The 56022-nt window shown below is 60.1% G+C and carries 54 protein-coding genes (1 of these 54 only partly in view); 25 read left to right on the top strand and 29 right to left on the bottom strand.

Annotated features, from left to right (window positions below; genetic code table 11):
* The 3 genes in view from ACZ5BT_RS00270 to ACZ5BT_RS00260 are tightly spaced (each overlapping or abutting the next) and all read right to left on the bottom strand, a layout consistent with a single transcriptional unit that may run on beyond the window.
* Positions 1-203, bottom strand: partial view of a phosphotransferase family protein gene (locus ACZ5BT_RS00270; protein ID WP_464883724.1) — the 5' end (the start) only. Its footprint begins 799 nt before the window's first position; only the first 203 of its 1002 coding nucleotides appear in the window; its start codon is at positions 201-203; the stop codon falls past the left edge of the window.
* Positions 200-1360: an acyl-CoA dehydrogenase family protein gene (locus tag ACZ5BT_RS00265; RefSeq protein ID WP_464883759.1), complete on the bottom strand. Its 1161-nt coding sequence runs from the start codon at positions 1358-1360 to the stop codon at positions 200-202. The genes ACZ5BT_RS00270 and ACZ5BT_RS00265 overlap by 4 nt, the downstream gene beginning before the upstream one ends.
* Positions 1341-1811, bottom strand: coding sequence for a MerR family transcriptional regulator (locus ACZ5BT_RS00260; RefSeq protein ID WP_464883723.1), 471 nt, complete (start codon positions 1809-1811; stop codon positions 1341-1343). The genes ACZ5BT_RS00265 and ACZ5BT_RS00260 overlap by 20 nt, the downstream gene beginning before the upstream one ends.
* Positions 1812-1954: 143 nt before the next feature.
* Here ACZ5BT_RS00260 and ACZ5BT_RS00255 point away from each other — a divergent pair, with 143 nt between their 5' ends.
* The 7 genes from ACZ5BT_RS00255 (at position 1955) to ACZ5BT_RS00225 (ending at position 8567) form a co-directional block, all read left to right on the top strand.
* Positions 1955-3271: a phenylacetate--CoA ligase family protein gene (locus tag ACZ5BT_RS00255; RefSeq protein WP_464883722.1), complete on the top strand. Its 1317-nt coding sequence runs from the start codon at positions 1955-1957 to the stop codon at positions 3269-3271.
* Positions 3268-4026 carry an SDR family NAD(P)-dependent oxidoreductase gene (locus tag ACZ5BT_RS00250; protein WP_464883721.1) on the top strand — a complete coding sequence of 253 codons (759 nt, stop codon included), beginning with the start codon at positions 3268-3270 and terminating at the stop codon, positions 4024-4026. Before ACZ5BT_RS00255 ends, ACZ5BT_RS00250 begins: the two co-directional genes overlap by 4 nt.
* Before the next feature lie 20 nt (positions 4027-4046).
* The gene (locus ACZ5BT_RS00245; protein WP_464883720.1) at positions 4047-5252 is read left to right on the top strand and encodes an ABC transporter substrate-binding protein; all 1206 of its coding nucleotides are present in this window, start codon (positions 4047-4049) and stop codon (positions 5250-5252) included.
* A 64-nt stretch (positions 5253-5316) separates the two neighbouring features.
* The gene (locus ACZ5BT_RS00240) at positions 5317-6198 is read left to right on the top strand and encodes a branched-chain amino acid ABC transporter permease (protein WP_464883719.1); all 882 of its coding nucleotides are present in this window, start codon (positions 5317-5319) and stop codon (positions 6196-6198) included.
* Positions 6195-7112 (top strand): branched-chain amino acid ABC transporter permease, encoded by a 918-nt coding sequence (locus ACZ5BT_RS00235; protein ID WP_464883718.1) that lies wholly within the window; start codon positions 6195-6197, stop codon positions 7110-7112. The genes ACZ5BT_RS00240 and ACZ5BT_RS00235 overlap by 4 nt, the downstream gene beginning before the upstream one ends.
* A 4-nt stretch (positions 7113-7116) precedes the next feature.
* Positions 7117-7866 carry an ABC transporter ATP-binding protein gene (locus ACZ5BT_RS00230; RefSeq protein ID WP_464883717.1) on the top strand — a complete coding sequence of 250 codons (750 nt, stop codon included), beginning with the start codon at positions 7117-7119 and terminating at the stop codon, positions 7864-7866.
* Positions 7863-8567, top strand: a complete 705-nt coding sequence (locus tag ACZ5BT_RS00225) for an ABC transporter ATP-binding protein (RefSeq protein ID WP_464883716.1) — start codon at positions 7863-7865, stop codon at positions 8565-8567. The genes ACZ5BT_RS00230 and ACZ5BT_RS00225 overlap by 4 nt, the downstream gene beginning before the upstream one ends.
* A 197-nt stretch (positions 8568-8764) precedes the next feature.
* On the opposite strand, the gene ACZ5BT_RS00220 is transcribed toward ACZ5BT_RS00225, so the two are convergent.
* The 18 genes from ACZ5BT_RS00220 to ACZ5BT_RS00135 form a co-directional block, all read right to left on the bottom strand.
* Entirely contained in the window at positions 8765-11848 is a 3084-nt protein-coding gene (locus tag ACZ5BT_RS00220) for a type I restriction endonuclease subunit R (RefSeq protein ID WP_464883715.1), read from the bottom strand.
* On the bottom strand, positions 11845-13077 hold the full coding sequence (locus ACZ5BT_RS00215; RefSeq protein WP_464883714.1) for a hypothetical protein: 1233 nt from the start codon (positions 13075-13077) through the stop codon (positions 11845-11847). Before ACZ5BT_RS00215 ends, ACZ5BT_RS00220 begins: the two co-directional genes overlap by 4 nt.
* On the bottom strand, positions 13074-14372 hold the full coding sequence (locus ACZ5BT_RS00210; RefSeq protein WP_464883713.1) for a restriction endonuclease subunit S: 1299 nt from the start codon (positions 14370-14372) through the stop codon (positions 13074-13076). The genes ACZ5BT_RS00215 and ACZ5BT_RS00210 overlap by 4 nt, the downstream gene beginning before the upstream one ends.
* Positions 14362-15960, bottom strand: coding sequence for a class I SAM-dependent DNA methyltransferase (locus ACZ5BT_RS00205; protein WP_464883712.1), 1599 nt, complete (start codon positions 15958-15960; stop codon positions 14362-14364). The genes ACZ5BT_RS00210 and ACZ5BT_RS00205 overlap by 11 nt, the downstream gene beginning before the upstream one ends.
* Positions 15961-16293: 333 nt before the next feature.
* Positions 16294-17985, bottom strand: coding sequence for a hydantoinase B/oxoprolinase family protein (locus tag ACZ5BT_RS00200; RefSeq protein WP_464883711.1), 1692 nt, complete (start codon positions 17983-17985; stop codon positions 16294-16296).
* Between the two features lie 2 nt (positions 17986-17987).
* Positions 17988-19166, bottom strand: coding sequence for a M24 family metallopeptidase (locus ACZ5BT_RS00195; RefSeq protein WP_464883758.1), 1179 nt, complete (start codon positions 19164-19166; stop codon positions 17988-17990).
* Positions 19153-20838: a hydantoinase B/oxoprolinase family protein gene (locus ACZ5BT_RS00190; protein ID WP_464883710.1), complete on the bottom strand. Its 1686-nt coding sequence runs from the start codon at positions 20836-20838 to the stop codon at positions 19153-19155. Before ACZ5BT_RS00190 ends, ACZ5BT_RS00195 begins: the two co-directional genes overlap by 14 nt.
* Positions 20835-21818, bottom strand: a complete 984-nt coding sequence (locus tag ACZ5BT_RS00185) for an oligopeptide/dipeptide ABC transporter ATP-binding protein (protein WP_464883709.1) — start codon at positions 21816-21818, stop codon at positions 20835-20837. Before ACZ5BT_RS00185 ends, ACZ5BT_RS00190 begins: the two co-directional genes overlap by 4 nt.
* On the bottom strand, positions 21811-22710 hold the full coding sequence (locus ACZ5BT_RS00180) for an ABC transporter ATP-binding protein (protein ID WP_464883757.1): 900 nt from the start codon (positions 22708-22710) through the stop codon (positions 21811-21813). The genes ACZ5BT_RS00185 and ACZ5BT_RS00180 overlap by 8 nt, the downstream gene beginning before the upstream one ends.
* Positions 22711-22790: 80 nt before the next feature.
* Positions 22791-23639 carry an ABC transporter permease gene (locus ACZ5BT_RS00175; protein WP_464883708.1) on the bottom strand — a complete coding sequence of 283 codons (849 nt, stop codon included), beginning with the start codon at positions 23637-23639 and terminating at the stop codon, positions 22791-22793.
* The gene (locus tag ACZ5BT_RS00170) at positions 23636-24661 is read right to left on the bottom strand and encodes an ABC transporter permease (RefSeq protein ID WP_464883707.1); all 1026 of its coding nucleotides are present in this window, start codon (positions 24659-24661) and stop codon (positions 23636-23638) included. The genes ACZ5BT_RS00175 and ACZ5BT_RS00170 overlap by 4 nt, the downstream gene beginning before the upstream one ends.
* 60 nt (positions 24662-24721) lie before the next feature.
* Positions 24722-26317 (bottom strand): ABC transporter substrate-binding protein, encoded by a 1596-nt coding sequence (locus ACZ5BT_RS00165; RefSeq protein WP_464883706.1) that lies wholly within the window; start codon positions 26315-26317, stop codon positions 24722-24724.
* A 51-nt stretch (positions 26318-26368) separates the two neighbouring features.
* Positions 26369-27202, bottom strand: coding sequence for an aspartate/glutamate racemase family protein (locus ACZ5BT_RS00160; RefSeq protein ID WP_464883705.1), 834 nt, complete (start codon positions 27200-27202; stop codon positions 26369-26371).
* A gap of 16 nt (positions 27203-27218) precedes the next feature.
* Positions 27219-27560 (bottom strand): cupin domain-containing protein, encoded by a 342-nt coding sequence (locus tag ACZ5BT_RS00155; RefSeq protein WP_464883704.1) that lies wholly within the window; start codon positions 27558-27560, stop codon positions 27219-27221.
* Complete coding sequence (locus ACZ5BT_RS00150; RefSeq protein ID WP_464883703.1) at positions 27547-29256, bottom strand: hydantoinase B/oxoprolinase family protein; 1710 nt, start codon at positions 29254-29256, stop codon at positions 27547-27549. Before ACZ5BT_RS00150 ends, ACZ5BT_RS00155 begins: the two co-directional genes overlap by 14 nt.
* Before the next feature lie 16 nt (positions 29257-29272).
* Positions 29273-31318 carry a hydantoinase/oxoprolinase family protein gene (locus tag ACZ5BT_RS00145; RefSeq protein WP_464883702.1) on the bottom strand — a complete coding sequence of 682 codons (2046 nt, stop codon included), beginning with the start codon at positions 31316-31318 and terminating at the stop codon, positions 29273-29275.
* A gap of 24 nt (positions 31319-31342) precedes the next feature.
* Positions 31343-31882, bottom strand: a complete 540-nt coding sequence (locus tag ACZ5BT_RS00140; protein ID WP_464883701.1) for a helix-turn-helix domain-containing protein — start codon at positions 31880-31882, stop codon at positions 31343-31345.
* Positions 31883-32201: 319 nt separating this feature from the next.
* The gene (locus ACZ5BT_RS00135) at positions 32202-33236 is read right to left on the bottom strand and encodes a tyrosine-type recombinase/integrase (RefSeq protein WP_464883700.1); all 1035 of its coding nucleotides are present in this window, start codon (positions 33234-33236) and stop codon (positions 32202-32204) included.
* Positions 33237-33351: 115 nt separating this feature from the next.
* On the opposite strand from ACZ5BT_RS00135, the gene ACZ5BT_RS00130 reads away from it, so the two are divergent.
* The 4 genes from ACZ5BT_RS00130 (at position 33352) to ACZ5BT_RS00115 (ending at position 35787) form a co-directional block, all read left to right on the top strand.
* A complete protein-coding gene (locus ACZ5BT_RS00130; RefSeq protein ID WP_464883699.1) occupies positions 33352-33621 on the top strand; it encodes an AbrB/MazE/SpoVT family DNA-binding domain-containing protein in 270 nt (89 codons plus the stop codon).
* Positions 33611-34063 (top strand): type II toxin-antitoxin system VapC family toxin, encoded by a 453-nt coding sequence (locus ACZ5BT_RS00125; protein ID WP_464883698.1) that lies wholly within the window; start codon positions 33611-33613, stop codon positions 34061-34063. Before ACZ5BT_RS00130 ends, ACZ5BT_RS00125 begins: the two co-directional genes overlap by 11 nt.
* A gap of 255 nt (positions 34064-34318) precedes the next feature.
* A complete protein-coding gene (locus ACZ5BT_RS00120; RefSeq protein ID WP_464883697.1) occupies positions 34319-34936 on the top strand; it encodes a type IV toxin-antitoxin system AbiEi family antitoxin domain-containing protein in 618 nt (205 codons plus the stop codon).
* Complete coding sequence (locus ACZ5BT_RS00115; protein ID WP_464883696.1) at positions 34933-35787, top strand: nucleotidyl transferase AbiEii/AbiGii toxin family protein; 855 nt, start codon at positions 34933-34935, stop codon at positions 35785-35787. Before ACZ5BT_RS00120 ends, ACZ5BT_RS00115 begins: the two co-directional genes overlap by 4 nt.
* Before the next feature lie 480 nt (positions 35788-36267).
* Here ACZ5BT_RS00115 and ACZ5BT_RS00110 read toward each other — a convergent pair whose 3' ends face one another.
* Complete coding sequence (locus ACZ5BT_RS00110) at positions 36268-37524, bottom strand: MFS transporter (RefSeq protein WP_464883695.1); 1257 nt, start codon at positions 37522-37524, stop codon at positions 36268-36270.
* Positions 37525-37537: 13 nt separating this feature from the next.
* A complete protein-coding gene (locus ACZ5BT_RS00105) occupies positions 37538-38215 on the bottom strand; it encodes a TetR/AcrR family transcriptional regulator (protein WP_464883694.1) in 678 nt (225 codons plus the stop codon).
* Positions 38216-38708: 493 nt separating this feature from the next.
* Between ACZ5BT_RS00105 and ACZ5BT_RS00100 the strand changes: the two genes are divergently transcribed.
* The 8 genes from ACZ5BT_RS00100 (at position 38709) to ACZ5BT_RS00065 (ending at position 44448) form a co-directional block, all read left to right on the top strand.
* A complete protein-coding gene (locus tag ACZ5BT_RS00100) occupies positions 38709-39170 on the top strand; it encodes a hypothetical protein (protein WP_464883693.1) in 462 nt (153 codons plus the stop codon).
* A 437-nt stretch (positions 39171-39607) separates the two neighbouring features.
* Positions 39608-40468, top strand: a complete 861-nt coding sequence (locus ACZ5BT_RS00095; RefSeq protein WP_464883692.1) for a hypothetical protein — start codon at positions 39608-39610, stop codon at positions 40466-40468.
* 196 nt (positions 40469-40664) lie between these two features.
* Entirely contained in the window at positions 40665-41063 is a 399-nt protein-coding gene (locus ACZ5BT_RS00090) for a hypothetical protein (RefSeq protein ID WP_464883691.1), read from the top strand.
* Positions 41060-41461, top strand: coding sequence for a hypothetical protein (locus tag ACZ5BT_RS00085; protein WP_464883690.1), 402 nt, complete (start codon positions 41060-41062; stop codon positions 41459-41461). The genes ACZ5BT_RS00090 and ACZ5BT_RS00085 overlap by 4 nt, the downstream gene beginning before the upstream one ends.
* Before the next feature lie 371 nt (positions 41462-41832).
* The gene (locus ACZ5BT_RS00080; RefSeq protein ID WP_464883689.1) at positions 41833-43005 is read left to right on the top strand and encodes an IS256 family transposase; all 1173 of its coding nucleotides are present in this window, start codon (positions 41833-41835) and stop codon (positions 43003-43005) included.
* A gap of 126 nt (positions 43006-43131) precedes the next feature.
* Entirely contained in the window at positions 43132-43527 is a 396-nt protein-coding gene (locus tag ACZ5BT_RS00075; protein WP_464883688.1) for an antitoxin Xre/MbcA/ParS toxin-binding domain-containing protein, read from the top strand.
* A 115-nt stretch (positions 43528-43642) separates the two neighbouring features.
* The gene (locus ACZ5BT_RS00070; RefSeq protein WP_464883756.1) at positions 43643-44191 is read left to right on the top strand and encodes an antitoxin Xre-like helix-turn-helix domain-containing protein; all 549 of its coding nucleotides are present in this window, start codon (positions 43643-43645) and stop codon (positions 44189-44191) included.
* A complete protein-coding gene (locus ACZ5BT_RS00065) occupies positions 44182-44448 on the top strand; it encodes an RES family NAD+ phosphorylase (protein WP_464883687.1) in 267 nt (88 codons plus the stop codon). Before ACZ5BT_RS00070 ends, ACZ5BT_RS00065 begins: the two co-directional genes overlap by 10 nt.
* Positions 44449-44592: 144 nt before the next feature.
* Here the strand turns inward: ACZ5BT_RS00065 and ACZ5BT_RS00060 are convergent, their stop codons facing one another.
* Complete coding sequence (locus tag ACZ5BT_RS00060; protein WP_464883686.1) at positions 44593-44877, bottom strand: GNAT family N-acetyltransferase; 285 nt, start codon at positions 44875-44877, stop codon at positions 44593-44595.
* Between the two features lie 195 nt (positions 44878-45072).
* On the opposite strand from ACZ5BT_RS00060, the gene ACZ5BT_RS00055 reads away from it, so the two are divergent.
* Complete coding sequence (locus ACZ5BT_RS00055; RefSeq protein ID WP_464883685.1) at positions 45073-46020, top strand: IS110 family RNA-guided transposase; 948 nt, start codon at positions 45073-45075, stop codon at positions 46018-46020.
* Between the two features lie 274 nt (positions 46021-46294).
* On the opposite strand, the gene ACZ5BT_RS00050 is transcribed toward ACZ5BT_RS00055, so the two are convergent.
* From ACZ5BT_RS00050 to ACZ5BT_RS00040, 3 genes are all read right to left on the bottom strand, one after another.
* Positions 46295-46561 (bottom strand): type II toxin-antitoxin system TacA family antitoxin, encoded by a 267-nt coding sequence (locus tag ACZ5BT_RS00050; protein WP_464883684.1) that lies wholly within the window; start codon positions 46559-46561, stop codon positions 46295-46297.
* 239 nt (positions 46562-46800) lie between these two features.
* The gene (locus ACZ5BT_RS00045; RefSeq protein WP_464883683.1) at positions 46801-47094 is read right to left on the bottom strand and encodes a hypothetical protein; all 294 of its coding nucleotides are present in this window, start codon (positions 47092-47094) and stop codon (positions 46801-46803) included.
* 2 nt (positions 47095-47096) lie between these two features.
* Positions 47097-47675, bottom strand: a complete 579-nt coding sequence (locus ACZ5BT_RS00040; protein ID WP_464883682.1) for a hypothetical protein — start codon at positions 47673-47675, stop codon at positions 47097-47099.
* 1567 nt (positions 47676-49242) lie between these two features.
* Between ACZ5BT_RS00040 and dnaB the strand changes: the two genes are divergently transcribed.
* The 5 genes from dnaB to ACZ5BT_RS00015 all read left to right on the top strand — a co-directional run bounded on the left by dnaB (position 49243) and on the right by ACZ5BT_RS00015 (position 53539).
* A complete protein-coding gene (gene dnaB / locus ACZ5BT_RS00035; RefSeq protein ID WP_464883681.1) occupies positions 49243-50517 on the top strand; it encodes a replicative DNA helicase in 1275 nt (424 codons plus the stop codon).
* Positions 50518-51182: 665 nt separating this feature from the next.
* Positions 51183-51464: a type II toxin-antitoxin system Phd/YefM family antitoxin gene (locus tag ACZ5BT_RS00030; RefSeq protein ID WP_464883680.1), complete on the top strand. Its 282-nt coding sequence runs from the start codon at positions 51183-51185 to the stop codon at positions 51462-51464.
* Positions 51445-51819: a type II toxin-antitoxin system VapC family toxin gene (locus ACZ5BT_RS00025; protein ID WP_464883679.1), complete on the top strand. Its 375-nt coding sequence runs from the start codon at positions 51445-51447 to the stop codon at positions 51817-51819. Before ACZ5BT_RS00030 ends, ACZ5BT_RS00025 begins: the two co-directional genes overlap by 20 nt.
* Positions 51820-51897: 78 nt before the next feature.
* Positions 51898-53076, top strand: a complete 1179-nt coding sequence (locus tag ACZ5BT_RS00020; RefSeq protein ID WP_464883678.1) for an ATP-binding protein — start codon at positions 51898-51900, stop codon at positions 53074-53076.
* Positions 53077-53182: 106 nt separating this feature from the next.
* The gene (locus ACZ5BT_RS00015; protein WP_464883677.1) at positions 53183-53539 is read left to right on the top strand and encodes an antitoxin Xre-like helix-turn-helix domain-containing protein; all 357 of its coding nucleotides are present in this window, start codon (positions 53183-53185) and stop codon (positions 53537-53539) included.
* A gap of 327 nt (positions 53540-53866) precedes the next feature.
* Here the strand turns inward: ACZ5BT_RS00015 and ACZ5BT_RS00010 are convergent, their stop codons facing one another.
* Both ACZ5BT_RS00010 and ACZ5BT_RS00005 read right to left on the bottom strand, forming a co-directional pair.
* Entirely contained in the window at positions 53867-54055 is a 189-nt protein-coding gene (locus ACZ5BT_RS00010; protein WP_464883676.1) for a hypothetical protein, read from the bottom strand.
* Positions 54056-54808: 753 nt separating this feature from the next.
* Positions 54809-55501 (bottom strand): c-type cytochrome, encoded by a 693-nt coding sequence (locus tag ACZ5BT_RS00005; protein ID WP_464883675.1) that lies wholly within the window; start codon positions 55499-55501, stop codon positions 54809-54811.
* Positions 55502-56022: the final 521 nt, after the last annotated feature.

Here is a 56022-nt window from a genome sequence, read left to right as displayed (position 1 = left end):
GAGAGCGTTTCCGAGTAGATAACCCCTCCGGCTGCCCGCCGAACGAGCAGGCGGAGCGGCCCGTCAGGTCCATGCGCGTCAACAGCCCAGGCTTCTTTTGAGGCGCCGCCTGGAAGGAGGCGGGCTGCTTCAATGTGAACAGGGCCGCCAAATAAGTCAGATAGTGCCCGGGAAAGGGCCGGTACGATTCCCGTGTTCGTCAAGGCCGGAGCTCCCGATAGTAGACGCGCTTGCCGATGGAAGTTCGGTGCACCTCACTCGGTCCATCGTAGATTCGGAAAGGACGGGCTTCGCGGAAGAAGATGCTTAAGGGGATATCTTCAGACACCCCCAGGCCCCCGGTAAGTTGGAGTGCCCTGTCGATGACGCGGTTGACCGTCTCGGCAACGAACACCTTGGTCATGGAAGCCTCATGGCGTACCCGCTCGCCCCGGTCAAGCTTCCAGGCGGCGTGCCAGATCATGAGGCGCGCAGCGTGGATTTCAATGTAGCTGTCTGCGATCATCCACTGAACGCCCTGGTGCTCGCCAAGCTTCTTGCCAAATGATTCGCGCTCCCGGAGATACTTGTTCGTGAGTTCCATAGCGCGTACCGCGACGCCAAGCCAGCGCATGCAGTGGGTGAGGCGGGCTGGGTCAAGGCGGAGTTGGGCGTACTCGAAACCCTTACCTACTTCGCCGAGCACAGCGCCATCATCAACTTCACAGTTTTCGAGTACGAGATCCCCGTGGCCTCCGGGCATCATGTGGTCCATTGTGGGGATGCTGCGCAGGAGGCGGATGCCGGGGTTACTTGCGTCCACCAGAAACATCGTCGGCCCCTCGGGAGCGAGCGCGAGCACAATGAAAAACGCAGCCCCCTCTGCCCCGGTGGAGAACCACTTTCGCCCGTTAAGAATCCACTTGCCGTTTCGGCGTTCTGCGCGGGTTCGTAGAAGTGTCGGGTCGGCTCCCGCTCCCATGGGTTCGGTCATGGCAAACGCCGAGCGGATTTCACCGCGGGCGAGGGGAAATAGGTAGCGCCGTTTTTGCTCCTCGCTGGCTACGTGCCACAAAAGGTGCATGTTTCCTTCATCGGGCGCTGCGGCGTTGAGGGCTTGCGGTCCGAGCAAGCTTCGGCCTGCTTCCTCGAGCACCACCGCGGTTGCGCGCCAGCTAAGCCCCATGCCACCCAGCTCTTTCGGAAGGTGCGGAAGGAAAATGCCCCACTCCTTGGCTTTTGCTTGTAGCGCTGAGCGGACGTGCTCAAGCTGCCGGTGATCGCGCGCGACCCTTGATTCCAGCGGGATGACCTCCTTGTCGACGAACTCCCGCACCCGAGCCTTCAAAGCCTCAAGCTCCTCACCCAGACTGAAGTCGATCATCTTCCTTCGCCTCCCGCTGGGACGGCCGGCCAAAGTGCTTGTTGAGGAATTTGTAGAAACGAGAAATCATTGTAGATTGGCGCTGGATGGTTTCCAGCACCAGGCCGGTTTTTGTCCGGATTGACTCAAGCTCCGCATCGGACAGCGGAATTTCCTCGCGCGTCCAATCCTCACGGTAGGTGCCGTCCGGGTAGAAAATGGCCTTCTTAAGGGCCATGATTTTCTTGATCTCTTCAAGCGAAAAACCGAGTTGCTTCAGGTCGAGAATGTCCCGAACGAGGTAGGCCGCGAAGTCAGTATAGAGCTTACGCCCCCCTTTGGTCACCGCCCCGGGCTCCAGGAGGCCGATTTCGGCATAGTACTGCACCGTGCGACGCGTAACGCCAGTGTGGCGGGCGAGCTCACTCAGGGTATAGAGGGTGATGGTCTGGCCCTTCGGTTTGGACATTTGAACAAAGTATACCACAGGCAGTTCACGTGGACGGATGGAGTGAACGCCAGCGTGCGTGATTGACACCAACAGCCATTGCCGCTAAACTGGTGGTAATCCAAAGGCGTCGTACTGCAACCGAGGGAAGAAGGTCGTGGCGTATGTATCGGCCCTATTGGGATTCAGAGATAGAAACGCTTGATCGCCGTGCCCTGACGGCATTGCAGCTGGAGCGGCTCAAGGCCCAGCTTCAGCGCTTGTACCATACGAGCCCGTTCTACCGGCAGAAGTGGGACGCGGCTGGTGTGAAGCCGGAAGACGTTCGCCATCTTGAAGACATCACGAAGCTTCCTCTCGTTACTAAGGACGAGCTGAGGGAAGAGCAGACCAGGCATCCTCCACTTGGCCGGTATACGGCCGCCCCAAGACGGGATTGGCGTGAGTTCCATCCCTCCAGTGGCACGACAGGCATTCCAGTGGGAACCGTTTGGACTGAGAAGGACGTAGAGACCATTGCGGATGTCACTGCACGTACCCTGTGGGGCTATGGGATTCGGCCAGGGGATGCGATCCAAAACGGATTCAGTTATGGCCTTTGGGTTGCGGGAATGGCAGTACACTATGCTGCTCAGCGTATTGGTGCCTTCGTCATCCCCATTGGCGCAGGCTATACCGATCGTCAAATCGATTTTCTACTTCGTCTGAAACCTACCGCCTTCACGGCCACCCCCTCCTTCGGGGTGTACTTGGCGGAAGTGCTCGCGGAGAGGGGCATTCCACCAGAGGCGCTTGCGCTTCGCCTTGGCGCGTTTGGTGGTGAGGCCGGGACCGAAAATCCTGCGACGCGGCGCCGGCTCGAGGAAGGGCTTGGTATCGACGCCTACGACTACTACGGCCTTGCCGAACTCGGACCTACGTTTGCCGCTGAATGCACCGAAAAAGCCGGCCTCCACTGGGCGGAAGACCATTATCTCATCGAGATTCTTGACCCCGAGACCAAGGAGCCCCTCCCTCCTGGAAAGCCGGGGGCGCTGGTTATAACTCACCTAACTCGTGAAGGGTCGCCCATGGTTCGTTACTGGACGAACGACATTGCTGTGCTTGATGTGGAACCCTGCGCCTGTGGAAGGACCCACGCCCGCAGTCCTGGCGGGATTTTGGGCCGCACCGACGACATGATCATCTACAAAGGGGCCAAGTTCTACCCCGTGCAGGTTGAACAAGCGGTTCGCGCGTTCCCAGAGCTTTCACCGGAGTATCGTATTGAGGTTAAGTCGAATGAAGGGCGGACAGCTGAAGTCACCGTAGTGGCGGAGCTGGCCCGTCCGATGGCCCCTGAGGAAGAGGACCGACTGACAGCGGCAGTTCGGAAAGCGTTGCGTGAGCAGTGCCTGGTTACCCCTGCAGTCCGTCTTGTGCCCCCCGGCACGCTCGAACGTACCGCTTTCAAAGCCAAGCGGGTGGTGAGGGTCTCGTGAATCTGAACGGAAAGACGGCCTGGGTCGTCGGAGGTACACGTGGGATTGGGCGCGCAGTGGCTGTTCGTCTTGCACGCTTAGGCGCACGAGTGGGGCTTACCGGGCGCGACGAGACTCGTGCGCGCGTCGTCGCGCATGAGGTGAGCCGTGATGCGGGTGCCGAAGTTCTCGGATACGGGCTCGACGTTGTTGAACGTGCGCGTATACCTGAAGTCTTTGCAAGGCTTTGTGAGGACCTCGGTGAGCCGGATATTCTCGTTTATAACGCAGGAATAAGCCCTGTCTTCACTTCTGCAGAGAAGATTCCTTTGGAGACCTGGGACCGGGTCCTGGCAGTCAACCTTACCGGCGCTTTTGTTGCCGCCCAGGTTTTTGCTCGGCCCCTAATTGAGGCGGGTCGTCCGGGGGCAATCGTTTTTATTGGCTCGGTTCTGAGCCTGGTGGGCGGGCAGCGCCTCGCGGCATACACGGCTTCTAAGTCGGGATTGCTGGGTGTTGCTCGGGCCCTGGCAGTGGACTGGGCTCCGCATCGAATTCGTGTGAACCTCGTTGCCCCGGGGTGGGTTGTCACCGATCTCACAGCGGGTATCCGTGAGCACGAAGGACTCAGGCGTTTTATTGAGGAGCGCACACCACTGGGCCGTATGGCCAACCCGGAAGAAATCGCTGAGGTGGTGGCGTTCCTGGTTGCGGAAGAGGCGGGGTTTGTTACCGGGGCAGCCTACGCCATCGATGGCGGGTGGACTGCCTGGTGATGAAAGGAGGGAGGTGCGGTATGAAGCGGTTTTGGGTAGTAGGGCTTGGGCTGGTTCTGGCGCTGGGTCTGGCTTCTGCTCAGGGTAGTGCGAGCGGGCCGATTAAAATCGGGGCCCTCAACATTCTGAGCGGGAACTTTGCCTCGTATGGGAAAGCGAGCAAGGAGGGGATACAGCTCGCCGTCGACGAAATTAACGCTCGGGGCGGGGTGCTCGGACGCCAGCTAAAGCTGATTCTGGTTGACAGTCAAGCCAAACCCGATGTAGCTGTTCGGGAAGCCAAGCGCCTTATCTTGGAACAGAAGGTAGACTTCCTCTTTGGCATCGACTCGAGCTCGGTTTCCCTTGCTGTCGCCCCTCTCACAGATGAGTACAGGGTTCCCCTCGTCGTCACCCACGCTGCGACGCCACGCCTTACCGAGGGTTGTCACCCTTACGTGTTCCGCACTTCAAACAACGCCAGGATGGACTCTTGGTCGGCGGCCGCGTTGGCGGCCAAGCTCCCCTACAAGCGTTGGGCTAACATCGGACCCGACTACGAGTTCGGCCACGTGTCATGGGAGGACTTCATCAATCGCCTCAAAGAGCTGCGTCCCGACGTGGAGGTAGTAAGCGTACAGTGGCCAAAGTTCGGTTCGTCAGACTACACCAGCTACATCACAGCCCTGCTTAGGGCCCGACCCGAGGCCGTGTTCTCGACGCTTTGGGCGGGGGATTTTGTCACGTTCGTCCGCCAAGCGAAGAACTTCGGCTTCTTCGACCGCGTTAAGCTCTATGTCAACCCGGTGGGCGCTGCGCTGCAATCGATTGGGCCTCTGGGCAAAGATGCGCCCGAGGGAATGCTCCTCTCAGCACGATACTGGTTCCTCTACCCCGACACCGCGAGGAACAAGGCATTTGTCAAGGCATACCGTGAGCGCTGGGGCGAGTATCCCAGCTACAACGCTGAGGAAGCCTACGCCGGGGTCTACATGCTCGCCAAAGCGATTGAGAAGGCGGGTTCCACCGATCCTGATGCGATCAAGGCCGCGTTTGAGGCGGATGGCGGCATGGTCTTTGAGGCACCTGAGGGGCGGAAGTGGATGCGCCCGGCTGACCATCAGGTGTTCGAAGCTCTGGTTTGGGGCTACACGACCTACTCGCCCAAATATCCCTTCGCCATTCTGAAGGACATTACGGTCATTCCCGAGAAAGACACGGTGTATCCGACGAAGTGCGCGAAGTAGCTGGCCGGACGAGGGTGGCGAGGCGCCGTCTCGCCTCGCCACCCCCCTTCGAATGAGGTGATTTATGGAGCTATCTTTCGCGTTCCTGCAGTTCATGACAGGTCTCGCCTATGCAAGCTCCCTGTTCCTGCTCGCAGTTGGACTATCACTGATCTTCGGGGCGCTTGGCATCGTCAACTTTGCGCACGGATCATTCTATATGCTTGGCGCCTATCTGCTTTACGCCTTTACACAGGGAGACTCATCCGGGTTTTGGTACAGCATTCCACTGGTGCTGGCAGGGGGCTTGGTCATCGGCGCAGCTGTTGAGGTGTTGTTCTTGCGCCACGTGTACAATCGCCCCGAGCACTATCAAATCTTGCTTACCTACGCGCTCCTTCTCATTATCGAGGACCTCGTCAAACTAACATTCGGCGCTGATTTCAAATCGATGGGCATGCCACCAGGATTCAAGCATCCGATTTCAGTTTTGGGGTTGCCTTTCCCCTCCTACTACCTGGGTCTCATGGGCCTCTCCGGGATAACCGCCGTACTGTTGTGGGCTTTTCTTAACCGCACCCGTTATGGCATCCTGGTTCGCGCCATCACTCAGGACCGTGAGATGCTCGAGGCTCTTGGCGTGAACGTTCCCCGTTTGCTCACCCTGGTGTTTGCCCTTGGTATTGCGCTTGCAGCTTTGGGGGGCGCCGCAAGCTTTCCCCTACAGAGCATTTCTCCAGGAATTGCAGTCGATACGGTGATTGATGCATTCATCGTAGTCGTCGTAGGGGGCCTGGGCAGCATCTGGGGAGCACTTCTCGGGGCCATTCTCATTGGTGAGTTTCAGGCATTTGGAGTTCTTCTTCTTCCCGATCTGTCGATTGTCTTTATCTACATGCTGATGGCGCTGGTACTCCTGGTACGTCCTTGGGGCCTTCTGGGGCGCCCGCCGGCGGTGAGAACATGAAAAATGTACCCCTGTTTCTGGTAGTTGCCGCGCTTTTGGTCCTCCCCGGTGTGGCCTCGGGTTACGGCACGCAGGTTGCGATCCAGGCCCTCATCCTGGTGCTCTATGCCATGAGCTTCAACCTCCTGTTTCATCATACGGGCCTCCTGAGCTTTGGGCACGCTGCGTTTTTCGGTACCGGGGCCTACGCCGCAGCGTTAGCCATGGAAAAGCTCGGGTGGCCCTACCTGGTAACACTCCCCCTTGCGCTGCTGGCGAGCGCTCTGGTCTCGTTCGTGATCGGGTTTCTAAGCGTGCGCCTGACGCGCATCTACTTTGCCATGCTCACGCTCGCATTCGCGCAAATGCTTTTTGCCGTGGTACAGAAATGGTATGGTTTCACAGGGGGAGACAATGGAATTACCGGCCTCAGGCCTGAAGGTGTTCTTGGTACGGCCCCAGGGCTGTATTATTTGAGCCTCGGGCTTACGGTGCTTTCCGTCTGGCTCCTTGCCCGGGTCGTGCGGGCACCCTTCGGATACACCCTGCGGGCCATACGTGATAACCCCGCAAGGGCCAGCGCAGTGGGTATTGACCCGTTCCGTTACATGCTTGCGGCCTTCGTATTGTCGGGGACCCTATCGGGGGTCGCGGGATTCCTGCAGGCAGCCTGGCAGCGCTCGGTGTTCCCCGATTTCTTTTTCTGGACCCGCTCAGTGGAGCCTATTATCGCGACGATTTTGGGGGGCGCTCACGTCTTCTTCGGCCCTGCTGTTGGAGCTGTAGCCTTCGTTGTACTGCAGGCGCTGGTGCAGGCGCGTACCGAACTCTGGCCTCTGGTACTGGGAGTGATATTGCTCGCACTGGTGCTCTTCCTTCCCCACGGACTCTCGGGCAGGTGGAAGGGGCGGGGCAAGACTGCAGGAGGGGCGTGAAAGCGTGGGGCTGCTTGAAGTAGAGCAGATTCACAAAAGTTTCAGCGGTTTTATGGCGCTTTCTGGCGTGAGTCTGAGCGTTGAAGAGGGCAGCTTTCACGCGCTGGTCGGCCCCAATGGCGCGGGCAAATCTACACTCTTTAACGTTATTACCGGGCGGTATCGCCCCGACCGGGGGAGGGTGCGGTTTCGAGGGCAAGACATTACCGGTTTCGCAACACATCGAATTATCCCGCAGGGCATCGGGATTTCTTTTCAACGAGCCAATCCTTTTACGAGTATGACGGTTCTGGAAAATGTGACACTTGCACTGCTGGCCCTCAGGGGTAGCGTCAATAACCTGATCGCTCCGCTTTTCTCAAACATTGAGGCCACATGGGAGGCCGAGAAAATCCTGGGTTGGGTAGGCCTGGAAGACGCCCTTGACCGCCCGGTGTCTGAGCTTCCCCAGGGGGACCTTAAGCGAGTGGACATTGCTATTGCCCTGGCGGGGAATCCGAAGTTGCTTCTGCTAGATGAACCTCTGGCCGGGCTTTCAAGGGCAGAGCGCGCTCAAATGGTTCGCTTTATTCAGAAACTGCTGCGCGAGCTGGGCGTAACATTGCTGTTTACGGAACACGATACCGAGTCTGTTTTAAGGCTCGCTGACCGCATTACGGTGTTGCACCAGGGGTCGGTTTTGGCAGAGGGTACCCCGGAGGAAATTCGTCGGCACCCTGAGGTGGTTGCCGCATTCCTGGGGGGTGAAGCATGAGCCGGCTTGAGCTCGATGGCCTTGTCTGCGGCTACGGGCCTGTTCGGGTGCTTCACGGCCTTTCCCTTTACGTGGAGCCCGGTGAAGTGGTTGCTCTATTAGGACGGAACGGCGCCGGGAAGAGTACGACGCTTAAGGCAGCCATGGGTCTGGCACGAGTGTTCGCTGGCTCAATTCGCTTCAAGGGACACGATTTGGCCCAGGAGCCCTCCTACCGCCGTGCGCAGCTTGGACTAGGGTATGTCCCTGAGGAACGGAGAATTTTTCCTGAGCTAACCGTCCGTGAAAACCTCGAGATCGCTCGGAAGCCAGGCACAGGCCGGTATCCGCCGTGGACGATTGATCGGATTTACGAACTCATGCCCCCTTTGGCAAACCTAGAAAACCGTAGAGGGGGCTTTTTGTCGGGCGGTGAACAACAAATGCTCACAATCGCGCGAACGCTCATGGGGAATCCGGAAATGCTGCTGCTCGATGAACCCACCGAGGGGCTAGCCCCGCTCGTGGTCAAAGTGATTGGCAATCTGATCGACGGGCTTAAGAACACTGGAATCGCAATTCTCCTTGCTGAGCAAAACCTCAGGTTTACCAGCCAGTTTGCTGATCGCGCTTATGTCCTTGAAAGCGGTGAGCTTCGACTGGAAGGACCAATGCGGGAGATGGTTGACAACCCCGAGGTCAAGGCGCTGCTCGCCCTGTGATCTCCCGCCTTCAAACCGCAGGCGAGTTGTCGGCGAGGTATCCAGAGAGCGGCCCCACTGCGTGGTCGGCCAGGCGCTCCGTCACAATAACCCTTCTCAGCACCACTGTTGGCCCTCTCGTGTCGGGGCTGCCGGTGGGGTCAAGAAGAGCAACTGTGGGGCCACCGCGTGGATCAGGTGTATTAACCCTTTCCGCGCTAGGCCGCAAACCAAGACTCAGAGAATGCTTCCGCCTGCTCCAGCACGGTTTTCACAGCCTTTTCCTGTGCCTCCTTCGGATAGCCGCGCTTTCGGAGGATTCGCTTGACCAGTACCCGGAGGTGGGCACGTACGTTTTCTCGGACGGTCCAATCAACCGTGACGTTGGCTCGCAGAACTCTCACGAGCTCTCGGGCGACCTCGCGCAGACCGGGTTCTCCTAGCGCACGTATCGCGGTTTCGTTCACCGATAAGGCGTCGTACAAGGCGAGCTCTTCCTCCGTAAGCCCCAGTACCGCTCTACGCTGGTCTGCTTCGCGCATGGCCCTGGCAAGACTAATGAGCTCTTCAAGAACCTGTACGGCGTCGATCGAGCGGTTCTGGTAGCGACGGATGGCCCTCTCCAGCATCTCGGCGAAGGATCGGGCCTGGACGACGTTTTTGCGGCGACGGGTTTTCACCTCGGCGGATAGAAGCTTGCGCAGAAGCTCCACCGCCAGGTTCTTTTGCGGCATCCCTTGCACCTCGGCTAGGAACTCCTCAGAGAGGATGGAGAGGTCGGGCTTCTTAAGACCCGCGGCGGCGAAGATATCCACGACCCCCTCAGGCACCAGGGCGCGAGAAACGATCTGGCGAATCGCGTGGTCGAGCTCTGCCTGGGGCTTGGCATCCTCGGGAGTGCGTTTAGCCAGTGCAGCGCGCACTGCCTGAAAGAAAGCTACGCCGTCACGGATCTTTAGGGCTTCCTTGTGGGGAACGGCCAGGGCAAAGGCTTTGGAAAGGTCCCGTACCGCGGTGAGAAGGCGCTCCTTCCCGTCTTCCAAGGAAAGGATATGCTCTAAAGCTAAAGGCAAAAGGCGCAACCGCTCTTCGGGGCTGCCGGTCTTCCAGAGAGACCAGTCGAAGCCGTGGAAGAGATTTTGGCAGACCTCGTACTTTTCCAACATGAGAACCACGGCCTCTTCCTGGGATATGGCCACCTGCCCGCGACCGCCACTTTCGGTGTAAGCGGCGAGGGCAAGCTTGAGCTCATGGGCTAGGCCCAGGTAGTCCACCACCAGCCCACCTGGCTTGTCGCGGAAGACTCGATTAACCCGGGCAATGGCCTGCATGAGGCCGTGGCCGCGCATGGGCTTGTCGAGGTACATGGTGTGGAGGCTAGGGCAGTCGAAGCCCGTGAGCCACATGTCCCGGACGATGACCAGCTTGAAGGGGTCGCTCGCGTCGCGGAAGCGGTCGGCCAAGAACTCCCGCTGCTGTTTGTTGCGGATGTGGGGTTGCCAATCCGGGGGGTCGGAGGCAGAGCCGGTCATGACTACCTTGACCACTCCCTTGTCGTCGTCCTCGTGGTGCCACTCGGGGCGCAGACGAACGATTTCATTGTAGAGTTCCACGGCGATCCGCCGGCTCATGCAGACCACCATGGCCTTGCCGTCCAGGGCCTCAAGGCGCCGCTCGAAGTGCTCCACGATGTCCCGGGCAATGAGGCGGAGCCGTTTCTCGGAACCGACGATCGCCTCGAGTTGCGCCCACTTTGTCTTAAGCCGCTCCTTGCGTTCGATCTCCTCGCCTTCGGTGACCTCCTCGAACGCCTCGTCGATCTTCGGCTTAAGTTCCTCGGGAAGGTTGAGTTTGGCCAGCCGGCTCTCGTAGTAGATGGGCACGGTTGCCCCATCCTCCACAGCCCGCTGGATGTCGTAGATGGAAATGTAGTCACCAAAAACAGCACGGGTGTTGCGGTCGGCGAGCTCTAGGGGGGTGCCGGTGAAAGCAATGAAGGAAGCGTTGGGCAGGGCATCTCGCAGGTGCCGAGCAAAGCCGTCGATGAAGTCGTACTGGCTCCGGTGGGCTTCGTCGGCGATGACCACGATGTTGGAGCGCTCGGAGAGCACAGGGTGCCGGTCGCCCTTTTTCTCGGGGAGAAACTTCTGGATGGTCGTGAAGATCACGCCCCCGGCTTCGCGCTCCTTGAGAAGCTCGCGCAGGTGTGCGCGGGACTCTGCCTGCACGGGGGTCTGGCGCAGGATGTCCGTACACCGGGAGAAGGTGGCGAAGAGCTGACCGTCGAGGTCGTTGCGATCGGTGAGGACGACGATGGTCGGGTTCTTCATTTCAGGCTCGCGAACGATGCGGCCGGCGTAGAAGACCATGGTCAGACTCTTGCCCGAGCCTTGGGTGTGCCAGACCACCCCGATCCGCTGGTCGCCCCGCTCGCCCCCGGGTTTGGCCTGCAAGGTTTGAGCTACCGCCAGCCGCACCGCGTGGAACTGGTGGTAGCCGGCCGCCTTCTTTTCCAGCCTGCCGCCGTCGTCCTCGAAGAGGATGAAGTCTCGCACGAGCTCCAAGAATCGCTCCCTATCGAACACGCCCTTGAGCAGGACCTCGAGTTGAGGTACGCCCTCGTCTTCGATCTCCTCCCCTGAAACCGTCCGCCAGGGCTTGAACCACTCCCGCCCCGCGGTGAGGGTGCCGAGGCGGGCCTCGAGTCCGTCGGAGATGACCAAAAGCTCGTTGAACGCAAAGAGGGTCGGTAGTTCGGCCTTGTAGGTTTGGAGCTGCTGATAGGCGGTCCAGATGGTGGCTTCCTCGTCAGCCGGCTTTTTGAGCTCGATTATGGCGAGGGGCAAGCCGTTGACGAAGAGCACGATATCGGGTCTGCGGGTGTGGTGGTCCTCCGTCACTGTGAACTGGTTGACCGCGAGCCAGTCGTTGTTTTCCGGATGCTCAAAGTCCAGGACGTAGACTTGTGCGCCGCGGATCTCGCCGGACGGGGTGCGGTACTCCACCGCCACGCCGTCTATCAGCATGCGGTGAAAGGCGCGGTTCCGGGCTTCCAGCGTGGAGCCCTCCGGGTGGGTGAGCTTGCGGAAGGCTTCCTCCAGAGCCTCGTGGGGCAGGTCGGGGTTGAGGCGTGCGAGGGCGCCCCGCAGGTGCTGAGCGAGCACTACTTCACGGTAGTCCTCCCGCTCCGCAAAGGGTTCTCCCGGCGCGATCTCCGGGCCGTGCTTGATCTGCCAGCCCAGGGATTCAAGCCAGCCGAGAGCGGCGGATTCAACCTCGGATTCGGTGATACCATCGGTCATGTCGGCACCTCAAATATCAGGACAGTCAAAACCAACTCACGATTGGCATCGTCTCGATGGTGAAGAATAAATCGGAATCCCGTCTCCGAAGGGTAGAGAAGCTGGCGTTTGAAGTTGGGATGTGCCTTTACAACCTCCGGAATTTGGTCTAGTACACGAGAAAGTTGCTTCCCTCGGTTAAAAACGAGCAGCGCTGTCTTTGTGTCCCGCCAGCTTGTGTAGTTAAGCAGTTGGTCGATCGCGTCCTTGAAGGATTTCGGTCCTCTCCAGAACTTGCACTCCGCAATGAAGATGTTTCGATCTTCTGCACGAATAAGGATGTCAGTCTTCCCCTCAAAATTGAAAGTCTCTCCCGTTGCTTGGCCTTCATATTGCGCGTTCAACTGAACTAAAAAATGTTGTCGGAGGTCTTCCTCCCGCATTTGCTTGAAAGCTTGTGGACTCCTCTCAATAACCTTAGCCATATTGCTGATCACGGACAGGATGTGTTCGTACTCCTGCATATCAAGAGTCGGTTCTGGGGCAAAGGGTGCAGCACTGGCTTTTGGCGGCGTGGGAGTAACCTTCCTGCGAACCGTCGGGACCACGTATGTCTGGGGAGCGTCCGACCTCCTTCTGAGAGGAAATCCTAAAGATGCGACTAAGCCTTGGTCCTTGAGAAGCTTTTGACGGCGAGCTTCGATCCGTTGTCGAGCCTTATCTCGCAGTGAAGCGTTGAACTGAGAAACATCCGACGCTATCCATTCGAGGTACTGTCTGATTTGGGCAAGGGTTCTTTCGAACTCGGCTTTGATTTTGTCAGCGTCATGCTCTATCAGTGTAAAGGCGATGATTAGCTCTTCTGCACCAACACTGCCTCGCGGCGGGTTTAACGTAAAACGGCTCGGTTGGCATTTGAAAAGCTCCTGGTCTCCATCATATGGGATAAAGAACCGGACCGTTGTCCCTTTGATGTAAAAGGGCTTACTCCGATCGAAGATAAACCGATGAGGATCCTGACTGACGTCTACATCCGTCTCGTGCTGATTGACGGTAATTTCATCTTCTCTCAGTCGCGGCGGTTCGAACCTGTATTTCTGCTCGAAGTAGTCGCAGAGGTCTTCTAGGCTGGAGTTGAGCAACCGACTCCCTTCTATCTCATCGATCTCTCTGAACAGCTCCGCCTCTTGACGCTGGAGCACGCTGTAGAGATCGTAGTCGGAAAACAGGAGAGTGTCCCGACGACTCATAACCCTTTCTCCTCCAAAAACCGCTCTGCATCTTTCACCCGAATTTCCCCACTGATGAGCTTGGGCAGCAGTGCGTTGCGTAGGGCGGCGAGGGTGTGGGATTCCCTGTGAGAAGCTAGGTATTGCTGAAATAGAGGCTCAATTACCCTCTGAAAAGCTTCAACCGGACCTCTGGGAGGGAGAACCACGGGGATTTTCAAAACGGCTGCCGGCCGCACACGCTGGTGGCTTTTTGATGTGCCAGTGACCAGAGATCGAAGTTCCTCCCGAAATCTCTCGGATCCTGCGAGGCAGTAAACGTAAGGTCGTGAAAATGGCGGTTTCGGCAGCAGCACAAGAAACTCCGTAGAACAAACAGACCGTGTGGTTAGTGAAACATCAACCAGCCAGATCCGCTCAATTTCGGGATTAAGCTTAGAAAGGAGAACTGCCCCTGGCGGAACAGAGTATTTGTGGCTTTTGATTTCCCGGCCTTTCTCGATTTTCGGTTGTCTCCCTTCGTCGAAAGCGGGAATGCTAAAGTGCAGGAAGATTTCCTCTGGCGAATCAAGGGGGTTAACTTGATTGCGCTGCAACGTTATCACATCACTAAAATTGCCAACCTGCCACCCCTCCGGAATCTCCCCCAACTCTGACGGCACCAGCCGGTCGGGGAAGAGGTCGTAGAGGTGGGCGGGGAGGCCAGGAAGGGACTGGCCGCGTTGCCAGCGGCCTTCCATCTTGGCTCGTACGGGCTCGAAGTCCACGAACCACGCCTTGAAAATGGCCCGTGCCATGGCCTCGAGGTTTTCGTTCATATGCCGGTTCAACTCGATTTTGTCGTCCAGCGTGCCGAGGATGTGGGCGATGGCAATTCGTTTTGACCGATCTTCTGGCCACGGTAGCACCAGTTGCTCTAGGTCTCGTTTGGTTGCATTTCCAAAAACTGAGCCGCTACCTTCAACTGCGTGCCAACTAGGCTCCAAATAACGTAGAACGTACTCAATGTAACGGACATCTGACTTTTGTTTAGGCCGGATAATTGCTAATCCTCGCCCAATTGCACACTCTCTGTCAGCGACATTAACTTTGCCAATTGGGGCACGAACACTGAGCAAGATGTCGCCGGGTCGTGCTATGCGGGATGGTTTGGTACAAAACACCCGTGGTGTGGGATACCGATGTCCAAAGTCTGCCGTACCCTGAAAAAACGGCAGACCATCACCAGCCTCGTTATACGTATAGCCAGGGGGTGATTGCCCCATAACAATTTCGGCAACGTCACCGAGGTGCACGCTTCCCCACTCACCCGCCATATCCCAACTCCTCCAGGTTCTTCAAAATCATCTCGTCCAACCGCCGCGCTTTGGCCTGTTGTGCACGCAATTCAGCCACCAGCCGCTTCATCTTCTCCTCGAAGGGTTCGTCGTCTTCCTCCTGCGGTGGCACGCCGACGTAGCGGCCCGGGGTGAGCACGTAGCCGTGCTGGCGGATCTCCTCCAGGGTGACGCTTTTGCAGAAACCGGGGATGTCTTTGTACTCGCCAGCATCCGGCTCACCCCGCCAGGCGTGGTAGGTGCGGGCGATCTGCTGAATCTCTTCCTCGGTGAGCTCACGGTGGGTGCGGTCCACCATCCGACCCATCCTGCGGGCGTCGATGAAGAGCGCCTCGCCGCGGCGGTCGCGTAGGGGCTTGTTCTGCCCGGCAGGGGGCCGGCCACTTTTGTCTCTGGCAAGGAACCACAGGGAGGCAGGAATCTGGGTCGTGTAGAAGAGCTTGTCGGGTAGAGCCACGATGCAGTCCACCAGGTCGGCCTCGACGATGTTCTTGCGGATCTCGCCCTCTCCCGACTGGTTAGAGGACAAAGATCCGTTGGCCAAGACGAAGCCCGCGTAGCCCGTAGGTGCCAGGTGGTGGATGATGTGCTGCACCCACGCGAAGTTGGCGTTGCGTGCGGGAGGAACACCGAACTTCCAGCGCTTGTCCTCCCGTAGGCGCTCGCCGCCCCAGTTTTTCATGTTGAACGGAGGATTGGCCAGGATGTAGTCGGCCTTGAGGTCTGGAACGCGGTCATTGTGGAAGGTGTCGCCTTGCTCGATCTTGCCGTCGATGCCGCGAATGGCCAGGTTCATCTTGGCCAGGCGCCAGGTAGTGTAGTTGAGCTCCTGGCCGTAGATGCTGATTTGAGCGCGGGCGCGGCCCCCGTTGCCGTTTCCGGTGGCGTGGGCCTCAACGAAGCGCACTGACTGAACAAACATCCCCCCGGAGCCACAGCACGGGTCGTAGACCCGCCCTTTGAAGGGCTCCAACATTTCCACCAGCAGCCGGACCACGGAGGCCGGCGTGTAAAACTCCCCGCCCTTGCGACCCTCGGCGCTCGCAAACTGCCCCAGGAAGTACTCGTAGACACGTCCCAGTACGTCCTTAGCCCGAGCCTCGGCGTCCCCTACGCGGATGTTTGAAATCAAATCGATGAGTTCACCCAAGCGGCGCTTGTCCAGAGAGGGTCGGGCGTAGTCTTTAGGGAGCACCCCCTTTAGAGAGGGGTTGTCTCGCTCCACGGCCTCCATGGCCTCGTCCACGATCTGATCAATGTTGGGCTGTTTTGCGGCCTGCTGAAGTCGCGCCCACCTTGCTTCAGGCGGCACCCAGAAGACGTTTACGGCCCGGTACTCGTCCGGGTCCTCGGGGTCGGCGCCTTCGGAGATCTCGGCTTCCAGCTTCCGGCGGTGTTCTTCGAAGGCGTCGGAGATGTACTTAAGGAAAACCAGTCCGAGGACGACATGCTTGTATTCCGCGGCGTCCATACTGCCGCGCAACGCGTTCGCCGTCTGCCAAAGCTCTGCCTCGAAGCCAAGGTTAGCCCCGTTGTTGGTCGTTGAGCTGTTCCTCGTGCGTGCCATATTCGCCACCTCAGGATCTTGTGTGCTCCCGTTGATGCTTAGCGTGACCAGGCCCTTAACTTGAGGCTAGCACGGCGCCTGCCCAAGATCCGGTGCAATCGCACGGGCCTTTTCGCTCGAAGCGCCCCTACACACTGAGCGTTCTTGCCTGGGCTTAAAGAAGGAGAAACTGAGGAGTGAAAAGATCACCGACCCTTATGGGCCGCACCGAACCTCATGCGAGAGTCGTTTTTCTGCAGCAGCTGGCGCTTGCACCAGGCCCCAGCTACGCCCACCTAGAGGTTGCGGAGTCGAAGAGGGCCAAAGTGGCTCGTTTTGGCGAGGCGCTACTGATTATTGAGTACCATCAGCACACACCCCGTAGTACTTTTCGGCCTGTTCTTTGGTGATGTACTCGTTTTTGAGATCTTCCAGCACCTTTTCCCGCGGACGGTTCTTGGGATTACCGTAGCCGCCCCCGGTAGCGGTGACGAGCCGGACCAGGTCTCCTTTTTCCAGCCGCAGCCGCGCAACCTTGCCGTAGACTTCTTCCTTTCCGTCTTTGCGGATTACCTTGATGTAGTTGCGGGAGCCTTCCTGTCCTCCGTTCATGCCCCAGGGCAAGAACTTGTGCCGACCGAAGGTGCCGGTAAGGTAGGCTTCGTCTGCCACAATCCGGTAGTCCAGCACCACCCCCTTTCCACCGCGGTACTCCCCGGCGCCGCCGTCCTCGTTGTGGAAGGCGTACTGCTCGACCAATACGCCATAGCGGGTTTCGGTGACTTCCACGGGGATGTTGTAGGTCTCGCCGTCTCCCACGCAGAACTGGCCGCTCTCTCCATCCTTATCGTGTCCGGCACCCCAGCCACCCACGAGAGGTTCTACGAGGAGGAAGAACTCGCCGGTATCGGGGTGAACACCTGAGAGCACTGTGCCGCACACCGAGAGCAGGTGACCTGCGGGCAAGCGGTCCGGCACGTGGGGCGCCAAAGCCTTCCAAATGAGGTCGGTGGCGTATTCTAGGGTCTCCCAATATGTGGATACTGGCGCTGGCTGCTCAGCTGTAAAGATGGTTCCGCTTGGGCAAATAATCTGGAGCAACCGAAAAGCACCGCCGTTAGCAGGTATTGCTGGGTTTGTTAAAGCTTTGAATATCGACCGGACGCTTGACACCAAACCGGGCCATGTTCCGTTAATCGGCCCCGGCACCTGAGGATGGCTTCCTGTGTAGTCGGCGATGAACTGATCGTCGGTGATGGTCACCTTGACCTTGACCTTGAAGGGGCCGTTGCCGATGCCGTCGTCGTCGATCCAATCCTCTGCCTCGAAGGTTCCCTTGGGCAGCTTAGCCAGTTCCAAGCGAGTCATTTCCTCGCCGTAGTCAAGGAGCTTGTCTACGGCGGTGAGGACAGTTTCTTTGCCGTATTTGCGGCAAAGGTCGAGGAAGCGACGTTCGCCCACCCGGAGTGCGGCCACCCCAGCCCAAAGGTCGCCGAGGGTCATGTCAGGCAGGCGCACGTTGGCGGCGATGAGGTCGAGGAGGGCCTGGTTAGGCTTGCCGCGGTCGAAGAGCTTAACGTTGGGGAACTGGAGCCCTTCTTGGAAGACTTCGGTGGCATCGGTGGTCCAGCTGCCGGGGTCTTTGCCGCCGACTTCGGTCCAGTGGGCTTTGTTGGCGACGAAGGCCACAAGCTCACCTTCGTAGAAGACGGGCATGATGAGGGAGACGTCGGAGAGGTGAGTTCCGCCGCCGCCGTAAGGGTCGTTGGTGATGAAGATGTCGCCGGGGAAGAGTTCCCCCACGCGCCCAAATTTATCGAGGACACCCTGGACGGCGGTATCCAAGGTCCCCAAAAAACCGGTAACTCCGTTTCCCTGGGTAATGAGATTACCTTTTGCGTCGGTAGCCCCTACGGCGTAGTCCAGGGTTTCGTAGATGATTGGGCTTTTGCTGGTCCGCTGGAGGGCGTAGAACATCTCATCCCCTAGCGCCGTCAGGGCGTTCTTGACAATCTCTAGCGTGAAGTAGTTAATGTTCGTTTTCATATTCACGTACCGAGAATGTCCAGCTTGTACTGCTGAGCTGTTGTGACTTCAGGGCCGGTTGGACCGATATACACATCGATTTCGCTGCGCACGCCAAACTCCGGAAGGTAGATCCCCGGCTCAATAGTGACCGCTATTCCTGGGATCAGGGTGCGCTCGTCGCGAGTTTCGAAGTCGTCCAAGTGCACCGCTTCCCCATGAGCCGACTCGGTTCCTAGGCTGTGGCCTGTTCGGTGAAGCAAGCCACGTCCATACCCTGCTTCGACGATAGTGTTTTGAACCACCCGATCAACTTCCCAGCCCTGAATCGGTTCGTTTCTGGCAAACGCTTGCCGAATTACTGCAACCCCACGTTCCCGCGCAGCAATAACGGTGTTAAAGGCATCCTGAAACGCGCTACTCGGCGGACCATAGTGGGCCATCCAGGTGATATCAGCGTAAACGCCGTCAGGTTCTGCGGCACGGCACCACAAATCCAACAGGATAGGCTCGCCTGGTTGCAAAAGCCTGCTGTGGTACGGGTCAGGCACATAATGTGGGTCGCTTGTTGTTTCTCCAAACGCGACAATAGGCGGGTGGTCAAACACCATTTCCAAGTCAGCAAAGCGCTGGGCCATGAAAGACTGGGTCTCATACTCGCTCACCGGTCGCCCTTCGGCAACCCTTTCACGTAGAAAGTCCAGCGTCGCATCCTTGACTTCTGCAAGGGCCCTGGCGGCCCGATAGTGCGCTTGGAGTTGTCCAGGGGTCCAGACGAGGAACAACTGCAGCAGGTCCCCAGAACTGACGATTTCCTTGCCAAGCGAGCGGATCAGGTCGACTGTTCCGGCGTCGACCTTGGAGATATAGGGGATGTTGCCGAAGGGGGAGTACTCCATGGCGATGCGCTTGGCATCGTGGAGCATTACCTTGAGCTGGTTCACCAAGCTCGTGCGGCCTGTATAGCTGAGAACCTCGATGCCAAGGTCAGGGAAAGAGCCCCTTTCGATCCCGTGGACCAACACCACCGGTTTGCCCTTAGCGGGCACCCAGAGAAACCATCTGCGGGTCAGCAGCGTGGGTTTCAACTCCACCGCCCGCAGCGCGAGCGGGTTACTACCGCGGAAATCGTACAGCAACCAGCCGTCAATCTTTTCTCTTCTCAACCGATCCTGAACTTCGTGGAGCTTATTGAGTACCATCAGCACACACCCCGTAGTACTTTTCGGCCTGTTCTTTGGTGATGTACTCGTTTTTGAGATCTTCCAGCACCTTTTCCCGCGGACGGTTCTTGGGATTACCGTAGCCGCCCCCGGTAGCGGTGACGAGCCGGACCAGGTCTCCTTTTTCCAGCCGCAGCCGCGCAACCTTGCCGTAGACTTCTTCCTTTCCGTCTTTGCGGATTACCTTGATGTAGTTGCGGGAGCCTTCCTGTCCTCCGTTCATGCCCCAGGGCAAGAACTTGTGCCGACCGAAGGTGCCGGTAAGGTAGGCTTCGTCTGCCACAATCCGGTAGTCCAGCACCACCCCCTTTCCACCGCGGTACTCCCCGGCGCCGCCGTCCTCGTTGTGGAAGGCGTACTGCTCGACCAATACGCCATAGCGGGTTTCGGTGACTTCCACGGGGATGTTGTAGGTCTCGCCGTCTCCCACGCAGAACTGGCCGCTCTCTCCATCCTTATCGTGTCCGGCACCCCAGCCACCCACGAGAGGTTCTACGAGGAGGAAGAACTCGCCGGTATCGGGGTGAACACCTGAGAGCACTGTGCCGCACACCGAGAGCAGGTGACCTGCGGGCAAGCGGTCCGGCACGTGGGGCGCCAAAGCCTTCCAAATGAGGTCGGTGGCGTACCGCTTTGTTTCCCAGTAGGTGGAAACCGGAGCGGGGCGTTCTGCAGTAAAGATCGTCTGCGGCGGACATACGATTTTGAGTGGGCGAAAAAGGCCACCGTTTGTCGGAACATGCGGTGCCACGACTGCCTTAAACACTGCACGCACTTCGGAAATAAGCCCCGTCCAAGTGCAGTTAATCGGCCCCGGCACCTGAGGATGGCTTCCTGTGTAGTCGGCGATGAACTGATCGTCGGTGATGGTCACCTTGACCTTGACCTTGAAGGGGCCGTTGCCGATGCCGTCGTCGTCGATCCAATCCTCTGCCTCGAAGGTTCCCTTGGGCAGCTTAGCCAGTTCCAAGCGAGTCATTTCCTCGCCGTAGTCAAGGAGCTTGTCTACGGCGGTGAGGACAGTTTCTTTGCCGTATTTGCGGCAAAGGTCGAGGAAGCGACGTTCGCCCACCCGGAGTGCGGCCACCCCAGCCCAAAGGTCGCCGAGGGTCATGTCAGGCAGGCGCACGTTGGCGGCGATGAGGTCGAGGAGGGCCTGGTTAGGCTTGCCGCGGTCGAAGAGCTTAACGTTGGGGAACTGGAGCCCTTCTTGGAAGACTTCGGTGGCATCGGTGGTCCAGCTGCCGGGGTCTTTGCCGCCGACTTCGGTCCAGTGGGCTTTGTTGGCGACGAAGGCCACAAGCTCACCTTCGTAGAAGACGGGCATGATGAGGGAGACGTCGGAGAGGTGAGTTCCGCCGCCGCCGTAAGGGTCGTTGGTGATGAAGATGTCGCCGGGGAAGAGTTCCCCCACGCGCCCAAATTTATCGAGGACACCCTGGACGGCGGTATCCAAGGTCCCCAAAAAACCGGTAACTCCGTTTCCCTGGGTAATGAGATTACCTTTTGCGTCGGTAGCCCCTACGGCGTAGTCCAGGGTTTCGTAGATGATTGGGCTTTTGCTGGTCCGCTGGAGGGCGTAGAACATCTCATCCCCTAGCGCCGTCAGGGCGTTCTTGACAATCTCTAGCGTGAAGTAGTTCAGGCTCATTCGGCTCGGCCTCCCCCCAAAACCCCCGTGTGTAGGTGGCACGCGACGAGGTGGTTGGGTTCCACCTCCCCGAGTGTGGGAACAACATCCCAACACGGCTCCTCGGCAAAAGGACACCGCGGCGCAAAGGGGCACCCGCTCGATGTGCGAGCGATGTCATCAATTATGTTTTGCTCCCACGGCCATTCGGGCTTAAGGGATTCTTCTTCAGCCGAAACAACCGGGATCGAGGATAACAACATGCGCGTGTACGGGTGTTTGGGATCAAGGTAAAGGGGCTGAGTGGGACCGGCCTCGACTAGCTTCCCTCGGTACATGACGGCGACACGGGAAGCGATGTTGCGGACAACACTCAAGTCATGGGTGATGAATAGATAGGTCAAGTTGAACTGCGCCTGGAGTTCAACCAAGAGGGAAAGAACTTTTGCCTGTACAGAAACGTCCAGTGCCGAAGTTGGCTCGTCTAGGATGACTAGACTGGGTTTAGCAGCCAGGGCTCGTGCGATGGCCACACGCTGCCTTTGCCCTCCAGATAAGACGGAGGGATAGCGGTCCATGTACTTGGGTGAAATGCCTACGGTTTGGAGTAACTGCGCAACCTGATCCCGCATTTGCCGCTCTGGGACCAGACGGTGTATCCGGAGTGGCAATTCTATGCTTTGCCGGATGGTTCTGCGCGGATTGAGGGTTGACATGGGGTTTTGTTGTACTACCTGGATTTGGCGACGAAGCTTCCTTGACCGCCGAGTTCCTAGCACCTGCCCTTGGAAGAGAATCTTGCCTTGCGTTGGTGATTCAATGCCAAGTACCAGGTTGGCCAGAGTGGTTTTGCCAGATCCCGACTCACCTACCACGGCTAAGGTTTCGCCAGGAAATATTTCGAGAGTGAGTCCGTTGAGTGCCTTTACGATCTTGTCTCTGACAACATAGTGCTTATAAAGGTTGTCGACTACGAGAATCGGGGGACTATGACTATGCATTAGGAGTTACCTCCCTGTACAGCACGCACGCCACCCGGTGACCGCTTTCGAATTCAATAAGCGGTGGTGTCGACTTGCACTCAGCCCGGGCATACGGACAACGTGGATGAAATCGGCACCCAGACGGTGGTGCAGTATAGTCGGGAACAATACCGTCGATTCCTTTCGGCAACTGCTTTCCGGTGAGTCGGGGCACCGAAGCCAAGAGGGCTTGTGTATACGGATGCTTTGGGTTTTGGAAGAGGATGCGTGTGCTCGCTTCCTCAACGATCGATCCAGCGTACATGACGTAGACTCGGTCGGCGAATTCGCGGACTACACCAAGATTATGTGTGATGAGCAGGACTGCAGCCCCAGTGTCGCGAGTCAACCGCTTCATGAGCCGCAGGGTTTGCTCCTGGACAGTCACATCAAGAGCCGTGCCTGGTTCATCAGCGAGCACGAGTTCTGGCTTATTGACTAGCGCCATAACGATCAGGATTCGCTGATTCAACCCCCCACTTAGCTGGTGGGGGTAGGCTTGTAATACACGGTCTGGATCTGAGATAGCTACTTGTTGAAGCGCGGTTCGGGCGATTTCGTAGGCTTGTCTCCGAGTTTTTGCTCGGGCACCTCGTAGGATGACCGTTGTTAGCTGATCAGCGATAGTAAAAGTAGGGTTGAGGGCGGCCATCGGGTCTTGGAAAATCATGCTAATCCGCCTACCTCGAATTTCCCGCAATTTCTTCTCTGGCAGGCGGAGGAGTTCTGTTTGGTGAAAGCGTACGCTTCCCGAAATTTCAGCGTTCCTCTGTTGGAGTAGGCCCAAGATGATACGCAGGGTGACGGACTTGCCGCAACCTGACTCTCCAACGAGTGCGACTCGCTCCCCACGCCGGACCTCCAAGTTCACTCCATTAAGCACGTGGGCTTGGCCTTCGAATAGCCGAAAGCGGAGATGCAGGTTTTCGATTCTTAGCAGCGGTTGCACCGTTAGACCTCCGCGTCCAGTAGGTCGCGCAATCCGTCTCCGAGCAAGTTAAAACCAAGGACGACAACGAGAATCGCCAAACCGGGGAACACGGGGATCCACCAAAGGTCGGGCAAATACTTTGCCCCGTCGGCTACCATCGTGCCCAGGTCCGGAGTAGGGGGTTGTACGCCAAGGCCAAGGAAGCTGAGGCTTGCCCCAATGAGAATCACGAAACCCATGTCAAGAGTTATCTTCGTCAAAATCGATGGTATGCAGTTTGGCAGGATTTCACGAAAAAGGATGTGTCCGTAGGATGCGCCGAGTACTTCAGCCGCCACGACGTAGCCCTCCGAGCGGAGCGACCGGGCCATGTTGTAGACCAACCTCGTGTACCAGGGCCACCACATGGCGGAAACCGCGATCATGGCGTTCATCAGATTCGGCTTGAGAAAGCCCATAATGGCCAAGGCGAGCACCAGAGGCGGGATCGCCAGAAAAACGTCAGTGATGCGCATGATCACAAGTTCTGTAATGCCCGAAAAGTAACCGGCTAAAAGGCCCAACACCACTCCAACAGGAACGGCCAGAGCCAGGACGACAACCCCGAGCTCAAGCGATATACGATACCCAAAGATGATCCGAGTTAAGATATCCCGTCCGATCGTATCGGTACCGAAAGGGTGTGCCCAGCTCGGCGGGGCTGACGCGTTGGCAAAGTCGACAAATCTCCCAGCATGTTCGGGATAAGGGGTTACGTAAGGCGCAAACACAGCAGCGAGACTGATCGCCCCGACGATCACGAGCCCCACGACAGAAAGCGGATTTCGGCTGAACTTATACCACAGCCTGGAACGCCGTCTGAATGTCACGACCCCCCTCCCTGCAGCCGGATTTTGGGATTCAAAGAAGCAACCAGAAGGTCTACCACTGTGTTTACGACCAAGAACACTACAGCGATGACCAGTACCGTGCCGGTGATGGCATTGAGGTCTTTGTGGAGGACCGCCTGTACGCCGTAACGTGCCATCCCAGGCCAGCCAAACACGGCCTCAACGAGGAAGGCGTTTCCTAGCATTGCTGCAAAGTCGAGTCCTAGCACGGTAAGGGTTGGAATCATAGCTGGCCGTAGTGCGTATTTGAGCGCGATAGTGATTTCGCTGAAACCAAAGGCGCGGGCCATCTCGATGTACTGCTGCTGGTAGGCCTCGGCCACGTTGGTGCGTGTCAGTCGTGCAGCTTGACCAATGCCTGCTAAGGCCAAGGCAACCGCCGGTAGGGCCAAATGGGCCACCGCATCTTTAAAAACGGCCCAGTTCCCAGTTATGAGTGCATCGATAGATATCATGCCGGTAATCGCCTTAGGTGGGGGCAGTCCTTCACTGAGTCGTCCTGCCACTGGCAGAAGCCCGAGAGCGTAGCTGAAGACGAGCATGAGGAAAACGGCCCATACAAAGCTTGGTGTCGCCACCCCCAAAAGAGCGAAGATGCGAGTACCGTTATCAACCCAGCGGTCGCGGAACCGCGCTGCTACGATGCCGAGCGGCACGCCGATAAAAACCATCAGAAGACCCGCGGCCAGGACCAGTTCCAAGGTGGCGGGAAAGAACTCTTTGAGGTCTGTGGTTACGGAGCGGTTTGTATATAGTGAGATGCCCAAGTCTCCCCGGCTCAGCCCCTTGAGGAACTCCCAGTACTGGACTGGTAGGGGATCGTTGAGGTGCAGGCGCTCTCGGAGCTGTTGCACCTGTTCTTCAGTGGCCATTGGTCCTAGGGCAATCCGAGCAGGATCTCCTGGGATAACACGCGCTATAAGGAAAATCAAGATGGAAACGCCCAGTAGTACTGCTAGCGCAGCGATCAGACGATTCAGTAAGTAGCGCCCAAGGCTCATATCGCCTCCACCTAAGTGGGGTAGGTGGTGGTATGGAAATACCACCACCTACCCGACTGCTTACCGATCTACTTCAATCAAGCGGAAACTCCAGTTCGCTCCGGTGACAGCTACGGTCTTCCCAGGATCCTCGAGTGTTGGAACGTGGACATAATCTTGCTTGGCGAACACAGCTACTTGTTCGTAGCCGAAAATATCGGGTTGTAGCTCTACGATTCGCTTTTGGATCTGCTTGTACAAACGAAGTCGCTGTTGTTGATCAGTCTCGGTGCGAGCAGCATCCAGCAATCGGTCGATTTCAGGATCCTGGAGCCACTCCATTGATAGCCAGGTGCCTGCAGCTTTGGAGTGGTACATGTTGTAGAGCAAGGCGTCCGGATCCGGGAACGCTGCAGAAACATAGATCAGGCTAACGTGAGGCGTAGTCTCAGGTTTAGACGCGCGTTCGGTCATCAGCGCCCACGGAACCTTAACAACATTGACCTTGATGCCGATTTCAGCCATATTCTGCTGGAAAAGAAGTGCAACCTTTTCTTCAAAAGGCACTTCCGCGACCCAGCCGATCTCAATGGTGTACTGTGACGGATCGTACTTCGACTGTGCGAGCTCAGCCTTGGCGGCCTTTAGATCGCGGCGGGGTATTGGCAAGGTCACATCGAACCCTGGGAATCCCTCCGGCAATGGCCCACGGGCACGCTTCCCAGCCGCTACCTTATCAGTGATCTTCAGGATGCTCAAAAGCGCGTCATAGTCAAAAGCCAAGGCCATTGCCCGACGAAAGTGCAAATCGTCGGTTGGGGGTCGCTTGGTGTTAAGTTTCATGAAGAAGTTCCCTTGTCCCCCTTCTGTAATCAAATCAATGCCCTTCTTCTTTGCCAAGGCCCTCAGGATCTCAGGCGGGAGCCACTGGCTGGTGATCTCATGCTCGCGCCGTACCATCAGCGTACGCACAGTCGAGGGCTCAAGGGAGTAGCGCAGCCGCACGACATCTGGAGCCTTAGGTGCGAAACCGAGGAAGTAATCGCCAAACTTGCGCAATACGGTGAGCTCCTGCGGGTTGTGAGAAACCACCATGTAGGGCCCTGATCCTGCGTCGTTGGCTGAGAGGAAAGCCTGGCCATAGTCGCCAAGATCTCCGTAGTCTCCCGGCTGAATGTTTTTCAGAACGAGGTCTTTGTTAACGATAGGAAGCCTTACAAGCGAAGCGAGGAAGGGGGCATAAGGCTTGGACAATGTAAACTCCACGCTATACTTGCCCAGTGCTTTGGCGGAACTCACCCAGCCCTTAAAGAGGTAAGAGTACCCTTGGCCGAGTGCTTGCATCCGCTCGAGCGAAAAGACCACGTCCTCTGCAGTTACCTCGCTCCCGTCATGGAACTTGACTCCCTTGCGCAGGGTAAAGGTATAAACCTTTCCGTCAGGTGAGACTGACCACCTCTCAGCAAGATGCGGTCTAACCCCCTCCTTCGGGTCGGGGTATACCAACGTGTCGTAGACATTGAACATTAGCATTGAGTCGGCGTAGTCTGTCGCCTTAGCGGGATCGAGCTCGCCTACGGCCACCTCGTCCAATCGGAGCACCCGTTCTTGGGCGAAAGCCCACCCCAGCAGCACCACGAATACGATTCCCAACAACCACCGAGCGCCACTGCTCATGAGAAACCTCCCTCCTTTCTTCCGAATCCAGGTCTGCTATTGAAGCCTTCTTCACCCTGTGGAAAAAGGATTGCAAGCCGTACCTGCAGTAGGATTTCCGTCTTCAGCCTCTGTCCACACCCCCTTCACGCCGGGATACAACTCATGCAGACCCCACCCGTAGATCTCCTTGCCGCTCGGTGTTTGGAACCCCCCAATTTTGCTCGCCGCCCATCCATACCGCTGTTTGAGCTCTGCTTTGAACTCCGCAAACTTGAATGGGGTGACTGTGGCATCAAGGACTGGTACGCCCAGTTCTTCTTGCAGTGTTCGGAAAAAGCCAAATTCAATCGTGCACCCCAGGATGATTGCCTCCGCACCGTCTTGCTCCACTGCCTCTCGTGCCAGAGAAACCATGCGCCGCTCGGTCTCAGAAGGATTTCTTTGAAAGTCGTGTACACCCATACACAGCTCTTTGAATGAGGCAAGCTTGTGAGCCATTCCGTAGCGCTCCACGTTTTCGCGCATGGCAGGAATCCACTTCCGACGGCCCACCAAAATTGAGAACTTGTCAGCCATGGTTGCTGCGAGGTATATGCAGGTTTCCGCAGGAAAGACCACTGGCATGTTGTCAACGACCTCGCGGGATTCTTTCAGGCCAGGGTCGTAGAAACACCCCACCACAGCAGCGTCGAATCCTTCTTGCTCGGCCTCACGCAGCATGTGAAGGGTGTCGGGTAGGACTAAGGCGCCATAGTAGTGATATTCCAGATGGTGTGGCCCCCGCTCTAGCGAACGAACTTCAACTTCTGTGTCGGGCATCTTTTCTTGTTCAAAGAGCTCACGCATTACCTCATCAAAATCGTCTGTGCCGACCGGATTGATCCAAAGGATTTTCCTTCCCATCACAACCCCCGAGCCTTTAGGAGAGGGCCTGCTCGTCCTCACCGAACCAGATCCAAAGGAGTTCAACATCCTCTTTACCGACCGCGAGAGCTGAATGTGCTTCGCCGGCAGGAATTAGCGTCAGTTCACCCGCTTGAACCAGGTGCTTTTGTCCCCCAGACTCAACTTGCAGCACACCCCTTAGAAGGAGTGACAGCTCGTGGGCTCTATGCGACGAGTACCCTTCGTCTGGCACCCTCACTCCAACGGGAATGCGAGCCACACCAACCCTCAGCGCTGCAGAAGGTAACTCTGGGAGCGCCACGAGCGAGGACACCAGTTCGCCTGATGATGGGAAGCTTACCTTATAAACTCTCATTTCGAGCGCTCCCTACTCCTCGCACCCCGTAGTACTTTTCGGCCTGTTCTTTGGTGATGTACTCGTTTTTGAGATCTTCCAGCACCTTTTCCCGCGGACGGTTCTTGGGATTACCGTAGCCGCCCCCGGTAGCGGTGACGAGCCGGACCAGGTCTCCTTTTTCCAGCCGCAGCCGCGCAACCTTGCCGTAGACTTCTTCCTTTCCGTCTTTGCGGATTACCTTGATGTAGTTGCGGGAGCCTTCCTGTCCTCCGTTCATGCCCCAGGGCAAGAACTTGTGCCGACCGAAGGTGCCGGTAAGGTAGGCTTCGTCTGCCACAATCCGGTAGTCCAGCACCACCCCCTTTCCACCGCGGTACTCCCCGGCGCCGCCGTCCTCGTTGTGGAAGGCGTACTGCTCGACCAATACGCCATAGCGGGTTTCGGTGACTTCCACGGGGATGTTGTAGGTCTCGCCGTCTCCCACGCAGAACTGGCCGCTCTCTCCATCCTTATCGTGTCCGGCACCCCAGCCACCCACGAGAGGTTCTACGAGGAGGAAGAACTCGCCGGTATCGGGGTGAACACCTGAGAGCACTGTGCCGCACACCGAGAGCAGGTGACCTGCGGGCAAGCGGTCCGGCACGTGGGGCGCCAAAGCCTTCCAAATGAGGTCGGTGGCGTACAGCATTGTTTCCCAGTAGGTGGAGACGGGGGCCGGGCGTTCCGCGGTAAAAACCGTGGCATTGGGACAGATTACTTTGATCGGCCGGAAGCATCCTTCGTTGGCAGGAATTGAAGGGTTTGTTAGAGCTTTGAAGACCGCGCGTACGGCCGAGGCGAGGCCGGTCCAGGTATTGTTAATCGGCCCCGGCACCTGAGGATGGCTTCCTGTGTAGTCGGCGATGAACTGATCGTCGGTGATGGTCACCTTGACCTTGACCTTGAAGGGGCCGTTGCCGATGCCGTCGTCGTCGATCCAATCCTCTGCCTCGAAGGTTCCCTTGGGCAGCTTAGCCAGTTCCAAGCGAGTCATTTCCTCGCCGTAGTCAAGGAGCTTGTCTACGGCGGTGAGGACAGTTTCTTTGCCGTATTTGCGGCAAAGGTCGAGGAAGCGACGTTCGCCCACCCGGAGTGCGGCCACCCCAGCCCAAAGGTCGCCGAGGGTCATGTCAGGCAGGCGCACGTTGGCGGCGATGAGGTCGAGGAGGGCCTGGTTAGGCTTGCCGCGGTCGAAGAGCTTAACGTTGGGGAACTGGAGCCCTTCTTGGAAGACTTCGGTGGCATCGGTGGTCCAGCTGCCGGGGTCTTTGCCGCCGACTTCGGTCCAGTGGGCTTTGTTGGCGACGAAGGCCACAAGCTCACCTTCGTAGAAGACGGGCATGATGAGGGAGACGTCGGAGAGGTGAGTTCCGCCGCCGCCGTAAGGGTCGTTGGTGATGAAGATGTCGCCGGGGTGCAAGCTGCCTTCGGCCTCGAACTTCTCGCGAACCGCATTTACCGCAGCATCTAGGGTAGCGATGAAGAGCGGTACGCCATTGCCTTGGGCAATGAGGCGTCCTCGGGCATCTGTGATGCCTACTCCGTAGTCCAAAGTTTCGTAGATGATTGTGCTTTTGCTGGTCCGCTGGAGGGCGTAGAACATCTCATCGCCGATTGCCACCAGCGCGTTCTTGATAATTTCGATTGTGAAAGGATCTACTGGTTGTGCAGTCATGACCCTTGCCCCTTCCTCACTTCAGATAGATGTGGAGGTTTCCGTACTCGTCGACCTCCACTCGCTGGCCTGGGAAGACTACCGTGACCGTTGCAGGTTCCTCGATCACGGCTGGACCCGCCACAACCATTCCGGGTTCAAGTAATGATCGGTCGTAGACGGCCGCTTGTTGTACGCCGTGGGTGTCAAAGTCGACCTCGCGGAAGCCTTTCCGTGCTTCGTTTTCCTTCCGGCCAAGAGCCTTAATTTTGGCGATCTTGGGTTTCGACACCTGCCCAAAGGCCACGAGGTGGTAGTTCACGAGCTCCACAGGTGAATCGAGCCGGAAAGTGTATTCTCGCTCGTGCGCTTCATGGAAGCGTTGAATGGCGCTGGAGATTTCCTCGGATCCTACAGTGCCCGCTGGGAAAGGCACTTTGACCGTGTGCTCTTGTCCCAGATAACGCATATCAGCATATCGTTGGAAAACGAGCTGGTCTGCACTTACCCCGTCTTCGGCAAATTCCCGGCTGGCTTGCTGCTCGAGTCCGCTAAAGATCTCGTGCACCTGTTGGGGATCAATAACATCGAGGCGCGTTACTCGAGTCAGAATGTAGTCGCGCCGCAAGTCGGTCAGAAGCATTCCCCATGCGGAGAAAACCGCGGGGTGGATGGGGATGATAACTTTAGGAATATTCAGCTCTGCTGCGAGAGCGGTCGCGTGCATAGCGCCGCCGCCCCCGAAGGCTACCAACGTGAAGTCCCGTGGGTCGTAACCGCGGTTTAGTGAGACAAGCTTGAGGGCGTTGACCATGTTGGCGTTGGCAAGCCGAATCACGCCTCGGGCAACCTCTTCAATGCTGGTCCCAAGCGTGTCAGCAAGCGGTTGAAACGCCCGACGTACATTATCCATGTCGGGGGTAATCTCACCGCCAAAGAAATATTCAGGATTAATGCGACCGGCGATCAAATTAGCGTCCGTCGTCGTTGGCTTTGTCCCTCCCCGGCCGTAGGCTGCTGGCCCAGGTACCGCGCCCGCGCTTTGCGGACCTACGTGAAGGCTACCCCCCTCGTCTATCCAGGCGATACTTCCACCACCATTGCCGATTTCTACAATGTCGATCACTGGCGTCTTAATCGGATAACCAGGGTTGGTGCGAGACCACTCGATCTTGTACTCGGTGGTGATGCGCGCCTGCCCGTTTTCCACCAGAGAACATTTCGCTGTTGTTCCACCGATGTCGAGGGCAATGATGTTCGGTTCCTCGATCAGCCTTCCGAGGGCGATTGCACCGAGCACACCGCTTGCAGGCCCTGATTCAACCATTGCAATGGGGTTGTTTTTTGCACCCTGAGCGGTAGCAATGCCGCCGTTCGATTGCATGGCAAAGAAGCGGCCTTTAAATCCCTCGTCGCGAAGTCGCCGGTTAAGAGAATCAAGGTAGGTGCTTGCAATGGGATGAACGTAAGCTGATAACACTGTGGTGTTCGTTCGTTCGTATTCCCGCCATTCCCGCGTGATTTGGTGTGAGGCAATGGCGGAAACATCTGGCCACAACTCCCGTACTGCGTTTACGGCTTCAATTTCGTGAACAGGATTGGCGTAGGAGTGTAGGAAGCAGATGGCAATGGCCTCAACGCCTTCTTTTTTGAAGAACTCCACGATTGGCTCAATTTCCTCGACGTTAAGGGGAATCAGAACCTCCCCTTTATAGCTGATACGCTCATTTACTTCCCTGCGTAAGTATCGAGGCACAAAGGGTTTTGGTTTTTTGAAATAAAAATTATAGAGGTCAGGACGATTGCCGCGGGCAATTTCCAGTACGTCCCGGAATCCCTTAGTCGTTATGAGCCCGGTCTTGACCCCTTTTCGCTCTGTCAACGCGTTAATCACAACGGTCGTTCCGTGTGCGAAGAAGTCTATTGATCCTAGGCTAAGGCCGGCTCTGTGAACAGCATTCATAACACCCTCTTCAAAATGTGGTGGTGTCGTGTCGCTTTTTACGACGCCAAAGGCTCCGGTCTCCTCGTCGTAGTAAACCAAGTCGGTAAAAGTCCCACCTACATCCGTTGCTACACGCATCCCATTCCTCCTTTCACCACAGCCTCATCGGAACAGGGGAGGAGTGCCGACCCACACCAGCTCGACCTCCTCATCACCAACGCTTCCCCACCGATGCCGCTCACTTGAGTTGAAGTGAGCGCTGTCACCGGGACCCAACAGATATTCTTTGGAGCCGATTTTGATTTTGAGATGGCCTTTGAGTATGTAAACGAATTCCTCGCCCGCGTGTCGTATTGACTCGGATGAGTAGCCAGGTGGAATACGCACAAACACGGCGTCAAGTTTCTGCTCCGCAAGCGACCCACTCAAGCGAGCGTATTGAACCTTCGAACCGTCGAGTGTAAAAAAACGCATTTCCTCGCGTTTGCGGACACTGTCATGCTCTGGAGGGGGGTCAATAAAGTACTCGATGCTGACATCAAGCGCCCGGGAAAGGCTGACTAGGGATGACATCGAAGGGGTAGCTAGGTTGCGTTCAACTTGTGACAGGAAAGCAGCAGATAGGCCAGCGCGTTTCCCAACCTCCTGCAACGTCAATCCAAGTTGTCTTCTGCGAGCGCGAATCTTCTCACCAAGTCCCATAAGAACCCTCCTCCTAAGCATTCGCTCCGGGAAGCACACTCATTGCTAACGTATTGGCCGTACGGCTACAGGTTTGGGTGGATGTCACTGATTGGACGCTTGGCGCTTGGATAAGTTGGGACAAGGGTATCAAAAAATTTTTGATATGTCAATATTTTTTAACTCGGTTGGATCCAGCTTACTTTGCAGTAAGGATTACTAACTGCAGAGCCGTGCCTGAAGATGGGCAAGGGACTTGAAGAGCGCAATGCTCCTCATAGTCTGCGAGAAGAAAATCGAACTGAGTCCACGCTCGGCTTGAGGATGGAAAACGACGAAGCTATGTCCCCAACCGCTGCACCGCTTCCCTGAGACGCGACCGGTCCATCTTCGCGTACACCTGGCTGGTGCTGACATCCGAGTGCCCCAGCAGCGCCGCCACCACGTAGAGGTCCCCGGTGGCGCGGTAGAGGCGGGTCCCGGCCAGGTGTCGGAGGCTATGGGGCCCGTGGTAACGCTCAGGTACCCCGAGCTCGCGGTAGTAGGCGGCAAGCCGCTTGCGGATCGTCCAGGCCTTGAGGCGCTGCCCCCGGGCCTTCCGGCCCCCGAGGTTCACGAAGAGGGCCTCCTCGCGGGGGGCGGCGAAGGTGGAGCGCACCCTCAGCCACTCCAGGAGTTCCACCACCAGGTCGTGGGGGAGGGGAACGGTCCGGGCCTTGCCCCCCTTGCCCTCACGGACGTGGACCTCCTCCTCGAGGGGGTCGAAGTCGGATACATCCAGGCCCTCGACCTCGGAGACGCGGAGCCCGACGTCGCCCATCAGGCGGACGACCACCCTGTCCCGGAGACACTCAGGATCAGTGAGCGGAAGCAAACCTAACAACCTTCTATATATAGCCAGCGGCAAAGCCGGCCGCCGTTCGCCCCGCGGCGTGGGGTCCCGGGGCGGGGCGACCTCGAGGGCCGGGTTCTTTTCCACCGCCCGGGCCCAGACCAGGGCCCTGTAAAACGCCCGGAGCCCCGCAAGGTAAGCCGCCACCGTCGCCGGCCTCAGCGCCTCGGGGTTTTCGCGCAAGTGACCACCTTCACTTAAGAGCTCGGAGACCCAGCGGTCCACGTCATCGGCACTAGCCTTCAGGATCGGCACCCGGGGCCCGGGCGAGCCCTCGGGCCAGGCCCAGCTCATCCAGTCCCGTACCCCGAGGCCGTAGAGCTTGTAGGTGTTGAGACTGGTGCGGGAGCGCTTCCGGCTCTTATATAAGAGGAAATAGGCCAAAAGCTGCAACAGACTTTCGACATCCCGCTCCGCCGCCGCCCGCACCGCCTCGAGCCGGCGCTTGGTCGGATCCTCGTAGTTGGGCAACGGCCTGAGCACAGGGACATTTTAGCCGAAAAGCTCACTAAGGGACATTAGTGAGCTTTTAAAACCGGCTGCAAGCGGGCATTGTACGTAACAGACCCCAAAGCAGATGATGCTTTACACTCAAGGTATGCCCAGTACCACCGTGAGCAGCCGCTACCAGATCACCCTGCCCGCCGAGGTGCGCAGGGCGCTCGGTATCAAGCCGGGAGACCGACTCGAGGTCGAGGTCGAGGGCGGGCGGATCGTCCTCCGTCTGAAGCGGCCCCCGATCCGCGAGCTCTTGAAACGGCTCGAAGCCGAGCAACCCGAAGCGCTCAAAGAACTCGGAGAGGCTACCGGTCACGACGCGGCCGCCTACGTCCGCGAGCTTCGCAGCGGGGACGACGATGCCGAATGAGGTTATCAACCTCGACACCAACGTGGTCATCGCCGCCATCGACCCGAAAGACGCTCTCCACGAGGCCGCGGTGGAGTTTCTGGATGAACATGCTGCCGATCCCCTGGTCCTCCCGGCGGCGGTCTACGCCGAACTGCTCGCCATCCCCCACGCCGAGGTGGTGCGGCGATTCCTTGAGGCCTTCCGGCTCCGACCGGTCTTCTCGGGCCTGGAAGGCGCCTCTGTCTGGGAACTCGCCGCCGAGCGCTTTGCCCGGTACGCCGAAAACCGCAGGAAGTCCGGGGGTGGACAGCCGAGGCGGATCCTCGCGGACTTTCTCATCGGGGCCCAGGCGCTCCTGCAGCCGGGGGCGGGGTTCACGCCAGTGATTGCAACGCTGGACGGATGGTTTTATGAGCGCTACTTCCCGGAATTGAAGATCTACGTGCCGGGAAAGCAGTGAGCCACCAACATCCACGGCTTGGCCAAAAGGCCAAAGCCTGCCAGTTCTAGGGGAATCCCATCCGCACGGATCCGTGCGGGCAAGGGATGCGGAAGGCAGGCGTCCGGTGACCGCGGTTCTTATCGCGTACCTGCTCGTGGTCTCCGCTGCGGGCGGTCTGGACCGGGGGAGGCGGCGTTACACTTGATGGGCTGTGAATCCTAAGACGAGCTATTTATCATTGCACATCTGAATGCTTGCCTGTACGATGCGGTTATGCGACTTGCTCCCCGGGAAAAGGATCTCTACCGCCTCGCTCTCGAGCAGGGCGGCCTCTTCACCCTCGATCAGGCCAGGCGCTTTGGCCTCGGTCCCAAGGAGGCCTTTTACCGGGTTCGAACCGGCCGGTGGGAGCGCCTCGGCAGGGGGATCTACCGACTCGCCTTCGCGCCCTTTTCCCCCGACGAGGACCTGATCCGGATCTGGCTCTGGGCTTCGAACCCTATTGGACCGGTGGCGTTTTCCTATGAGACGGCCCTGGTGATCCACGGCCTGTCCGATCTCCTTCCCGACCGCTACCACCTGACCGTTCCCAGGGGCTTCGCAAGGCGGGCCCCGCGGGGAGTCGTCCTCCACCGGGCTGACCTCGCCCCCGCCGACGTCGAGGCCCGGCCCGGCTTCAAGGTCACCACGCCGTTCCGCACACTGCTCGATGTGGCGCGGACCAGCAGGGTCCCCCAGGAGCAGCTCGAGCTCGCGGTCCGGCAGGCCCTCGAGCGGGGCCTGGTGCGACGCCGTCGCCTCGAGGAAGCCCTCCCGGGGCTTTCCGTCCGTGCCCGGCGGCGGCTTGCACGGGCGCTAGGCACGACCGATTGGGGGCCGATCCCGGCGTGAAGTACGCCCGCCCGGAAGACTTAAACCGGGCAATCAAGGACCGGCTCCGCAAGGAGTCATTGGAAACCGGGCTGCCGCTCAGCTATCTCCGTAAGCGCGTTGCCATTGAGCGCTTTCTCGCCCGCCTCAGCGCCGGCGCCACTCGGGGGCTGGTCGTGACCGGGGCCTTTGCCCTTTCGACGCTCGCGAACACCCGCCGCCCAACCCAGGACCTGGATCTGGAGGCCTGGAACCCGGTGCCGGACCTCCTGGACGCGCTTCAAGAGATTGCTGAGCGAGAGATCGAAGATGGTTTTTCCTTCCGGGTCGAGCTGAAGCGGGCCGTCTCAGCGGGACGGGTTCAGCGCTTTACTTTGATCGCCCGGGTCGGTGGCGTCAACTTCGAGAAGGTGGTGCTCGACGTTCACCTCCTCGAGCGGGCACCGGTGGAGCCGGTCCGGGTGCGCTTGCCGGCAGCTCTGGCTTTTGCCGGGATCAATCCGCCCGAGGTCCTCATGGCCCCCCTAGCGTGGCAGTACGCGAACAAGCTCCACGCGTACGCGCGCGAGCGCCAGTTCCGTAGTCGGGTGAAAGACCTCGTTGACCTCGCGGTGCTGATCCTTGAGCTTCCTGGCAGGGTCCGCCCTGCCGACCTTGTGGCCGCGGTCGAGGAGGTCTACGCCTTCAACGGAGAAACTCCCTGGCAGACGCTTCCCGGACCGCCGAAGAGCTGGCGGCAGGAGTTCCGGTCGATGGCGAAGGATGCGGGGCTTGATCCCCCGGACATGGACCACTGGTTTCACAGGGTGAACGCCCACTACGAGGAACTCCGGGCCCGGGCGTGGGATCGCGGTAGCGGGTCCCCCGGTTAAGAAGGCCTCTGTTTGTTTTTTAACCTTTCATGGATCTTGCCGGTTGGGTGAGGGACTGCAGTCTCAGCCCTGCTACCATGAGCAGCCGGTACCGGGTCAGCCCGTTCACCAAGGCGCCCGGCATGAAGCCGAACGACCGGTACGACGAGGTGACCGTTAAATTCTGGAGCCCCACGCGAGGGACCCGCTGGCCATCCCAGAGGCGGTCTACGCTGAGCGCTACGCTGCCGTGCGGAAAACCGCCGGTGGTCCGACGCCACGAGCCTCCAGCGGATCCTCACCGACGGCCTAACCGGCGCCCAGATCCTCAAACAGCTAGGTGCCGGCCACACCCCGTTGATCACCAACCACCCTGGATAGGCGGTCTTTAAACCAGTGTTTTCCCGAGCCGAAAAGCTGCGAGCTGAACTTGACCTTGGGAGGGTGGAACTGGCGCGAGCTTCGTGTCCCGATGTCTCAGCTTCCTCGTTCGGTCATGGATCACGCCCTCGCCGGCCCTGATCGGGCGTCATTGTCGAGGGCCTGTCTGACCGGGCGCGAGAGCCAGAGCAGTGCCGTTCCCGCGAGGCGGAGCCCGGCGACGCCGCCGTAGATTCCGGGCAAAGGTAAATAGGTGCCGAGGAGTCCGCCAAGTGCCTGACCGGCCGGCGTCAGCGCCTGGGTCACGGCTTCGACCACGCCGAACACCTTCCCACGGATTTCCGCCGGGATCGTTCTTTGCAGGTAAGCCGTGAAGGTGATCATGACCAGGGCGTCGGTGGCCCCGAAGACGAAGAGGCTCGAGAGCGAGGCCGCGACGTTCCTGCTCTGGGAAAAGGCGACGAGCGACAACCCCTGGATCAGGAGTGCGCCGAATACAAACCCTGCACGCTGCCCCCGATCCCCGGAGACGAAGGCACCCAGGGATCCCGCCAGCATGCCCAGGAGCTGGGCGGTCTCGATGAAACCGAAGGTACGGGGCCCCTGCCGCAAGACGTCCGAGACCCACCCTGGCATCAGCACAAAAAGAGGGACGACAACCAGGTTCATGCCCAGGATCAGGGGAAGGATGCGGACCAGGGCCGGATCCGAGGCGATGAAACGCAACCCCCGCGAGGCATCCTCGATGAACCCGGAAGCGGAACCGTCCCTTTTGGCGGCCGTACTCACGTGGCGCATTCGCCAAAGCAGGAGCGCCGAAACGAGGAAGGTGGCCGCGTCGACCAGAAAAAGGGGCTGGGTACCCAGGGCAGCCAGAGCGATGCCGCCGAGCGCGAAACCGATTGCCCCGGCCAGCTGTCGCGAGACCGACATCAGCGCGTTAGCGGAGACCAGGGCGCGATCGCTAAGGAGCTCGGGCATGATCACCTGCCTGGCAGGGTCAAAGACGATTGAGACAACGCCCAGGGCGAAAGCGATGATCGGGAGCTGCCACGTTGCGAGCATGCCCAGCCAGGAGAGCGCAGGGACGGTGGCGACGATCAGGGCTCTCAGGATGTCGCTTACGAGCATCGTTCGCCTTCTGTCCCAGCGATCGACGAGAACCCCGCTCGCCACACCCAGCAATGAAGGCAGGGTGCGGGCCGCGGCCACGATCCCCAGCATGGCGCGCGAGCCGGTGAGGTCGAGTACCAGCCAGAGCATGGCGAGAAGAAAAAAGCTGTCGCCGAACCAGCTCACGGTCTGGCCCAGCCAGAGACAAGCGAAGTCTCCGCGGACCCACTCGGCGCTCTGAGAGAATTTAAGGCGCGGAAACATTGGAAGGCGCACGCTAGGGTTCCCGGGGACCCAGCGCGCGAACCAGCAAACCAATCACCGAATCGTGGATTTCGGCGTCGTCCTCGGTCATCGGCACCCGATCGCGGTAACGGTGCATCGCGAACCAGGCGATGGTTTCGATGACGAAGCGGGCGGCAATGCTGGGGCGCGTCCTTTCCGGCCACCAGCGCTCGCGCGACAGACGCTCGAAAAATGCCGTGAGTTGGGCCAGAACGCGAGCGCGGAATCGGAGATAGAAGAGATCCGCGAGCTCAGGCCAGTCCTGGGCGGAGCGTTCGATGAGCAAGATTCCTTCTCGATGTCGCCAGACCCGGTCAAAGATTTCTTCCAGGACCCGTTTCAGGGCGGCGGGGGAGGCCTCGGCTTCCAGGGCAGGCAGGCGGGAGAGCTCGGCCATCCGGGTGTGCAAGCGTTCGAGGGTGCGTCCGGGCGGTGGCGTGGGCAGGGGGAGCTGCTCGGGAACGATCCGTTCGTCGAGCCAGTGGAAACGGATGACCAGGTCGAAAAGGGCTTCTTTGCTTTCGACGTAGAGGTAGAGCGTGCCCGGCGCGACGCCCATATCACGGGCGATGTCGGCCATGCCTGCACGGTGATAGCCCTTTTGCTGAAAGATCCTGGTCGCGCTTTCGATCAGGGCTTGCAAGCGTTCTTCGGTATTCGGGGCGGACATGTGAGGAGTATATAACTGAATGAGTCATTCAGTCAACCCGCAGGGTCCTTCAGGTGCAACTTTTTGAAGCGTTGTTTCTTACTACCTAAAAAGCCAGCATCCGCCTGGCGATTGGTTGCCGGAGTGAGCCGGCGAACAGCCGCCACGGGGCCGACCTCTCCCCCGCCGACACGGAATGGGCCCGCCCGGAGCTTTCCGTCCGTGCTCGACGGAAGCTCGCAGGGGCGCGAAACACGACCGGCCGAAGGACGATCCGGCTGCGAAACCTGCTCCCGTGCTGAAGATGTCAACAGAACCATCAAGGGCCGTTGCCGCGGGTGGCTGCTGGTAACGGGGCTGAAGTTCATCTGTCACTGTAAGCGTGTAGGGATTGATCGGTTTCTCACCCGCCCCAGCGTGGGTTCCGCTCGGTAGCTGGTCGTGGCGGAGGGCCCTCGCTCTTTACGCACTCGCGAGTACCCGACGCCCTGCGCCTTTTACTTAAAGTAGGACCATGAAACAAGATCAGATTGTTGAACTCGAAGGTGGGACCAACGACCTTTTTAAAGTGCGAGTCATGCTGGAGGGGAACGCTCAGCGCGACCCCGAATGCGAGAACTGCGTACATAGCACAAAAGGGCAGGACGGCAGCGTGTGTTATTCACTGCAGGTTGCAAACGAAGGCCTAGGGGTCCTCGATGACGTGGTGATCAAGCTTGAAGATCTACCTGAGCGCCACTCCCACGGCTACGTAGACCGAGATCGCCCTGGCGATTCCGTGGTTCTCGCAGTGCTAGACCGCCTTGCTCCCGGCGCTCGATTCCATCACGAGTTCAAGATCGCCTTCGGCGAGCTCAATCGATCGGCGGAGGCAAGAGTGCGACAGCGTCGCCTCGTCGTTGCCGCCCGCGTGGATGGCAGAACGACGATCCTGCTAGATAAAACTGTGCGCTTTATTGCGGGACGGGGCGAGTGACAATTTAGCTTCAAACCAAACCGCCTACGCACCTCCTTGACTAGCCCATAAGGCACTTGCACGAAGCGACTGATGTTTTCGGTTGTAAACGAAAGACCCATGCTCTGATGGCTGTTAAGATGTAGTCACCGCGCCGAAAAAGAACTGGCAGAAACTAGGTATAACCTCCCAGTACGTTGGTCACTGGACATGACAGAACGCGGAGCTCGCTATCTGGGGCGAGGTACACGCGTTGGCTGCTCTAGGGGGTGGAGGCCAAAAAGCTCGAGTAGGCATTTGCGATTACCTGGGGCGACGCGCGGATTGACGCCACTATGCATAGTCAAGGGGCAGAGCGACCCGATCAAAAGGTAAAAGTGGCCTATACTTGGTTTTGGTAGTCTACGCGGAGATGGTCCCTTGCCTTTAAAGGCGCTCGGACCTGGGAAGGCTTGCTTATGGGGCTGAAAGCGCTGGAGAGGGCAAAATTCGAGGGCTGGTTTATAGACCACCTCCGCTTCACTCTTTTCCCTGCGGAGGATGGCCCTTCGCCGGAAACGCTGCCCGCGTGGTGGGAGATCGTCAATCCCGGGAGCGAACACCAGAACAGAGTTGAACAAAAGCTTCCCAACGGGGGACAGGTCGTTTCCCTGGAAGGTCCATGGGGGGGCGACCCGAAACCGTCCACGGATGCGCTCCAGCCAAGGCTTCAGATGGTTATGCGACTGGCGCCGTCTCCCGAAGGCAACAGACAAGCTGAGCGCATTGACCTTTTTCTCTCGCCATTTCCGCAAGGGAATTTCACTCGACCCCCGGTCCTCGAGGACATCTCCCTAGTGGAAACGTTTCGGCAGCAGATCGCAGATCTCCTCAGCAAAACACCGCCCGCTCGGCGCCTTGCCTTAGGTAGCGTATTCCTCCGCGAGGGGGATTCCTCACAAGAGGTCTTGCGGTTCCTCCAGAGGAAGTTGAAAACTGTCCAGCTCGATCCCACACGCACCAAGGACTTCACCTACCGGGTGAACCGTCCTTCAAAACTTCCCTCAGCCGAAGGGCAAATCGAGATCAACCGCATTCACGAATGGAGTCTGGCTACCTTCTCAGTCCTCATTACCTCAGACTTCCCTGCTTTTACTCAGGGCCAAGAGTACGTGACCCAATTTGCTCGATTGCTGCTCGACATAAACACAGATGCGGCCTATACAGGGCCACCTTTTGAAGGAAGCGAGGCCAAGCGCATCCTCGATCGCCTCTTCGCGGAAGGGCTGGACATCCTGGTGAAGGGAGACACGCTGACGGAAGGAGAGGGCGATGACTAGGCTACGCCTAAGGGACTCTGGCACTGACCCAGATTTTGTTCCTAGCCATGCAGCATTACGCTTCTGTTTCCGCAGTCGGTATGTCGGCAGTGCCGAGCCGATAGATAGCCCCTTGAACCAATGGGGCGGGAGCTCGGACTTCTTCAGGTCCGGCGAACCCGCCGGACCCATGCCCGTGCCGCTTCCGTTACACTTCTTGGAGCAGCCCGATGATCCGAGCTGGGTTCTTCACAAGTGGCCAGTGGGAATCAGGCAGGTTAACCACACCACCGGCACCGAGCCCCTGGCGCTCACCAAACTCCGGCAACTCCTCGCCACACCGCTAACGGAAGCCATGGACGTGGCACTCCGGAAGGATGAGACCTTCGCCCTCGCCCTGGCTGCGCTTGTCGAAGAGATCCACAAATGCCTTCCTGATCGGCCCCTCGAACTCGCCTATGAACCCGGAGACGACGTCGCGGACTGGATTCTCTATGTCTACCTGCGCGGGGGCAGCTTGCGCGAAGATCTCGCAAAACTCGACAGGGTGTACGAGGAGTACTTACCTAAGCAAGGCCCGGCCTTCAACAAGAAAATTGTTTTAGTGCCTCTATGAGCTTTCGGTGGAAGCACTTTTTTAATGTAGCGGATGCCCTCTCATCGGGCGGGGATCCCCCTTCAAAAGACCTGAAAGAAGCCTACCTGCGAACCGCGATCGGTCGCTTTTACTTCAGTGCTTTCGGTGAAGCCTATGCGTACGTGGTAAGGAACGTCGAAACACCGCCAAAGGACGTTGAAAGGTCAGGGGAGAAGCATCGGTGGGTTGCGGAGAAGTTGGAGGAAAGCGACCGAGGCACCCTTCGAAACGTTGGCCAGCGGCTCAAAACCTTGCGAAAATACAGAAATCAGGCGGACTACGACGCCCGGATCAAGAGAAGTACGCCGGAGCGAATGGCTGAATTCAGTAAGGATTATGCCCAGAAGATCCTGAAAACCCTCACTGAGCTGGAGTAGACGGAAGGAGTTTCGGGTGCTGAATTAGGGCTTCGTCAAAGGCCCCGCGAGGGATGATCCCCTAACGGACCGATCTCTTTTCCCCCGACATCGAGGCAGGACCCGGCTTCAGCGTCGCCACGCCGCTCCCTGCGCAACTGGGTGCGGTCCCGACAAGCCGGGTCCTCCAGAAGCGGATTGAGCTCGTGGTCCGGCAGGTTCTCGAGCGAAGTCTGTCGCGATTAAGTGTTCCCCTCCTGGGGCGTGAAGACAGGGAAAGCTGGACGGCCCGCAGCGCCACCGTACCCGGCTACGGCGAGGGTGTAATCTTTCTTGTGTCGAATTCTGTGTAAGAAGAGGGGGTACCGCCAGTAGGCGAAAGGAGGTACCCCGTGGACCAGGATACGCTCAAGGCGCTGCTGAAGGAAGCAATGGCCGAGGTGGTGGAGGAAAAGCTGCAGGCGCTCTTGGAGCTGGACCGCTGGGCTTTTTTGCAAGAACACGGTGGCCGCGCCAATGGCCATTACCCGCGCAAGTTGGAGACCGCCTTCGGTGCTGTCGAGCTTAAGGTGCCCCGTGATCGCAAAGGCCAATACACCCCGAGCTTTCTTCCCCGCTACGCCCGGCGTACTCCAGACCTGACGGACCTCGTGCTGGCCCTCTACGCCAGCGGGGTCTCGGACCGCAAGGTGGCCCAGATCGTGGGGCTCCTGTTCGGCTACCGCTACAGCCACGAGACGGTCAGCAACCTGACCGAGCTGGTGCAAGAGGAGGTGGAAGCCTTCCGCCACAGGCCCCTGCCCCGGCGGCTCTTTGCGGTCTACCTGGACGCCCTGTTCCTCAAGCTGCAGTACCCCGGCAAGGGCATCGAGAAGCAGGCGCTCTACGCCGCTTTGGGTCTGGCCGAAGACGGCAGGCGCATCCTTCTGGGCTTTTGGCTCTTTCCTAATGAAGGGGCCGTCGTCTGGGAGGAGCTTTTAAAGGAGCTCAGGTCCCGGGGCCTTGTCGAAGTACTCCTCTTCATCACCGACGGTCTTGCGGGGATCGGAGAGGCGATCCATCGGGTCTACCCCCGGGCCGAGTGGCAGTACTCGATCCTGCACAAACTCAGGGCCACCCAGGCCCAGGTCAAACGCCGGGACGCCTCCGCCATACTCGCCGATCTCAAACGGGTTTACCGGGCACCCAATCGAGCCAAGGCCCTGGAAGGGCTCAAACGCTTTACCCAAAGGTGGCAGGATCGTTACCCCCGGGTCACTGCTTCCTGGTGGAACGACTCAGGGGCCTTGCTTCGGTTTTACGACTACCCCGAGCCTTTGTGGCGTTACCTGAGGAGCACCAACCTGATCGAGCAGTTCTTCCGGGAACTACGAAGGAGTACCAAGGTGCGGGACCACAAGTTTCCCAAGCCCGAATCGGTTTACAAGCTCGTCTACCTAGAGGCTGAACGGAGGGAGGGGAGATGGGACCGGAAGCTGCCGGGTTTTGCTGACGTTCAAGAGGAAATCAATGACCTTTTCAACGCGCGGTACCCCGCGACACAGACTTCGACACAAAAAACTTGACGCTCTCGCTACGGCCCGGCACTGCGGGAGCAAAAGCCTTCCACAAAAGCGGTAAAGCATCATCATTTTGTCGTCTATTGCGCATCCATGTGTCGCCAGACCTAAACTGGGTGCAAGGAGGTGGCCATGGCGATCAAACCCATCGAACACGCGGGGGTCGTACTGCTTCCCCAAGTGCGCGATCCGGAGACCGACCGGATCGACGCCGGGAAGCTTGCCCGGGCCCTGGGCGTTAAGAAAGCCCAGCTCGCACGGGCACTCGGGGTAGATCGCCGGCTTCTCAGCAGCAAGCCGACCCTGCCGAAGATCCAGAAGCGGGCAGCGATCCTCGAGCGCGCGCTGGCCATCCTGATCGACTACCTCGGCGACGAGAAGACGGCACGCATGTGGTTTCACACGCCGCACCCGAGCCTTGAGGGGCACACGGCGTGGGAGGTGTGCGAGAACCGCGAGGCGTTCCCCAAGGGGCTCGAGACCGTCCTGCGTATGGTCGAGCGGGTTCCGGAAGGGATTCCCTCGTGAAGAGCGTCCGCGCACTGAAGACGGCCCTGGCTAAAAACAGGGGCCGGCTTGCTCGGTACGCGGCCGACGGTTTGATGTCCTCGGCTGGGCGCACCTCGAGTTCTGCGACCCCGTGATGCTGAGCGTCCACGCGATCGTCGAGGCCTCCAGGGAGCATCGCCCGCTTCCCCTCCCCGAGGCAGGTGATCTGGAAGCAGCACGCCACCGCAAACCCGCCCCCGGCGTTCGCGTGCACCGAGCAAATTCCGCGATGGGTTCTGCCATTCGGCCCAAAGAACAGGCATATGGCGCTCACCATGAGCGAACAGGCTATCCGCATATGGTGACAGAGGGCCTTCGCTACCACGATTTCGAAAAGCTGAGGGGCCGGCTCGGGATCTCCTCCGCAGCGCTGGCCCCGGTGGTCGGGATCAGCGAACGTACCCTGGCCCGCCGCAAGAAAGAGGGCTGCTTCAAGCCCGACGAGCCGGATCGCTTGTGCCGGCTGATCCGGCTCTACCGGCGCGCTGCCGAAGCCCTTGGCGAAGATGTCGCGGCGGAACGGCCCACCACGCCCAAGCGCTTCCTGGGCGGAAAAACGCCACTCGCGTTCGCCGACACCGAGATCGGGGCCCACGAAATCGACCAGGCCCTGGGCCACCTGGAACACGGAGTTTGCGCTTGAGGATCCGCGCCTGGTGCCTCGTCCACGCCCGCTGCGCGGAGGGCGCCCTTTCGGGTGAGGGTGCGAGCCTCTACCCCGGCCGGTGGGATCGGCCGGGGGAACCGGTGGTCTATCTGGCCAGCTTCTTGGCCCTGGCGGTTCTCGAAACCAGAGTCCACCAAGCGACGGGCGGCTCTTTTGAGTGGCGAGCGGACGAGGGGCAGGCGCGCCGGCAGTGGCTCCCGTTCCTCCAACGCGTAGGTCGCACCGGAGCGTAGGAAAGAGCCGCGCCCCGCGCGCTTCCGGGGCTTCGCAGGAGGCATCAGCGGTTTTGACGACCACGCCTCCCGGGTTGATCGCTGCCAGGGCCTTTCTGCGCCTGCCGCGAGCGACCTCTCCCCTGCCGGGCATCGCTTCGGACGTCAATCCCCGTCGATGGCCGCAAGCGTGGCCAGGATGTCCTTGAGCGTCAGGTACATGCGCCGCTCCCCTGGCAGGAAGGTGAACCCGAACCTGCGATAAAAGGCAGCCGCTTGCTCATCGATGGGGTCGACCAGGATCAGGTGGAAGCCGGTCTCGTTGCCCAGGCGCGCGGCGTGGGTGAGGACGTGAAGAAGGAGCTTCCGGCCCAGCCCCCCTCCCTGCGCGTGCCGGTCGATGGCGAACCGGCCGAGGAGCAGGGCCCCGATCTGGGGGTAGCGCTTCATGTATCTTCCCAACCGAGGGAGGTGCAACCGTTAGTGCTTCAGGGCGTTTGGAGCCCGCTTGGCTGATCGGCGGCCACCCGCTCCGAAGCCTTGGCCGAACAGTATCCCGGTCACGAAAGACCGCATCGACATGGCAGGTCCGCGGGGCCGGGTGGCCACCTCCCTCAGGTTACTGAAGCGGGGGTGAAGGCGACCATGACCTACGCCGGTATCGACGTGAGTAAGGGCTGGCTCGACCTGGCATTGGTGGGTCCCACGTTTGAGCGAAGGTTTCGTTTTGCCAATAACGAGGCGGGCCGCGGCAACCTGGTCCAAGCCCTCCGTCAGCACGCTCCGGCCTGGGTCGTTGTGGAACCCAGCGGGCTCTACCACCTGCCCTTGCTTCGTCTCTTGGTCACCCAAGGCTTCAAGGTGGCCCTGGCGAATCCCTACCAGGTGGCGTCCTTCCGGCGGGCGGGTGGGAAGCGGAACAAGACCGACGCCTCCGACGCTCTGCTCCTGGCCCACTTCGCACTGGTGTACCGGGATGCCCTCGTGCCTCACCGACCCTTGCCTCTCAAGCTTGCTCGGCTTAAGCGAATGGTCGTCTACCGGGAGCAACTCAACAAACGAGTCACCGAGATTAAAGGAGCCCTGGAAGCAGCCGTGTGGGCGGGAGACGAACGAGTGCTTGCCTGGCTCAGGGAAGACCTGGCCCAGCTCAAGAGACGTCTCGGTGAAGTTGATCTTGAAATTGCCACACTCCTCAAGCAGCTCCCCGAAGCCGAGGTGCTGACCTCGATGCCTGGGGTGGGGATGCAGGTGGCAGCAGCGGTTTTAGCCTTGACCCCTCCAGAGCTCTGGGGAAGGGCGAAGGCGGCCGCGGCCTATGCCGGGTTGGCACCAGAGGAGGAGCAATCGGGAAGCAGCGTGTACCGGAGTCGGCTTTCTCGAAAAGGACCGGGGGTGCTCAGAAAGAAACTTTACATGGCGGCTTTGGTAGCGGTGCGACATGATCCTGAGCTCGGAGCTTTCTATCGAAAGCTGGTGTCTCGAGGGAAGAAGAAAAAGCAAGCGCTGGTTGCGGTGGCCCACAAGCTTCTGAGGCGCATGATGGGCCGGCTTAAGGCACACTACCAAGCTCAGCAAGCCATGGTGGCTTGATGCCAACTTCCGAGGCTTGACGGGGTAGACAGTATCAGCCGACGTACCCGGCCCGGGCCCTTCCCGGGTACGATGGACGCGGCCGCAAGGGTGTAGTAGCCAAGGATGCGTGTGGGAGCTTCTTCGTTCACGAGCACGAAGCAACGGGTGAGGTCCAGGCGTTCGTCCTGGCCAGCGAACCGGCGCAGGTACTCGTCAAGGGATCGCTTACCGCAGGAAAAAGCCGCCCGGTCGTGGTGGCGTCCGAGCGGCTCAACCCTGAGAGGTGGTTCGATCACCGGGACGCCTTTCGAAGTTCCTCAAGAAGCTCGGGAACCACCCGAGCCGGCCGGGTGAGCTCTTGCGCAAGGCGATCGAAGGCTTCCGCCCCGATCAGTATTTGCTCGGTCTGCCGGTGTTCGGCGAGGACCAGCCTCGCCTTTTCCAGAAGAGTGATGGCGCTGAACTCGCTCACCGAAGCCCCGCTCAGCCGCGCGGCCTTTTCAATGAGCGCTTTCTGCTCTGGCTCGAGCCGGAATTCCAGTCGGGCGGTCTTGGGCATCCCTCCTCCTCAATCACAAGTGTACGGCAGATTGCCGGACAACGCCAGATCGGGCGGGCTGACGCTTCGCTCGCACGGTTCCCTTGCATGTATTTAAAGCAACTTGCCTGACTGAGGTTCCGTAGTCCTGCCCAGCACGCACCGGACATCAGCAGGGCGGTGTCTATGCGCAGTTGCTCGCCACCCCACTACCGTCCTTGCTGGCCCGGCTCGCGCCGCCTTCGTGCTCTCGCCCACGCTCAGCTTGGCGACGTAGCACCGCCACCCTCGTCGATGGCCTCGAGCACCTCCAGTTCCGCACGCTCCCGCACGTCCCGGGGCAGCTTTTTGTACGCCGCTTCTACGCCGTACTCGAGCAGGCGGCGGGCAATCGCTCCGCTGTGGGTCTTGTTGCCCTGTCGCCGTCGCGCGACATGAGTCAGGACCTGGAGCATATGCGCATGGCGCCCCTTCACTGTGATGGTGATCTTAACCGGCCCCTGCAGAAGCATTTCGTTTTCATCGCCCAGCAACTCATCGATCCAGGCTGGCATCTCTACCACTTCCCCTGTTCCTTTTTCTCGTACCACTCGCCGTTCAACTCCTCTTCGATCATTCGCATCTCCCCCGCGGCCTTCTCCAGGTACTCGCGCGTTCGCCTGACCCGATCGAGCAGTCCCTGGTTGAGTCGACGCGACTTGACGAGCACCTCCGCCTGAAGCTGCAACGCATAGCTTGTCACCACTTTCTCTTTCTCTTGTTTTTCAGATGCAACCCGCTTGACTTCGTCCGGTGGCAGTTCCAGCCGTACGCCCGGTTCGTCAGGCGCGTTGTAGTTCTGAATGATGTGGCTGATCGCCTCGCTGCGGCTCCCGAACACATCAACGAGCGGCATGGCGACCCGGATGAGTTCGATCTCGCTGCGCGGAATCTTGCCCTGGGGCATCATCCCCGCGTCCACAACCTTCATCACCGCCTCGTGCCAGCGTGACAGCGTACGCCGAGACACACCTAACTCCTGTACCGCCTCGTCCCAGGTCAGCAACTCCTGATACAGCATCAGGTAGTCGTCCCAGCGCAGCCGGTTGGGCATTTGTTCTTGTTCATCGAAGATTCTTTCGAGTCTTTCCGCCATGGCCCTATGAGCGCACGCTTATTACACACTGTGCAAGTCCCATGCATGCATGGGTGCGCCCTTGAGGACGGAGCAGAAGGCGTGTTGTTCCGAATGCGCCGGAGAGTGGTGGGCACGCTACGACAAGTTCTCGTACGCTCGGGCGTAGCTATAGTGGTCAGGATGTATTTACCTAAGCTTCGCCGGGAGATGCACGGCCGCAACGCCAACCCCGCCCCCGGGTGTCCCCGCTTGCTCGTGAAGCCCTTCACAGGGCCACCCCCCCTCGCCAAAAGGGGGTGGCCCTATTCTGACACCTTATAGAGGGGTGGTTTCCAGGGCCACCCCCCCAGGGTTTTCAGGGTCAAGGCGAAATGGTAAAGAGATATGTCCTGGCCCTTACTTCACCTTTGTCCACCCCCCCTAGGTTTTCATGCTAGAAAATAGGTGGCACAGGGCCAGGGGTGGATCGGGGCTGAAAAGAGGGGGGGGTGGCACTGGATTATGAGACCCGTGAGTGCTTTATGAGCGAGGTATGAGTGTCAGGACGGGCGCCCCTCGAGGGCCCCTCCCCCACTCCGAAGCCGACCCTCGAGGCCACCTCACCCCATCAGTCGACACGCCGAACGGACCATTCAGCGCCCGCCCTCGAGGCCACCTCATGACGCACTGGCCGCGGCCTTCACCGGCGCCCGTTTTGGGGCCGGGACGGAGAGCGCTCGAGGCCCCGCCGACACTCGAGGAAACCCGCCCGTTTTTTGACGCGGCGCGAAGGGGGAAGACGCCCTCGAGGACCACGGACGGCGGGGCCTGAACGGAGGGTCAGGCGGCGACACTCGAGGACCCTCGAGGGGCGACAAATTGACGGGGGTCCGCGCGGTCAAAAAGCCCCGGGCACAGGGCCGGTTCGCGGCGCCGGTTTGAAACGTTCCCGCGGCCTTCGGCCGCGGGGGTGGAGCTTAGCGAAGAAGGAGGGGGTAGGCGGCCCCACCGGAACCGCCGGTGGAACGCACCTGCCCTGCTTGCTTCCGGTCGCCGGATGACCGGCGGCTGATCGGCGTGCGAGTCCGCCCGAGAGTGCCGGCCGCGGAGCGAGGGTGAGAACACCCCGGGGGCGATTTGCAGACGGACCTCGAGGCCTGCTTGTGGCGCTCGTTGAAACGTTCCCGCGGCCTGGCGGCCGCGGGGATATCGCTTTACGGGAGGGGGTGGGAAATCGAGCCGGGGTTCGGGAGCAACGTCACCCGACCCATCGCCGGCCCGGATCGGGCCGGGTTGGGGTGGCCAGTGGCCCGACTGACCGGCGCGATCGGTTGACGCTGGCTGCCTGCGGGAGACGCCTCGCAGGTGGTTCTGCTCCCCTCTGTTCGGGAGCAAGTCTGCCGGAGCCTGGCTGGGTCCAACCGGCCCCTTGCTGTGGCAGCCAGCGAGGGGACAGCCCGGTTCCGGGCATCTTGTGGCCTTCAGCCATTGGTTGGGCAGGGGGTGGCGGATTGTCGGTCGTGCTGGTCGGCCATCAAAGTAGTGACCGGGCGCCCTCAGGCGATACGATCGACGCAACCCCGACAGGGATAGCATGAGGTCTGGCATGGAAGGAACTGTTCCGCCCCATATCATCGAGGCCGAGATGAACGTGTTGGGCTCGGTCCTGGTCGACGGCTCGCTGCTGGAGCGCCTCAAAGGTCTGATCAGCGCCGAGTCGTTCTACAAGGCGAGCCATCAGAAGATCTGGCGGGCCATGGAGGCGCTCGCCGCGTCGGGCGAGCCGGTGAATCCCGACACCCTTGCCGAGGCGTTGCGCGGAGACGGCGTTTTGGACGAGGTCGGGGGACGCGCTTACCTGATCGAACTCGTCAGACAGCCGGCCGCCTACGCCGAGCACTACGCCCGCATCCTCGCTGGAAAGGCAGCACTCCGCGACCTGGCCGTCACCGGGATGGGGAAAGTGACAGAGCTTCTGGAGGTCCGAGCCGACGAACGCCGGCACGGGTTTCGCGATTCCGAGGACCTGGTCCACGAGGCCTTCGAGCACATCAACGAGCTCTACGAGCACCTGGGGATGCCGAGCGGGGTGCGCACCGGGTTTGCAGAGCTCGATCAGATGCTTGGGTGGCTCGAGCCGGGCTCGGTCAACATCATCGCCGCCCGCCCGAGCATGGGCAAGACCGCCTTCGCGCTCACCATCGCCCGGAACGCGGTCCTCAAAGACGGGGTGCCGGTGGGGATCTTTTCGCTGGAAATGCCCGCCACCCAGCTGATGGTGCGGATGATCAGCGCTGAGGCCCGGATCGATATGAACCGCCTACGGCTGGGCCAGCTCTCGGAACGGGACTTCCAGAGGATCGTGGATGTGGCCGGCCGGCTGGCCGAGGCCCCGATCTACGTCGACGACACGCCGGACCTTTCGCTGCTCGAGCTCCGGGCCCGGGCCAGGCATTTTCACAACCAGCACAGGCTGGGTCTAATCATCGTCGACTACCTGCAGCTAATGTCAGGGGTGGACGGGGGCGGGAGGAGCGAGAACCGGCAGCAGGAGATCGCCGCCATCAGCCGCGGGCTCAAAGGGCTGGCCCGCGAGCTCGAGGTCCCGGTGGTGGCGCTTTCGCAGCTCTCGCGCGCGGTCGAGGGGCGGCCGAACAAGCGCCCCGTGCTCTCCGACCTCCGTGAGTCGGGCTCGATCGAGGACGATGCGGACCTGGTGCTCTTTATCTACCGAGACGAATACTACAACCCTCACTCGGACAAGGCCGGCATCGCCGAGATCATCATCGGCAAGCAGCGAAACGGCCCCACCGGCACCGTTGAGCTGCAGTTCCACGCCGCGCACGTTTGCTTCAACAGCCTGCCCCGAGAAGGGTTCTAGCTGCCCGAGAGGTCGGCTCAGATAGGGCCCCAGGTTTTCAGAGTGCGACGGAGTCCTGAAGCCCGCGTTGCTCTTCCGGGTGGGTCCGACCTGGGCAGAGCAGCCTCTGCGGCCACCCGGTTCCCGCAACGCCGAGGCGCTGTTCGCCAGGATTCCCCCCGCATCTGGACGTTGCAAGCAGGTCCAAGCAGGTCACAGGGCTCCAAATTCAGCAATGCGGAACGCTCTCCGAGTCAAACCTGAAAGACTGATGATCCTCGAGGAAGCCCACCGGTGCCTGGTATCGTTCCCGTCCGCCGGGGCCCCGGGGTTCAGGGTAGGCGGCCCTCGACCTCGACGGCGCCGCTAGCGCGTATCCAGAGCACGGCGATCTCAAGCTTCTCGAGTGCCCAGCGAGTATCGCACACCCGGTTCCTGTAGGTGGGCGCATCGGGGAAAGCCAGGGCCAGCCGCGCCTCAGGTGCCGTCCCAGCAGGGTCACAAGGTGCTCAGCAAACCAGTGGCGCATCCGGGGTACGGCTGGGTGGGTTTCGGCTGCCCCTTCTTCTTGCCGTGAGCGTAAACCGTCGTAGGACGACCTTTGACCTCAACCACGAGGTGAGAATGAGTAGACATAAGTTGACCATAGCTGGTCAGATCTACTACCCTTGACCTGGAGAGGCCACATGCCGAAAGCGCCAGAACCCACCGCAAAGGCCTTCAACCTGGCCGAGGCCAAGGCCCAGCTCTCCCGGCTGGTCAAGCGAGCAGAGCAGGGAGAGGTCATCCTCATCAAGCGCTACGGTCGGGTCGTGGCCAAACTGGTCCCCGCCGAAGCTCCGCCCAGGCCGAAGCGAACGCCTGGGGTTTGGAAAGGTAGGGTTTGGATCGCCCCCGATTTCGACGAGGCGGACGCCGAAATTGCGCAGCTCATGGGGGAGGGACCGGTTGAACCTTCTTCTCGATAGCCACATCATCCTCTGGTGGCTGGCGGACGATCCCAGGCTTTCCCGGAAGGCCCGAAGGCTGATCGAGCGGGCGGACGACGCCTACGTAAGCGCGGCCACCACCTGGGAGCTTGCGCTCAAGGCCTCCCTGGGGAAGCTGCGGATGCCGGAGGGTTTCGTGGAGACCGTGGAGGAAGAGGGATTTCTCCACCTTCCCGTCACCCCGGTTCACGCCATGGCGGTGAAGGCGCTCCCCTGGCACCACCGGGACCCTTTTGACCGTCTCCTGGTGGCCCAGGCCAGGGTGGAGGGGCTGCGCCTCGTCACCGCCGAGCGTCTGCTGGCGCGTTATGGGCGGTTCGTGGTAGTTGTTTAAAGCTTCGAGGGACGGATCCAGCCCGCGCCGGGCCATGGAACCTTGCAAAGCTGGCATTATAATGCTAGATTTGCAAGGATGATTACCCGCCGCATCACCCGTGAGCTCAAAGAGAGGATCGACACTTCGCCTGCCGTGGCCCTGCTCGGGCCGCGACAGGCAGGAAAGACCACGCTCGCCCTGGAACTTGCCGGAGAGATCGAGGCCGTGTACCTCGACCTCGAGTCCGAGGCGGACCGGGCCAAGCTCGGTGAGGCGGAGCTCTACCTCGAGGGGCACCTCGACAAGCTGGTGATCCTCGACGAAGTCCACCGGATGCCCGGCCTCTTCCCCGTCCTTCGGAGCCTCATCGACCGGGCCCGCAGGCGGGGGCGTCGCGCTGGTCTCTACCTGCTCCTGGGATCTGCTTCGCTGGACCTGCTCCGCCACAGCGGGGAAAGCCTGGCGGGACGGATCAGTTACCTGGAGCTCGCCCCCTTCGATGTTCTGGAGGTCGCCCCCGAGGGGGGCGAGGCCATGGAGCGGCTGTGGGTTCGGGGCGGATTTCCCGAGAGCTTCCTTGCCCGGAGCGAGCGCCAGAGCCTGAGGTGGCGGCGGGACTTCATCCGCACCTACCTCGAACGCGAACTCCCCTTGTTCGGCGCCCGCGTTCCCGCGGAAACGCTGCGCCGCTTCTGGACCATGCTGGCGCACCTTCAGGGCGAGCCCCTCAACCTGAGCCTGCTCGCCCGAAACCTGGAGCTGGACGTCCGAACCGTGGACCGATATATCGACCTTTTGGCCGACCTCTATCTGCTCAGGCGCCTGCCGGCCTGGCATCGAAACGTCAAGAAGCGCCTGGTCAAGACCCCCAAGGTCTACGTGCGCGACAGCGGACTGGTCCACGCCCTCCTGGGCATCACCGACCTCGAGGCCCTGCTCGGCCATCCCGTTCTGGGGAAGAGCTGGGAAGGGTTTGTCGTAGAAAACCTCCTGGTCGCAGCCTCGGCCGAGGTCGAGGGCTTCCATTACCGCAGTGCCGGGGGCGCCGAGATCGATCTGATCCTTCAGTTTCCCGATGGCGCCCTCTGGGCCATCGAGGTCAAGCGCAGCCTCGACCCCAGACCCCAGCGTGGGTTCCACGAGGCCTGCCGGGTGATCGAACCGGAGGCAAGGTTCGTGGTCTACCCGGGGAAGGAGCGCTTCCCGCTGGGTGGCGGGGTCTGGGCGGTTCCCCTCCCCGAGTTGGCCCGGCAGGTAGCAAACCGCGGTCGCTAACAGGCGCTTTCGGTATCCAGCGGCGCAGGCCGCTCCGCAGGGTCGGCATCTTAGCCCCTCCTCCGATCCGGACGCCGGGCTAGAATGAGGTCAAGGAGGTTCACTTGTGGAGGCAGCCACCCCCACCCGCGAGCAGGCGGCCCTGGCGGCGTTCCTCGAGGCGGCGGGGACGCTGGGGCTCTCCCGGAAAGCGCAGGCGGCGCTGCTCGGTCTTTCCGTGCGGAGCTACCAGCGGCGGCTGAAGGCGGGCCGCCTCGAGCCGGCGGAGGTTCCCGCCGCCCGGCTTTTGCTCGCGGCGCTGCGGGAGGCGACGGTGGGCTTCGGGGACCCAGAACGGGCACGGCGGTGGCTCACCGCTTACGTGCCCGTCCTGGGGGCAAGGCCGGTGGATTTGCTCGGCGATGTGGAGGGGTACAGACGGGTCCAGGCCGCCCTCGGAGGGGCGATCCACGGGTTCTACTGAGCGGACGTTCCGGTTCCGATGACCGGCGGCGTTCCGCGGGGAGAAGCCTCGAAGAAGAGGTGCGACGGCAATCGGAGAACGGGGTCCTGCTTCGGGTGGAGGGGTTTCGGTGAGCGATAAGAAGCGCGCTCCCTGGTGCGCCCGGATGGGTTGCCCCTTGAGTATCCCGGACACTCATTCGGTTGTAGCAATGAGAGTGACAGGAGGAGGATTTCGTACTGTCCTCCTTTTTCTGTGGCCTCGACAACGAGAGCTCGGTTGATTCCTGCAACTACTTTGTATGCTGCCGCTCCGTGGCTAACAGAGCAGGGGGTGACTTCGCCCCCTTCACCGCAAAATTCCCCCTTCCCCGTAGAGCCGCTCAAGCACGAACTCCTTGAGGAGGGTCTGGTAGCCTTTGTCCTTCTTTCGCGCGAACGCCTTGATGCGGCGGAGGAGGTCCTCGTCGAAGCGGATGGAAAATGGCTGGGTTCGCGGCCGTGGCGGGGGTGGATCCCCCTCGGGGACGGGCTCCATCTGCTCGAAGACCTCGCCCCCCAGCCCAAAACTCGGCCTCCTCCGCCTCGTCCCTGAACTCGGGAATCTCCTTCGTGCTCTTCGTCTCCTTCAGTTTTTCCTTCCTTATGGCTCACCTCCTGGTGGCGGGCGATGTGCTCCAGGCTGGCCTCGTCCCATTTGGCTCCAGGATGATCCCTGGGATGGAATACACCATCGTATTCGCAAAGCGCATGCCGCCTACGGTGATTCCGGACGCCGTCTCCGCCACCCGGCCATGAGCGCTTCGACCGCGGTGTGATCGGCGAACCGCGCCGGAACCAGGCAGTGACGCGGGCCGCCGGGTCAAGCTGCTCTGGCGGCACGGTTGCGGGCTCGTGGCGCCCGCCTTCGAGGCCTGGTTCGGGACCGCCGGCGCGAGGCTCCCCAGGCCCCGGGCCTCGCTCGCCTCTGGGGCAGGACCGGCCTGACAGCCGGAGCTGAAGGTGGACCGACTTGAGAAGCGGGCTTTTCGCCGTCCCTCTCCTACTCGCGGCCCCCTGGGAGATGACGGCGGGCTCGGGGAACCCCAAATGCGCTCACAGATGGACGAGCCCGGACGCTTCTCCCTTGGCCACAAGCGCGAATTGCCCTCCGGGCTGGCTCACGAGCGCGCTCCGCGCCTCACCAGCACCCCGGGCAACTGACTCGGGCCGTGGGAATCGGAGCCGGGCCCGGTCCGGCCGGATGGAAAGCGGCGCCCCCAGAGGGGCGCCTCCCCGACCGACACGACGCTTACTTCAACGTCTTCAAGTAGGCGAAGATGTCGGCGATCTCCTGCGGGGTCGGTGCCCCGTGGCCAAAGCCCACTTTCTCGAAGCGCGGCATGTCCTCGTCGAGGACTTCTCCCTCGTCGTCGACCCCGATCCTCACCGCCCGGTTGAACTGGTAGATCGTCCAGCCGCCGATGCCCTGATCGGTATAGGTGATGTTCGGGCCGTCCACTCCGTGGGCGTCGGCGCCGTGGCACTCGACGCAATGGGTGTCGAAAATCGCTTTACCCCGCGCTGGATCGCCGGCGGGAGCCGGGACCACGGTCACCGGGATGGTGACCTTCTCCCCGGTCTCCAACCGTGTCAGCGTGATCGTGGTGGTTCCGTTGGTGCTGTTGGGGAGTAGGACCGCCCGGAGGGCGGGGTCGAAGCCCTTGGCGGTGAAAAAGGTCGCCACCCCTTTGGGGCCGCCGGCGGTCCCGGCCGTATACACCGGGCTGAACTGCCAGTCGCCCGGCTCCCCTGCCGGTCCCTCCTGCGCCAGCGGTACCTTGTTCCCGTTGACGACCTCGTACACCTTGGGGATCGCCGCCCCGGCCGCGGAAAGCGTGATCGGCTTTGCACCGAGCTTTCCCCCGGCCGCCGCGGTCACGAGCCCCAACGCCGCAATCCCGACAGCCAAGAGCCTGTAAACGTAACGCCTCCTCGCTTTCATGGACCGACCTTACTGCTCGGCGTCCGGACAGATGTCCCAAGCCAGGCAAGTGGTCTGGCTCTCCTGACACGGTGGGGGGAGCGCTTTCGGAGGGTGGTATGGCCCTCGCTCTTCGAGCCGGGCGGAATGTCCTGGATGGTCTGGAAATGTCTCTGGCCGGGAGCCGGTGGGAATGCGTTTGGGCGCCGCGTCGTTCGGGCGACCGGGGGTCTGGGTGGCCACCGGTCACGATTGCGTTCGCCGATCGATCTTTGAGGCGGTGAGAGCGCCGGGTACGAGGGCGACGCCCATGATCCGGTCTGTCTTCTTCGAGCGCAGGGGCGTCGCCGGTGGGCATCGCCTGAACTCCCTGCGCACGGGAAGCTTCTGCCGCCTGGGTGCGTGCCGCTGTAAGGTCGGTCATCAGAGAATGTTGGTGTCCAGATCATGGGCCTTCACCGGAGTCGCCGCTGCTTTTCTGTCAGGGCCCGGATCAGGCCTTTCTCTCCCCTTCCCGACCGGGGAACGGCGTCCGGGCTCTA

Source organism: Vulcanithermus mediatlanticus (genome assembly GCF_055385885.1).
This window is presented reverse-complemented; position numbering and strand designations above follow the sequence as displayed.

Coding starts and splice junctions, on each gene's coding strand:
- ACZ5BT_RS00010 (WP_464883676.1), bottom strand. CDS start 54,055: ATGGAGCCCGTCCCCGAGGGGGATCCACCCCCGCCACGGCCGCGAACC.
- ACZ5BT_RS00150 (WP_464883703.1), bottom strand. CDS start 29,256: ATGACTGCACAACCAGTAGATCCTTTCACAATCGAAATTATCAAGAAC.
- ACZ5BT_RS00240 (WP_464883719.1), top strand. CDS start 5,317: ATGGAGCTATCTTTCGCGTTCCTGCAGTTCATGACAGGTCTCGCCTAT.
- ACZ5BT_RS00185 (WP_464883709.1), bottom strand. CDS start 21,818: ATGCATAGTCATAGTCCCCCGATTCTCGTAGTCGACAACCTTTATAAG.
- ACZ5BT_RS00205 (WP_464883712.1), bottom strand. CDS start 15,960: ATGGCACGCACGAGGAACAGCTCAACGACCAACAACGGGGCTAACCTT.
- ACZ5BT_RS00110 (WP_464883695.1), bottom strand. CDS start 37,524: ATGTTTCCGCGCCTTAAATTCTCTCAGAGCGCCGAGTGGGTCCGCGGA.
- ACZ5BT_RS00085 (WP_464883690.1), top strand. CDS start 41,060: ATGAGCTTTCGGTGGAAGCACTTTTTTAATGTAGCGGATGCCCTCTCA.
- ACZ5BT_RS00235 (WP_464883718.1), top strand. CDS start 6,195: ATGAAAAATGTACCCCTGTTTCTGGTAGTTGCCGCGCTTTTGGTCCTC.
- ACZ5BT_RS00005 (WP_464883675.1), bottom strand. CDS start 55,501: ATGAAAGCGAGGAGGCGTTACGTTTACAGGCTCTTGGCTGTCGGGATT.
- ACZ5BT_RS00095 (WP_464883692.1), top strand. CDS start 39,608: ATGGGGCTGAAAGCGCTGGAGAGGGCAAAATTCGAGGGCTGGTTTATA.
- ACZ5BT_RS00145 (WP_464883702.1), bottom strand. CDS start 31,318: ATGCGTGTAGCAACGGATGTAGGTGGGACTTTTACCGACTTGGTTTAC.
- ACZ5BT_RS00210 (WP_464883713.1), bottom strand. CDS start 14,372: ATGGCGGGTGAGTGGGGAAGCGTGCACCTCGGTGACGTTGCCGAAATT.
- ACZ5BT_RS00060 (WP_464883686.1), bottom strand. CDS start 44,877: ATGAAGCGCTACCCCCAGATCGGGGCCCTGCTCCTCGGCCGGTTCGCC.
- ACZ5BT_RS00215 (WP_464883714.1), bottom strand. CDS start 13,077: ATGAGTCGTCGGGACACTCTCCTGTTTTCCGACTACGATCTCTACAGC.
- ACZ5BT_RS00055 (WP_464883685.1), top strand. CDS start 45,073: ATGACCTACGCCGGTATCGACGTGAGTAAGGGCTGGCTCGACCTGGCA.
- ACZ5BT_RS00165 (WP_464883706.1), bottom strand. CDS start 26,317: ATGAGCAGTGGCGCTCGGTGGTTGTTGGGAATCGTATTCGTGGTGCTG.
- ACZ5BT_RS00120 (WP_464883697.1), top strand. CDS start 34,319: ATGCGACTTGCTCCCCGGGAAAAGGATCTCTACCGCCTCGCTCTCGAG.
- ACZ5BT_RS00140 (WP_464883701.1), bottom strand. CDS start 31,882: ATGGGACTTGGTGAGAAGATTCGCGCTCGCAGAAGACAACTTGGATTG.
- ACZ5BT_RS00160 (WP_464883705.1), bottom strand. CDS start 27,202: ATGGGAAGGAAAATCCTTTGGATCAATCCGGTCGGCACAGACGATTTT.
- ACZ5BT_RS00125 (WP_464883698.1), top strand. CDS start 33,611: ATGCCGAATGAGGTTATCAACCTCGACACCAACGTGGTCATCGCCGCC.
- ACZ5BT_RS00040 (WP_464883682.1), bottom strand. CDS start 47,675: ATGGCGGAAAGACTCGAAAGAATCTTCGATGAACAAGAACAAATGCCC.
- ACZ5BT_RS00130 (WP_464883699.1), top strand. CDS start 33,352: ATGCCCAGTACCACCGTGAGCAGCCGCTACCAGATCACCCTGCCCGCC.
- ACZ5BT_RS00225 (WP_464883716.1), top strand. CDS start 7,863: ATGAGCCGGCTTGAGCTCGATGGCCTTGTCTGCGGCTACGGGCCTGTT.
- ACZ5BT_RS00255 (WP_464883722.1), top strand. CDS start 1,955: ATGTATCGGCCCTATTGGGATTCAGAGATAGAAACGCTTGATCGCCGT.
- ACZ5BT_RS00100 (WP_464883693.1), top strand. CDS start 38,709: ATGAAACAAGATCAGATTGTTGAACTCGAAGGTGGGACCAACGACCTT.
- ACZ5BT_RS00075 (WP_464883688.1), top strand. CDS start 43,132: ATGGCGATCAAACCCATCGAACACGCGGGGGTCGTACTGCTTCCCCAA.
- ACZ5BT_RS00195 (WP_464883758.1), bottom strand. CDS start 19,166: ATGGTACTCAATAAGCTCCACGAAGTTCAGGATCGGTTGAGAAGAGAA.
- ACZ5BT_RS00020 (WP_464883678.1), top strand. CDS start 51,898: ATGATTACCCGCCGCATCACCCGTGAGCTCAAAGAGAGGATCGACACT.
- ACZ5BT_RS00030 (WP_464883680.1), top strand. CDS start 51,183: ATGCCGAAAGCGCCAGAACCCACCGCAAAGGCCTTCAACCTGGCCGAG.
- ACZ5BT_RS00220 (WP_464883715.1), bottom strand. CDS start 11,848: ATGACCGATGGTATCACCGAATCCGAGGTTGAATCCGCCGCTCTCGGC.
- ACZ5BT_RS00200 (WP_464883711.1), bottom strand. CDS start 17,985: ATGAAAACGAACATTAACTACTTCACGCTAGAGATTGTCAAGAACGCC.
- ACZ5BT_RS00045 (WP_464883683.1), bottom strand. CDS start 47,094: ATGCCAGCCTGGATCGATGAGTTGCTGGGCGATGAAAACGAAATGCTT.
- ACZ5BT_RS00245 (WP_464883720.1), top strand. CDS start 4,047: ATGAAGCGGTTTTGGGTAGTAGGGCTTGGGCTGGTTCTGGCGCTGGGT.
- ACZ5BT_RS00105 (WP_464883694.1), bottom strand. CDS start 38,215: ATGTCCGCCCCGAATACCGAAGAACGCTTGCAAGCCCTGATCGAAAGC.
- ACZ5BT_RS00170 (WP_464883707.1), bottom strand. CDS start 24,661: ATGAGCCTTGGGCGCTACTTACTGAATCGTCTGATCGCTGCGCTAGCA.
- ACZ5BT_RS00190 (WP_464883710.1), bottom strand. CDS start 20,838: ATGAGCCTGAACTACTTCACGCTAGAGATTGTCAAGAACGCCCTGACG.
- ACZ5BT_RS00260 (WP_464883723.1), bottom strand. CDS start 1,811: ATGTCCAAACCGAAGGGCCAGACCATCACCCTCTATACCCTGAGTGAG.
- ACZ5BT_RS00155 (WP_464883704.1), bottom strand. CDS start 27,560: ATGAGAGTTTATAAGGTAAGCTTCCCATCATCAGGCGAACTGGTGTCC.
- ACZ5BT_RS00050 (WP_464883684.1), bottom strand. CDS start 46,561: ATGCCCAAGACCGCCCGACTGGAATTCCGGCTCGAGCCAGAGCAGAAA.
- dnaB (WP_464883681.1), top strand. CDS start 49,243: ATGGAAGGAACTGTTCCGCCCCATATCATCGAGGCCGAGATGAACGTG.
- ACZ5BT_RS00070 (WP_464883756.1), top strand. CDS start 43,643: ATGCTGAGCGTCCACGCGATCGTCGAGGCCTCCAGGGAGCATCGCCCG.